The sequence below is a fragment of the Kitasatospora sp. NPDC087271 genome (assembly GCF_044744605.1).
Lineage (GTDB): Bacteria > Actinomycetota > Actinomycetes > Streptomycetales > Streptomycetaceae > Kitasatospora.
On the sequence record NZ_JBIUYQ010000020.1, the window covers coordinates 89038 to 146106 of the forward strand.

Sequence of the window (57069 nt, forward strand, 5' to 3'; positions counted from 1 at the left end):
ACCCCCGCTCACCTAACACTCCTGACTGCTCCCCGCCCCCCGGTGGCGGCCACCCGGTCACCGGGTGGCCGCCACGGGGAGCCGGTCAGCGCCGGTGTGGCGCGCGCGAGCTCAGGGACTCCTCCAGGCTGGTGGTGAACTCGCTCTGCACCCCGGCCAGTCGGTCGTGGCTGCGGAAGCGGTCGAGCGCCGAGCGCAGCCGGTCCAGGGCCTCCAGTTCGCGGCCCCGGCTCAGCAGGTAGGCGGCGTGCGACTGTTCGGCGATGGCCTGGAGGTAGAGCAGGCCCGCTTCCTCGCAGCCGGCCAGCAGCCGGTGCCAGGCCAGGTCGACGGTCTCGCTGCGCCCGTGCGGGGGCAGGGTGTGCGCCTCGGTCAGCATCGACCACAGGTGGATCGAGGTGACCGGGCGGGCGGGCAGCAGCTCCCTGGCCTCCCGGGCCTGCCGCAGCGCACCCTGCCGGTCCCCGGCCAGCAGGCTCACCCAGCTGTGGTGGACCAGGGCGACGGCCAGCGGCCGGGGGTCGCCGGACTCCACGGCCAGCGCGGCCGAGCCGGACGCCAGCCGGGCGGCCTCGGTCGCGCTGCCCAGGATCGCGGTGATCAGCGACTGGGTGGCGAGCGCGCGGGCGTACGCGGCGCGGCCCGCGGGCCCGGTCGCGGCCTCGCCGGCGGCCACCGCCCGGCGCGCGGCCTCGGCCGCCTCCTGACGGCGTTCCAGCCCGAGCAGCGCGTTCGCCCGGGCGCCGTGCAACTGGGCGGCGGCCAGCTCGTCGCCGCACCGCTCGGCCGCCCGGACGCCCGCGCGCAGGCAGCCCAGCCAGTCGGTGAACCGGCTGGAGCCGTAGTACAGCGGGCCGGCGGCCTGGGCCAGCCGCCAGACCCGGTCCGGGTCGTCGGCGGTGCCGGTGATCAGCGCGCGGATCGCGGGCTCCTCGGCCTGGAACCAGTCCAGTGCGGCGCGGATGCCGTCGGCCGGCGGCAGGGCCCGCGGCGGGTGGACGAGCGCGTCGAAACCGTCCTGGCCCGGCTCGATGAACTCGCCGCCCTGCCGCAGCGCCGCCTGGTAGTAGTCCAGCAGCCGCTCCCGGGCGAGGCGCCGGCGCGGCTCGGGCTGCTCGGCGAGCAGCCCGGCGCTGAACAGCCGGACCAGCTCGGCGCGGCCGTAGCGCCCGGGCGCCGCACCGGTGAGCAGGTGGTGGGCGGCGAGTTCGCCGAGCGACCGGCGGGCGGTGGCCGGGTCGGCGCCGAGCACGGCCGCACTGGTCAGGGTGTCCACCTCCCGGCCCGGGTGGGCGGCCAGGAGGGTGAGCAGTTCGGCGGCGCCGGGGGAGAGGCGGCGGTACGTCAGGAGGAGCTCGGTGGTGACGCCGGTCGCGCCGTCGGCGTCCAGGACGGGCAGTCTGGTCTGCTCGTCGGCGAGTTCGGCGACCAGTTCGGCGATCGTCCAGTCCGGGCGGGTGGCCAGCCGGGCCGCGGCGATCCGCAGCGCCAGCGGCAGGTGGTCGCAGAGCCCGGCCAGTTCGGCGGCGGCGGCCGGTTCGGCCCGCAGCCGGTCGGGGCCGAGCGCGCGCTCCAGCAGCCGCAGGGAGTCGTCCTGGGGCAGCGGGGGCAGGCGCAGCAGGGCCGCACCGTCGGCGGCCACCAGCCCCTCCAGCGAGCCGCGGCTGGTCACCACGGCGGCGCAGCCGGGCCCCTGCGGCAGCAGGTCGGCGACCTGGTCGGCATCGGCGGCGTCGTCCAGGACCACCAGCAGGCGCCGCCCCCTGGTCCGGTCGCGGTAGAGCGCGGCCCGGTCGTTCCGGTCCTCGGGGACGGCGCCCTCGGAGACCCCGAGGGCCCGCAGGAAGCCGCCGAGGGCGGCCTCCGGGTCGGCCGGGCCGGCCGGGTCGAGGCCCCGCAGGTCGGCGAACAGCTGCCCGTCCGGGAAGTGCGGGGCGCGGCGGTGCGCCCAGGCGGTGACCAGCGCGCTCTTGCCGGCCCCGGCCGGTCCGACCACCACGGCCAGGCCGTCACCGGCGCGGTCCGGGCCGCACTCGCCGTCCAGCCAGCAGCCCTCGCTGTCCCGGCCGACGAAGTCGACCGGGCGGCGCGGGAGTTGACGGGGAACCCGCGGCGCGGCCGGAGGGGTCGCCGAGCGGGCCGGGGCCGGCTGCTCGGCCCGGCCCCCGGACAGCACCTCGGCGAGCGCCGCCTGGAGCGCCGGGCCGGGCCGGATCCCCAGCTCGCGGTCCAGCCGCACCCGGGCCTGGTGGTAGGCGGACAGCGCGTCCGCCGGCCGCCCGGCCTGGTGCAGACAGCGCATCAGCAGCGCCACCAGCTCCTCGCGCAGCCCGTCGGTCCGCACGTGCTGCTCCAGGGCCGGCACCGCCGCCACCCCGCTGCCCTGGCGCAGCCGCAGCCCGGCCCAGCTGAGCACGGCGGCGGTGCGGGCCTGCTCCAGCTGGTCGACCACCGCCGCGCGCACGGCGGTGTCGGGCAGGTCGGCCAGGGCCTCGCCGCGCCACAGCCGCAACGCCTGCTCCAGCAGCGCGATCGCCTGCGCGTCCGCCGTGTCGCAGCCGAGTCCGGCCTGTTCGGCGGCCCGGTCGGTCAGCACCTCGAAGCGCAGCGCGTCCACCTCCTCGGCCGGACCGGACAGCAGGTAGCCGGACGAGCGGGTGTGCAGCACGAACGGGGTGTCGGCGATCGCCTTGCGCAGCGCCGCCACGTGCCCCTGTAGGGCGGCCCGGGCGCTGGCCGGCGGCCGCTCGCCCCACAGCAGCTCGCAGAAGCCGTCCACCCCGACCACCCGGCCCAGCCGCAACGCGAGCAGCGCCAGGATCGCCCTGCGCTGCGCCCCCGGCAGCGAGGCGAAGCCGTCCGCCCCGGCCCGCAGCTCCACCGGGCCGAGGAGCCGAATCCGCACCAGTACCCCCACTTCACCCACGACGGCCAGGGCGTCCCCCCGCCCCATTGACATCCGGGGCGTGCCCCGGGGTGGAGCAGTGTAGTGCCCTGAAGTGTCCTGTTCGCGCCAGATCGCCCACTCCCCGGGCGCCGCCGGGTGGCGGCGCCCGGCGGAACGGACGTCGATGCCGGGCCCTGCGGATCTTGCCGGGTCCGGGTCCGACCCGACAAGATCCACCAGATCCGAGCAGACCCCATCCGGCCGCGTGCACGTGATCGGACCAGGCCTATCCTCTGACGACGCCGGGAAGACGCCGGAGGTTGTCGTCGGCGGCGGATCCGATCGGCGACAGGGGAGGAGAGGGCCGCATGCACATCGACCTGCTCGGGCCGGTCGCCGTACGACGGGACGACGGGACGACGGTCACACCCTCGGCCCCCAAACGCCGGGCGCTGCTGAGCACCCTCGCCATCCGGCTCAACCAGACCGTCGGCACCGACGAGCTGATCGAGCTGGTCTGGGACGGCGACGCGCCCCCCACCGCCCGCGCCGCGCTCCAGGGGCACGTCGCGGCCCTGCGCCAACTGCTCGACTGCCCCGGGCTCACCCTGGGCACCCGCGGCGCCGGCTACCTGCTGGCCGGCGACCCCGACCGGGTGGACCTGCTGCACTTCCGCGGGCTCTGCGACCGGGCGGGCGTGCTGCGGCCCGCCCCGGCCGCGCCCGCCGGGAGCACCGAGCCCGAGCCGCACGATCCGGCCGTGCCCCTGCTGCGCGCCGCCCTGGACCTGTTCCGCGGCCCGGCCCTCGTCGACTGCGGGTCCGTCCTGCTGCGCGAGCGCACCCTGCCGCACGTCACCGACCTGCGGCTGCGCGCCCTGGACCGGCTCGCCGAGGGCCTGCTCGGGGCCGGCCGCGGCGGCGAGCTGGCCGCCGAGCTGGCCGAGGCGGCGGCCGCCCACCCGACCCGGCAGACGCTGGTCGCCCGGCTGGTCCGCTGCCTCGACCAGGCCGGCCGCCGGGACGAGGCGGCGGCCTGGTACGACCGGGCGGTGGCCCGGCTCTCCGGCCCGCCCGGTCCGGAGCTGCGCCACGCCGGTGAACGGTCGGCGGACGGCCCCGAGCGGGACGCGCCGCCCAGACCCGCCCGGCTTCCGAGGCGTGGTGCGCCGGACCGCAGGTTCACCGGCCGGTCGGCCGAATTCGCCCGGCTCGACGAGGCCCTGGCCGCCGCCGTCCGGTCCGGCCACCCGATCCTGGTCACCGGACCGGCCGGGGTCGGCAAGACCAGCCTGGTCCAGCACTGGGTGCAGCGGTCCACCGGGCACTTCCCCGACGGAGTCCTGCACGCCGAGCTGGGCGGCTTCGACCCGGCCGGGCCCCGCGAACCCGCCGACGTGCTGGCCGGGTTCCTGCTCGCCCTCGGCGAGCCGGCGGGCGCCCTGCCCGCCTCGCCCGAGGAGCGGGAGCAGCGCTACCGGGAACTGCTGGCCGGCCGCCGGCTGCTGATCGTGCTGGACGACGCGCGCTCGTACGAGCAGCTCGCCCCGCTGCTGCCCGACCCGCCCCCGCCGGGGGACGGCCCGGACGGGGACGGGGCCGGGGACGGGGACGCAGGCACCCGCGGCACCCCCGTCGTCGTCGTCACCAGCCGCAGCCGGCTGCGCGACCTGCTGGTCCGCGACGGCGGCATCCCGCTCCCGCTGGGCGTCCTCGGCGCCGAGGACGCGGCCGAACTGCTCGCCCGGACCCTCGGCCCGGCCCGGGTCGCCGCCGAACCGCAGGCGGCCGCCGACCTCGCCGCGGCCTGCGACCACCTGCCGCTCGCCCTGCGGCTGGCCGCCGCCCGGCTGGCCGCCCGCCCCGGCTGGACCCTGGGCGACCTGGCCGCGGAACTCGCCGACGAGCAGACCGGCCTCGCCACCCTGGCCGGCACCGACCGCGGCCCGATCGGTGTCACCACCGCGCTGGACCACACCTACCGGACCCTGCCGCCCGCCCCCGCCCGGCTGTTCACCCTGCTCGGCCTGCACCCCGGCGCGGTGATCGACACCGCCACCGCCGCCGCGCTCGCCGACCTGCCGCCCGCCGCCACCCGCACCCTGCTGACCCGCCTCGACGCCGTCCACCTGCTGGAGGAGACCACGCCCGGCCGCTACGCCCGGCGCGAGCTGGTCCGGCGCTTCGCGGCCGGGCAGGCCGCCGAACTCACCTGCGACGACCGGTTCGTCGCCCTCGACCGGCTGATCGCCCACTACCTCGCGGTCACCGCGGCCTGGACCACCGGCGGCTGCACCAGCGCCGCCTGGACGCCCGAGGGCGGCGGCGCGGCCCCGGCGGAGGCGGCCGCCTGGTTCCGCCGGGAGGAGAGCGCCCTGCGCGCGGTGGTGGTCTGCGCCGAGCAGTTCGGCCGGACCGCCGAATCCTGGCAACTCGCCCACCGGATAGGCCTGCTGTACGAGACCACCGGCCACGACCGGACGCACTGGCGTGCCGTCACCGAGGCCGGCCTGCGCGCCGCCCACAGCTGCGCGGACCAGGCGGCCGTCGCCCGGCTGGCCACCGACCTCGCCGTCCTGCACGTCGACCGCGCCGCCCATCGCACCGCCGTCCAGCAACTGGAACGGGCCGTGGCCGCCGCAGACCGGGCCGGCGACCAACTGCTGCGCCACCAATGCCGTGCCCGGGTGGCCGGTGCGCTGCTGCGGGCCGGCCGCTACGACCAGGCCCTGCCGCTGATGACCGACCTGGTGAGCGCCGCCCGTACCCCGGCCGTCGGCGGCCTGCTCGTCCGCGCGCTCACCGACCTCGCCGACGCGCTGGTCCTGGCCGGCTCCCCCGGCCCGGCCCTGGTCCACGCCGACGAGGCCGTCCGGGTCGCCACCACCCGCTCCGGCGCCGAGGCCGTCCTCGCCACCCAGAGCCGGGCCCGCGCCCTGCACGCGCTCGGCCGCCGCGACGCCGCCCTGTCCACGGCCCGACTCGCCGTCGCCCTGGGCCGTACGGTCGGCGACACCGGACTGGAGTCCCGCACCCACGGCCTGCTGGCTGACCTGCTGTGCGAACTGGGTCGCACCACCGAGGGCGCCGTCGCCAGACGGCAGGCGGCCCGGGCCCTGGCGGCGGGGGAGCGCTGACGGTGCGCCGCCCCGCCGCCGCAGCAGCAGCCCTGCCCCGCCCGTCCCGCCCGTCCCGCCCGTCCCGCCCGTCCCGCTCGTCCTGCCCATCCTGCCCGTCCCGCCCATCCCGTTCGTCCCGTCCGATCGGCACAACTACAGGCGGAACTATGGGCAGAACCAGCACGCACGGCCGTCCCACCAGCAGGTGGGACGCCGCGGCCCGCACCGGGGTGCCCGGCGCCTGAGCTGGGCGCTCGATGCTGGGAAAGGGCTGGGTGCGAGGCATACTTCTGCCCGGGCATACTTCTGCCTGGGACGGTCGATCAGGCACAACGCCTGGCAGAAGTAACGGCGCTAGCAGGGGCGGGACATGACGGCTGTGAGCGGCACGGGAGCGGGCACGGAGTCCGAGGGGGCCGGTGACTTCGGCCGCCTGCTGGCCGGGCACCGGGTGGCGGCGGGCCTGACCCAGGAGGAGCTCGCCGCGGCGGCCGGCGTCAGTCTGCGCGCCGTCGGTGACATGGAGCGCGGCCGCACCCGCGGGCCGCAGCGGCGCACCGTCCGGGCCCTGGCCGAGACGCTGGGCCTGGACGCCCCGCAAACCGTCGCGCTGGACCGCGCCGCTCAGTGCGGCCGCCCCCGGGGGACCAGGCCGGTGCCGGCCGCCGCCCCCACCCGCGGGCCGGCCGCCCCCGCCCCGGCCCCCGCCGGACCGGCCGAGACCGGGGACGCCGAGACCGGGGACGCCGCGCCCCCCGCCCCGCTCGTGCCGGGCGCCCTCGCGCTGCCCCGCGACATCGCCGACTTCACCGCCCGCGAGAACGCCCTCGCCCTGCTGGCCGAGCTGGCCGAGGACGACCGACCCGCCCACCCCCGGGTGGTGCTGATCAGCGGTCAGCCCGGCCTGGGCAAGACCGCCTTCGCCCTGCACGCCGCCCACACCCTGGCCCCCTTCTTCCCCGACGGGCAGCTCTCGCTCGACCTCGGCGGCATGGCCGCCACCCCGCTCTCCGCCCGCGACGCGCTCGGCCAGGTGCTGCGCGCCCTGGGCGTCGCCGACAACGCGGTGCCCGCCGGGACGGAGGAACGGGCGGGCCTCTACCGGGCCCTGGTGCGCGAGCGCCGGCTCGTCCTGGTCCTGGACAACGCCGCCGACGAGAGCCAGGTGCGCCCGCTGCTGCCCGGCTCCGGGCCCGCCGTGACCCTGGTGACCAGCCGCAACACCCTGCCCGGACTGGAGTCGGTGCTCCGCCTGCGGCTGGACGCCCTGGCCCCGGGCGAGGCCGCCGACCTGCTGGCCCGGATCGCCGGCCGCGAGCGGATCGACGCGGCGCCCGACGCCACCGCCGAACTGGCCCGGCTCTGCGGCTACCTGCCGCTCGCGCTGCGCATCGCCGGGCAGCGGCTGGTGGCCCGCCCGCAGCAGCCGGTCAGCCATCTGGTGCGCCAACTGGCCGCCGAGGAGCACCGGTTGGACTTGCTGGAGACCGGAGACCTGGCCGTCCGACCGGCCTTCGCGCTGTCCTACCGGCGGCTGCCGGCCGAATCCCAGCTGGTGCTGCGCCGCTCCGCACTGACCGCCGGGCACGACTTCACCGCCGCCGTCGCCGCCGCCTACGCGGGCCTGCCGGTCGGCCGGACCGAACTCGTCCTGGAGCAACTGATCGACGCCGGGCTGGTGCAACTCGCCACCCCGGAGCGCTATCGGCTGCACGACCTGGTCCGGCTCTACGCGGGCGAGCGGCTCGGCGCCGACGAGGGCCCCGAGGCGGTGGCGTGGGCCCGGGCCAGGGCCGGTGACTGGCTGCTGAACCGGGCCGCCGAGTACGGCCTCCGGTTCGACCCGGACCACGCGACGGCGGACCCCGACACCGATCCCGACGCCGACGCGGACCGGACCGGCCCCCCGGTGCCGCTCACCGAGGCGGCGCGCTGGCTGGAGGAGGAGCACCCGGAGTGGCTGGCCGCCCTCCACCAGGCCTTCGCCGCCGGCCGGCACCGGGAGGTGATCGACACCGCCGAGGCCATGCACTGGTTCTCCGACCGGCTGCTGAGCTGGGACATCTGGGCCGAGGTCTTCCAACTGTCGGTCGACGCGGCCCGCGCCTGCGGCGACCAGCTGGCCGAGGCCGTCCACGTCAACTACCTGGCGTGGACGTACGTCACCTGCCTGCACCGCTACCAGCGCGGCATCGACCTGGCCAACGAGGGGCTGGAACTGGCCCGCCGGATCGGCGCCCGCGAGCAGGAGGGCTGGGCGCTGACCTACCTCGCGGCGGGCCTTCGGCACCTGCACCGGCACCGGGAGGCCATCGACGCCTACCACCGGGCCGCGGACACCTTCGCCGCCGTCAACAGCCGCTCCGGCTGGATCGGCCGGCTGGTCACGCTGCGCGGCGCGGCCAACTGCCTGCGCGACTCGGGCCGGGCCGAGGAGGCGGTGGAGTCCCGCCGGCGCGCGCTGGCCGGCGCGTTGGAACTGGTGGAGCGCTGGTCCTCGCCGCTGATGCACCTGGCGGCGGCCATGACGGCACACGAACTCGGCCTGGACCGCGCCGCGCTGGGGCGCTGGCCGGCCGCCGAGAAGGCCTACCGGCAGGCCCTGACCCACTACGCGGAGATCGGCCGGCCGGACAGCATGACCAAGACCCTCACCGAGCTCGGCACCGCCCTGATCGAGCAGGGCCGCGCCGAGGAGGCCCGCGAACTCCTCACCGAGGCGCTGACCGACCTCAGCGCGGACGGCCCCCGGCAGGGGCGGCGCCGGACGGGGTGAGGCGGGAAGCCCGGTGGCGGGCGAAACGCGCACGCCCGCACAGCGGGTGGGCCGTGCGGGCGCGTGAGCGGCGGACTGTGCGGGACGGTCAGATCCGGGTGTCCTCGACCACCGGCAGCGTGTGGTTCTCGGCGAAGGCGCTCGGGGCGAACGAGGTCCGCGGCGCGACGGTCGGCTTCTTGCCGCAGAAGGCCGGCTCCAGCGCGTTCATCAGGCCCTGCGTCACGGAGCCGTTGTTGGAGGCGTTGGCGAACACGACGACGGAGCGCTTGCCGTCCGGGGTGGCGAACGACTGGGTCTGGAAGCCCTGGACGATGCCGCCGTGGCCGTACACGTCACCGCAGGACAGCGAGATGCGGCGCAGCCCGAGGCCGTAGCTGATCTTGGCGGTGGGGGTGGCCAGGGCGGCCGTCATCTGCTTCAGCGAGTCGTCCGAGACCAGCCCGCCGGAGCTGCCCGCCATCAGCGCGGTGAGGAAGTGGTCGAGGTCCGCGGCGTCGGAGATGACCGCGCCGGCCGTCCACACCCAGGAGCCGGTCTGCGCGGTGGAGTCCAGCAGCGGCTTGGTGCGGTCGTCGTTGGTGAGGTAACCGGTGACGTGCGCGCCCTGGATGTCCTGGTCGGGCACGACGAAGGAGGTCTTGTTCAGGCCCAGCGGCTCGATGATCCGCTCGCGCAGGACGTCCTCGTAGGGGCGGCCGGTGAGGTGCTCGACCGCGAGGCCCATCAGGACGAAGTCGGTGTTGGAGTAGGAGTACCGGCTCCCGGGCGTGTACTGCTGGCCGTGCTTGACGGACATCGCCACCAGGTCGCGCGGCGCGTACACGTTGGTGCGGATGCGCGCCTCGAAGGCGCTGGTGGTCTCCTCACCGGCCTGCTCCAGCAGGTCGTTGGTGTGGTCGTAGATCCCGGCGCGGTGCTCCATGACCTGGCGGCCCGTCATGGTCCAGGTGTCCGGCAGGGTGCCGGCCGGCAGGTAGTCGCGCAGCGGCTTGTCGAGGTCGATCAGGCCCTGCTCCGCCAGCTGCATCACGAGAACGGCGTTGAACATCTTGCTGTTGCTGCCGATCCGGAACCTCCACGAGGAGTTCATCGGGGTGCCGTCCAGATCGGCCTTGCCGACGGCCAGCGACCGGGTGGACTCGGCGTCGCCGTGGTCGCGGATCACCGCGAACGCGCCCGGGGCGCCCGCGTCGGTGGTCGCCTGGAGGGCGGCGCGCACCGCGGCCGTGTCCGGGGTGGGTGCCCCGGTGGTGCCCTGGTCGGCGGCCACGGCGTGCGCGGCTCCGGTCGCCAGCAGGACGACACCCGCGGCCGCCACCGCGAGCGGACGCAGAAGGCTGATCTTCGCCATGATCCTCTGTTCTCTCACTCGGCTGACGCGGCGTCCGGCCACGTCCTCGAAGATCCACTATCACCGGAGGGGCGTGCGGCTGGCAAAGTGAACCCGATCGGCCGCACCATCCGTTTCCCGACCCGGGGTCAAGGTTTTACCTGCTGTCGTCTACCCGCGTCGACCGATCCACCCGATGCTGTTCGGGCGCCTCGCGCGTGCTCCCGCACCTTCGCCCAGGCCTTCCCCCTCATCGATCGTGGAGTTCCGCATGCCCCTGGCCACCTCCGCGCGCCGGGCCGGCGCGCTGCTGCTCGCCGCCGCCGGCCTGATACCGCTGTCCGGCACCGCCCAGGCCGCCACCGCCGCCACCGCCGCCACGTACACGCCGATCGTGTTCCCGGACCGGGACCACGGCGTCGTCTACGACCTCATCAACTCGGCCACCCGCTCGGTCGACGTGACCATGTACGAGCTGCGCGACACCACCGCCGTCAACGCCCTGATCGGCCGCCAGCGGGCCGGCCTCACCGTCCGGGTGATCCTCGACGGCCGGCACACCTCGGTCAACGGCGCCGCCTACTCGGCCCTGCGGGCCGCCGGCGTCGGGGTGACGTACTCCTCCTCCGCGTTCGTCTACACCCACCAGAAGACCGTCACCGTGGACGGCGCCAAGTCCCTGATCCTGACCGGGAACCTGGACTCCACCTACTACTCCAGCAGCCGCGACTACGGCGTCGTCGACACCGACGCCAACGACGTCGCCGCGATCGAGCAGGTCTTCGCCGCCGACTACGCCCAGACCTCGATCACCCCCTCCGACGGCGACAACCTGGTCTGGTCGCCCACCGACTCGCAGGCCCGCCTGCTGGACCTGATCAACGGCGCGCAGCACACGCTGGACCTGGAGCAGCTGGAGTTCGGTGACCAGGCCCTGGTGGACGCGGTCGCCGCGGCCGCCGGCCGGGGCGTCACCGTGCGGGTGGTGGGCATGAACCCCTCGTCCTACAGCAGCTACTTCGACCAGGTGGTCACGGCCGGCGGCCAGGTGGTCACCTACTCCTCGACCACGGGCCTGTACATCCACGCCAAGGCGATCGTCGCCGACTACGGCACGCCCTCGGCCAAGGTGTTCGCCGGTTCGGAGAACTTCTCCGACAACTCGCTGAACAACAACCGCGAGCTGGGCCTGATCACCACCGACCCCGGCGTGCTGACCACCGTCGAGTCCACCGTCGCCCGCGACTTCGCCAACGGCACGCCGTACTAGAACGGTTCGTCGCGCGGGCCTGATCGAGCGTCCGCGCCCGGGCCGCTCCCTACCCGAGGAATTGTCATGACTTCGTCCACCAAGCCCGGCTCCCGTCGCACCGCCACCGCCCTCGGCTCGGTGGCAGCCCTGGTCGCGGCCTCCGCCGGGCTCTGGGCCGCCACCGCCTCCACCGCGCAGGCCGCCGCCCTGCCCGCGCCCGACCACATCGTCGTCGTGGTGATGGAGAACCACGCCTACAACCAGGTCGTCGGCAGCAGCAGCGCCCCCTACCTCAACTCCCTGGCCACCGGCGGCGCCAACCTCACCCAGTCGTTCGGCATCACCCACCCCAGCCAGCCGAACTACTACGCCCTGTTCTCCGGCTCCACCCAGGGCGTCACGGACGACAGCTGCGTCTCCGTCGGTGCCCTCCAGGGCCCCAACCTGGCCTCCGAGGTCACCGCCGCCGGCAGGACCTGGGCCAGTTACAACGAGACCCTGCCCGCCCAGGGCAGCACCGCGTGCAGCAGCGGCAAGTACGCGCAGAAGCACAACCCCTGGTTCGGCTTCGGCAACGTCCCGCTGAACTCGGCCAGGACCTTCGCCCAGTTCCCGACCGACTACACCACCCTGCCGAACGTCTCCTTCGTCGTGCCGAACCTCTGCAGCGACATGCACGACTGCTCGGTCGGCACCGGCGACACCTGGATCAAGAACAACCTCGGCGCCTACGCCACCTGGGCCAAGAGTCACAACAGCCTGCTCGTGGTCACCTTCGACGAGGACAACCGGCTCGCGGGCAACCGCATCCCGACCGTCTTCTACGGCGCCCACGTGACCCCCGGCAGCACCTCCGCCGCGACCTACAACCACTACAACGTGCTGCGGACCCTGGAGGACCTCGCCGGCGCCACCACCCACGCGGGCAACGCGGCCAACGCCGGTGACATCACCGGCATCTGGAACTAGGTCCTGGCCCGCCGCTCGGACGATCCACCGGGAGCCGCACCCGGACCACCGGCCGCCCCGCGCCCGCCGCGCGGGGCGGCCGCCGCGTCGGAGGTCGACAGCGGCGCGGGGGGCGGCGAGGATGGGAGCGTGCGATTCGATGCGGTGCCGATGCCGGAGCGGGTGGGGGAGCGGCCCCGGGACGTCCGGGGCTATCCGGTGCCGGCGGTCACGCCGTGGCGGGGCGGCGAGCCGCAGTTCGCGTTGACCGACCACGAGCGCAGCGCGAACTGCGCGCTGGAGCGCCTCTGTTCGGTGTGCGGGGGGTTCATGGCCCGGGGCCCCGTGTGGCGCGTGGTCGGAGCGGCGGAGAGCGCGGCGATCGCCGCCGCGCTCGCCGAGGGGCGGCCGTACCGCAACCTCGCGCCGACGATGGAGGGGCCCGGTCACCGGGCCTGCATGCTCTACGCGGCGATGGTGTGCCCGTACCTGGCCCGGCCGAACGCCAGGCGCCGGGCGACGGCGCCCGGCGGAGTGGACGAGCTGACGGTGGCCGCCGTCCGCGGGGCGGTGCGGGGCGGCACGGGGGCGGTGGTCGGGTTCGGCGACTACGAGTTCGCCGTCACCGAGAGCCGGGTGCTGTTCCGCTTCCTGGACCCGGTCGAGTTCCTGCCGCACGAGTCCGCCGACGAGCATGTGTCCGCGCTCCGGGCCGAGTTGGCCTCGCGCGACGGACTTTAGCGGAGGATTTGCGCGGTTCGCCCCGTACCGGCCACGAACCAGTGTCAGACTGAGGCGGACATGACCAGTCCTGGATCGGGGGCGGCCGTCCATCAGCGACGGCTTCAGGGCGCCGACATCGAGGAGTACGTTTCTTGACCACTCACCTCAGGCATGGCACCGGCGCGCGGAAGGCGCTGGCGCTGCTGGCGGCACTGTGCGGGATCGTCGGCCTCACCGCGCTCGGTACGACCCCTGCGGCGGCGGCCGATTCGCGTCACGCGATCTACGCCATCGCGCACCGGGTCGACACCCTGGACGGGGTGGACGCCGCGCTCGGCCACGGCGCCAACGCCATCGAGATCGACGTCTGCGCCTGGTGGAACCCGAACGAATGGCGCGCCTACCACGACTGTTCCTCGGCCGGTGAGAACCGCCTGGGCCCCAGCTTCGACAGCATGATCGACCGCATCCTCTCCAACGCCAACGCCGGACGCCGGCTGTCGCTGGTCTGGCTGGACATCAAGGACCCGAACTACTGCGGGGAGCAGCCCAACCGCACGTGCAGCGTCGCCGGACTGCGGGACAAGGCGCAGCGGCTGACGGCCGCCGGGATCCAGGTCCTCTACGGCTTCTTCGAGTACCACGGCGGCAACACCCCGGACGTCGGCGGCAGGGGCTGGCAGAGCCTGGAAGGCAGGCTCGGCCCGCTGGAGGGCATCACGTCCACCGGCACCCGCGACCAGGTCCAGGGCGCCTTCAACCGGTCCGGTTCCGGATTCCCGGCCGGTCACCGCGCGATGGACTACGGCGACTCCGACATCACCAAGGGCTTCGGCAACTGCACGGAGGCCACGTACAACACGTGTGCGGAGCTGAAGAAGGGGGCCGGGGACCGCGCCGCCGGGCGGCTCGCGGCCACGCTGTCCTGGACGACCACCTACAACGACCCGTGGTACGTCGACAAGCTGCTCGGCGATGCGGGTGTGGACGGCATCATCGCGGGCTACGGCGCCTTCACCGGCGTGCGCGAGTACGACAACAGCTGGCAGTGCGCCAATGCCATCAACCTCGTCCGTGACTGGGTGAACCGCCACAGCGGCACCCACCGCATGGCCAACAGCGGCGACCGCCTGTTCCGCTAGGCCTTTCCGCCAGGGCTGTTCCGTGGGGCCCGTCCGCTGGGCCTGTTCCGCTGGGCCCTGCCCGGCCGAAGGCATTCGCCGTCCCGCCCGCCGCCCGCCCGCCGCCCGTGCCGCGGGCGGGACGGCGCCATGGCTAGCGGGTGATGGTCCACTGCTGCTCGGCGGAGCCGTCGCAGGTCCACACCCCGAGCTCCTTGTCGTCCTCGTGGTAGGTCAGGCAGTCCTGGTCGCTGATCCGGATCACGTACCGGTCGCCCGAGACGTTCTTCACCTCCCACTTCTGCTCCGAAGAGCCCTTCCACCCCTTGGTGTTGGCGAAGTAGGTGCCGGTGTTCTCGGTGAGGTCCCGCCCGAGCGCGTTGGTGATCCGGTAGCGACCGCCGCCCGCGTCGCGGAACGTCCAGGTGCCGCCCGCGTCGCCCGGCTTCCCGGCGATCACCGAGGCGCCCTCGCCGGAGCCGGTGGCGACGGCGCCGAGGTTGTTGACGGTCCGCAGGTGCACGGGTGTGTTGAGCGCGGGTCGGCCGGAGCCGGTGGGGGTGCCGGTGCCGGGCTTGGTGCCGGGCTCGGCCGGCTCACCGGGCTTGCCGGTGTGCGGAGGCCTGGCCGGCGTGGCGGGCACCCCGGGGTCGTACGGCGTGCCGGGGTCCTGCGGCATCGCGGGGACGATCTGGGTGGCCGGCAGCCCGCCCGGCGCGGGAGTGCCCGGGTCCCTCGGCACGCCGGGGAACGCCATCGGGGAGAAGTTCACGACGCCGTCGGTGTGGTTGTAGCGCTGGCCGGCGCTGCCCGTGCCCCTCGGGTACGTCCAGGTGTGCTCGCGGGTGGTCCGGTTGAAGAGTCCGTAGAACCCCCAGTTGCCCCAGCCGCCGTCGAAGCCGTTGGCGAAGCTGCCGCCGCCGGAGAAGACCCAGATCCGGTAGGTCTGGTCCTCGCGCGAGGTCTTGTCGTGGTAGTCGACGTCGTACGTGAAGGCGACGTTCTGGAAGCTCTGCTCGTAGTTGTGGACGTACCAGGGGTCTCCGAAGGCGTTGTCGCCCTTGATGTTGAAGACCATGATGTTGTAGCTGCCGCCGGTCGCCTTGATCAGCATGTCGAGCGTGCCCTGGACGAACTCGCCGCGGGCCTGGTTCTTGACCTCCGAGGTGTGCTGCGCCGCCTCGATGCACCACACCAGGCTGGTCGAGCCGGGAGTCACCGTGTTGGCGGCGTTGCAGTTCTCCTGGGCCGGGTCGTACGAGCCGTCGGCCATCGCGGGCCCCGCCAGACCCAGGACGGCCACGGCACTCATGCCTGCGGCCAGGGCCGACAGCTTCTTCGTCGAACGCACGTGCTCTCCTTGCGAGTTCTGTGATGGGCGGGACAAAATATGGCATTCCGGTCAGCCGATCAGTGCCACTTTGTCTCGATCTATACGCATCCCTTGCGTAGGCCTGACGCCCGCGGTGCGCCGGCCCGAACCCGTGCGGGCGATTTCTCAAGCCCCTTGTGAAGGACGGATGATCGGGCCGCCCGGGTTCAACGGGCCGCGTCCGTCGATCACGCTGCCCGATGCGGGGGCTCACGGCCGGTAGGCGGGGAGGCCCTTGACGGTGGAGACCTGGGCCGGGGCGGCGGAGCCGTCGGCGGGGAGGGTGCTGACGCCGTCGGGGGTGCGGGCCGCGATGGTCCGGCCGTCGGGGGACCACGCGGGTTCGGTGTAGTCGGTGGCGGCGGCGGGGGTGAGGTCCTTCTCGTCCTTCTGGTCGATCCGGCTGGAGCGGGTGAACAGGTGGTCGTGCCCGTCGACGGAGCGGACGAAGACGACGTGCTCGCCGTCGGGGGAGAGGGCCGGTTGGGAGCCCTGGCCCAGGTCGCGGGTGGCGGGGCGGATGTAGTCGTCGTAGAGGTAGACCTCGTCGGCGGGGGTGTTGGCGTAGACGATCTCGCCGTGCCGGCCGCCGGCGTCGGCCCAGGTGTTGCCGGTCTGCGGCGGCTGCGGCATGTTCGCGCTGCCGTCCAGGGAGGTGTGCGGGGTGAGCACCTCGGGGGTGCCGCCGACGGCCTTGGTGGGGATCTTCTCCAGGCGCAGGACACCGCCCTCGGCGGCGGCGAAGACGATGGTGTCGAAGCGTTCGGTGGATTCGGGGAGGTCGCTGGGGCCCTGCGCGGCGTGCTGCCAGGTGGGGTGGGACCAGGTCTCGCCGCCGGGGGCCGTGGCGAGGGTGACCTTCGCGCCGCCGTCGGGGTCGGCGACGACGAGGTCGCCGTTCCCGTCGATGAAGGCCGCTCGTTTGCCGTCGGGGGACCAGGCGAGGTCGCGGACGACGGTGCCGAAGTCGACGGTGGTGCCGTTCATCGCGACGGCCCGGGTGCCGGTGCTGATGGTCAGGTGGTTGGCGGCGCTGGTGCCGTTGACCTCCTTGGCGCCCGGCGTGGGGGTGCTCGGGTGGGCGGAGCGGCCCGGGGCCGGGGTCCCCGGACCGGTGGCGCCGGGCGCCGCGCTGCCGGTGGCGGCGGTCGGGTCCGAGCCGGCGTTGTCGGGGCCGCAGGCGGAGAGCAGGACGGCGCCGACGGTGGCCATCAGGGCGAGCGCGGCGGTGGTGCCGAATCTGTTGCGCACGGACATTTCCAGGTCCCCCTCGGGTGCTGTTCGCGTTCGAGGAGGAGCATCCCAGGGGGAGTTCCACGACCGGTGCGAGCCGTGTCACGGTCGTGGAACAACAGCCGCCCCGGCCGCCCTGCCGGGAGCGGAGCCTGACGCCGGGTCAGAGTCCGAGGGTGGTGAGGCCGGGGTGGTCGTCGGGGCGCCGGCCGAGCGGCCAGTGGAAGAAGCGTTCGGCGGCGGTGATCGGCAGGTCGTTGATGGCGGCGTGGCGGTGTGCCATCAGGCCGTCGCGGTCGAACTCCCAGTTCTCGTTGCCGTAGGAGCGGTACCACTGGCCGGAGTCGTCGTGCCACTCGTAGGCGAAGCGGACGGCGATGCGGTCGCCGTCGTGCGCCCACAGCTCCTTGACGAGGCGGTAGTCGAGTTCGCGGTGCCACTTGCGGGTGAGGAAGTCGGCGATCTGCTCGCGTCCGGTGAGGAACTCGGTGCGGTTGCGCCACCGGCTGTCGGGCGTGTAGGCGAGGGCGACGCGGTGGGGGTCGCGGGTGTTCCAGGCGTCCTCGGCGGCGCGGACCTTCCGTCGGGCGGTCTCCGGGGTGAACGGGGGCAGGGGAGGGCGCTGTTCGGTCACGGGGTCTCCTCGGGTGCGGCGGAGCCGACGGCGAGAACGGTCGTTCTCGCCGTAGCGGCTACCCTAGGAGAACCATCGTTCTCACGCAAAGGGCACGGCAGATGGACCAGCACGACCCGCGGGGCCTGATCCTCGACGCGGCCGAGGAGCTGTTCTACGGGCAGGGCATCCAGGCGGTCGGCATGGACGCCGTCCGGGCGGCCTCCGGCCTGACGATGCGCCGGCTCTACCAGCAGTTCCCGTCCAAGGACGACCTGGTCGAGGCGTACCTGCGGCGCCGGGACGGGCGCTGGCGGGCGAACCTCGCCGCCTACGTGGCCGGCGCCGCCACGCCGCCGCGCGACCAGTTGCTCGCCGTCTTCGACTGGCTCGGTCGCTGGTTCGCCGAACCCGGCTTCCGGGGCTGCGCGTTCGTCAACTCCTTCGGCGAGCTGGGCGCCGTCTCACCGGCGGTCGCGGCGACCGCCCGGCAGCACAAGGAGGAGTTCAACGCCTACCTCGTCTGCCTGGCCGAGGCCGCCGGCGCCCCGCCCGCCACCGCCGCCCAGCTGGCGCTGCTCGCCGAGGGGGCGATGACCACCGCCGCCGTGCACGGCGACCCGAGCGCCGCCGCCGACGCCAAGGCGGCCGCCCGCGTACTGCTGGACGCCGCCCTGTCCGCCCGCACCTGACGGACCGGGGGGCCGTCAGCCAGGGACGGGGGCCGTGCGCCGCTCGAAGACCTCGGGGCGGGCCGCCTCCAGGGCGGTGGCGACGGCGCCCAGCAGGACGGCGTCCTGGCCGAGCCGGCTCGGCTCCAACCGGGGCCGCAGCGGGGAGCGCTCGTACAGGGCCTGCTCCATCGGGCGCAGCAGCAGGTCGGCGCTGCGCCCGATGCCGCCGCCGAGGACGACCATGTCCGGGTCGAGCAGCGCGGCGACGACGGCGAGGACGTAGCCCAGGCGGTCCACCTCCTGCCGGACGGCCTCGACCGCGGCGGGCTCGCCGAGCCGGGCCCGGGTGAACACCTTCTCGGCGGTGAGCGGCCGCCGCATCCCGAGGTCGAGGGCGGTGCGCACCACGGCGTCGGCGGAGACGGTCTCCTCCAGGGTGGTGCCGGTGCCGGTGCCGGTGCCGGTGCTGGTGGTGGAGGTGCAGCCCGGCAGGCGCAGCAGCCCGAGTTCGCCGGCCGCGCCGTGCGCCCCCGTCAGCAGTTCGCCGTCCTTGACCACGCCCAGGCCGAGTCCGGTGCCGACCAGCAGGTAGACGAAGAGCCGGCTGCCCGCGCCCGCGCCGTAGGTGTACTCGCCGACGGCGGCGAGGTTGGCGTCGTTGGCGACGGTGACGGTGGTGCCCAGGCCGTCGGCTATTCGGTCGAACAGGCCGGGGCGGCCCCAGCCGGGCAGGCTGGCGGCGAGTCTGACGCTGCGTCTGCGCTCGTCCCAGACCCCGGGCGTGCCGGCCACGGTGTGGGCCACGGCGGTGCCGGGCAGGCCCGCCTCGGCGATGGCCTCGCGGGCGGCCGCGACGACGGCGTCGGCGACGGCGTTGGCCGAGCGGCCGCGGTTGGGCAGGTCGCGGCGGGCGACGACGCACCCGGACAGGTCGGCGACGGCGACCCGCAGCCGGGCCCGGCCGATGTCGAGCCCGAGGACGTGCCCGGCGGCCGGGTCGGTCTCGTACAGGACGGCGGTGCGGCCGCGCTCGGGGGCGAACCGGCCGGCCTCGCGGGCGAGTCCGGCGAGTTCGAGAGTGGCCAGCGCGGTGGAGACGGTGGGCTTGGACAGCCCGGTGTCGCGGGCGAGTTGGGCCCGGGAGAGCGGGCCGTGCCGGCGCAGCCGCTCCAGCAGGAGCCACTCGTTGTTGCTCCGGAGCCGCTGCCGGTTCCACGGCTGTTGTCCAGGCCCTGACAGCGGAGCGAGGGTGACGGGCTGCGGCGCCCCGTCCGTGGCCGTAGTCCGTCCTGCTGTGCTCATTCGGTCGATCGTAGGGCACTCGTCAGCCGACGAACGAGGACGGGCAGTGAGAGGACGGGCGGTGAGCGGACGGGCGGTGAGCGGATCGGCGGAGTGGAGGAGTGGAAGCGCGGACCGCCGGTGGCGGCGGGGAGTCCCGGCTCCCTGCCGCCACCGGCGGTCGGATCGCCCGGCGCGGCCGCGCTCCGCCGGGGTCGGGGAGTCCGGGGGCGGGCTTCGCCGGGCCGGGGTCCGGTCCCACATACCGGACCCCGGGCTCGACGGGTGCGGGTGGGTCAGCTGATGGTGTAGCCGGAGCCGAAGGCGGTGACGCTGAGCGGGCCGTCCAGGTTGTAGTTGCCGGTGGCGGCGATCCGGCGCAGGCACTCGACCCGGTCGACGGACTTGCTCCATTCGGCGGCGGTGGAGGAGTTGGCGGGGTTGGTGAGGTCGTCGACGCGGACGTCGAAGAAGGCGTTCAGCCAGGTGCTCTCGCCGGCGCCGGACGGCGAGCCGACCTTGGCGTTGGTGCGGCTGATGAGGGCGGGCAGGGCGTCGTACTCGCTGCCGTTGCCGTGCTGGATGGAGGCGTCGTACAGCTCGGCGCGGGCGAGGGCGGTGGTGAGGCCGAGCTGGTCGGCCTGGTTCATGGCGGGGGTGAAGTAGCGCTGGTCGACCTGGTCGTCCTGGACCTGCCGGAAGGTGGCGTCCTGGGCGGCCTGCTTCCAGGCGGCGACGTAGTCGCTCTCGGGCAGGCCGCTGGTGTCGCCGCTGCCGGCGGAGGCCAGGCGCTCCAGCTCGGGGATGAAGCGGGCGAGCGGGTTGTCGGGGGAGACGGCGGTGTAGGCGCGGACGACCTTGAGCGCGTCGCCGTCGTTGGTGGTGAAGCCGGCGCGGCCGGCGGTGACGCCGCGGCCGTCGTTGATGTTCTCGGCGTAGCCGTACTGGAGTTCGGTGGTGCTGTTCTCGAAGATGCTGATCAGCTGGTCGGCCCGGCGGTGCTGATCGGGGGTCAGGCCGCCTGCGGACGCCCGCTGCACGGCTGTGGCGGTCGCCCGGGCGGGGGCGGCGGACGCCGAGGCGGAGGTGGCGGCCCAGGCCGCACCGGCGACCAGGGCGGCTGCCGCGGTGGCGGCGGCGAGGCGTCGGGTTCGGGAAACTCGCATGGGTGTGCTCCGATCTCCGGGGCGGTGCCGCCGGAGGCAGTGGGGGGTGGCGCGCCGGTCGACCGGGCGCTGTGGGGGCAAGAGCGCGAGCTCGCGGCAGCAGAGTACGGTCTGCGGTCGGTGGCGGTCCATAAGGTAAGGAAAGTTTCCTAATAAAATTACTTCGGCCTCGGAGGCGGTGTTCGGCCGTCGCCGATCGGGCCACCCCGGTGATACCGTCCGAGCGTCTGGCGACCGGCTGCCCGGCCACCGCCGGGCCCGGCCCGCGAGCTCCCTGCACCGCCGACCCGGGTGCCCCGCGCGCACGCACACACCGCGTGCCCGCCGCGTGCGCACCGCCTGCGCCGTGCGCGCGCGTACTGGACACGTCCCCGCGCCCGGCCGCCCCACCGAAACCCCGACCAGCACGGAGCACCGACCCATGAGCCTCCCGAGCACCACCCCACCCACCGTCACCCCGATACGGCCGCCGCGCCTGGTGGCCACCGACCTCGACGGGACGATCGTGCGCGGCGACCGCACCGTCTCGGCCCGTACCGTCGCCGCCCTCGCCCGGGTCGAACGGGCCGGCGGGCTCGTCGTCCTGGTCACCGGCCGCCCGCCGCGCCTGATGGGCGAGATCGCGGCCGCCTTCGGCCACCGGGGCGTGGCGATCTGCTCCAACGGCGCCTTCGGCTACGACATGCGCACCCGTACGGTGATCGCCGAGAACCCGATCCCGGTCGACGTGCTCGGCGAGAGCGCCCGGCGGCTGCGCGAGGCCGTGCCGGGGATCGGGCTGGCCGTCGAGTACGCCCAGGAGCTGGCCGGGGACGCGCACTACGAGGCGGGCGCCTGGGACGCCGACACCGCGGTGCAACGCCTCGACGACACACGGTTGTTCGGCCGACCGGCGCCCAAGCTGATCGGCCGTCACCCGGAGCTGTCCGCAGACGAGCTGCTGGCGCTGGCCCGCCCGGTGCTCGGCGAGCTGGTGACGGTCTACCACGCGAACGGCGAGCGGCTGGTCGAGGCCGTCGCGCAGGGCGTCAGCAAGGCCGCCGCGCTCGGCGACCTGGCGAGGCGGCGCGGGATCACCCGCGAGCAGGCGGTCGCGTTCGGCGACATGCCCAACGACCTGCCGATGATGGCCTGGGCGGGCACCTCGTACGGCGTCGCCAACGCCCACCCGGAGGTGCTGGCCGCGGTGGACCACGTCATCGGCAGCAACGACGAGGACGGGGTGGCCGTCGTCCTGGAGGGCCTGTTCCCCGAGGGGTGAGTCGCGCGGAACGGGCGTTCCCGGGAACGCCCGTTCCGGGACCACCCGTTACCGGAAGGCCCGTTCCCGGAACGGACGCTCCCGGGAAGGGAGCAGCCGCGACGGCGGCTCCGGGCGGGTGCACTCCCGGAACCGCCGCTTTCCGCCCGCGCCGTCAGGGCGCGCTGGTGTGGGTCAGGGTCTCCCAGCCGATGAAGTAGTTGGCCCCGAACGGGCTGTGCGCGGCCACGTACTGCTCGGTCTGCGGCATCGCCACGCCCTCGCGCAGGTGGTACTCGTTGTACGCGAGCTGGACGGCCGGGCCGAGGCCGGTCTTCGCCGAACCGTCGCAGAGCCAGTCCGGCACGTTCGCGCCGTTGTCGTAGGCGGTGTGGAACTCCAGGGCCTTGACCAGCCGTTCACGCCCCTCGCCCCACAGGTCGAGGCCCTGGAGCCGGGCGGTCTCGGCGGTCTGGGCGGCGGCCTCCAGGCCCCAGCCGGTGTGCCCGAAGTCGCGGCAGGTCTCCTGCGAGAGCCCGTCCACGAAGGTCGACTGGCCGGACCAGTACTTCACCAGCGCGGCCTCGCCCTCGATCCCGGCCTTGGGCGGCGGCACCGGCAGATCGCCGTCGGAGGACAGGTAGACGTAGGCGGGCAGGCGCTTGCGCCACATGCCGGCGGCCTGGTCGAACAGGCCGCGGTCGTCGAGGAAGACCGCGATGCCCATCAGGGCGTCGGTCTCGATCAGCTCCCAGTTGCCGTTCTTGCGCGGGCTGCCGGGCGACAGCAGCGGCACGTAGACGGTGCGCAGCATGGTGGCGAAGCGGTCGATCGAGGCGGCCGGCCAGCCCGCCCCGGAGTGGCGGATCAACTCGGCGGCCCGGGACCAGTTGTTGCCCGACCAGCCGGTCTGCAGCGGGGCGTTGCTGTTGGTGTGCTCCTGGATCACGGCCGACCAGGCGTCCATGATCTCGATCGCCTTGTCGGCGTACCGCTGGTCGCGGGTGAGCACCCACTGGAGGGCGTGGGCGTAGGCGGCCATCGCGTCGTCGCGCTCGTCCGAACAGCCGTTGTCGGGGTGGGAGCTGGACCCGCACTCGACGGTGGCGCGCGGCCGGGGCCGCCAGTCCAGCGAGGCGTACTTGCTCGACCGGAGGTCGGCGAAGGCGGACGTCCAGGGTTCGGCCCCGGCCGCCAGCTTGTCCCTGAGGAAGCGGAGTTGCTGGTCGCCGACCAGCACGCCGGGGTGCTGGAACGCGGCCCGCGGGCTGTGCGGGGCGGGTGCGACGGGTGCGGTGGCCCCGGCCGGTGCGGAGGCGAGCGGGAGCAGGGCGGCGAGTGCCGCCGCGGCGATCAGTGTCCTGGTGCTGCTACGTCCCATGGGGAGGTGTTCCTCTCGCGGGGGAGGCGGTCGAGCGCTGATGTCATGTTAGGAAAGCTGCCTAACATGGAAAGTGAACCACCAACCCCCGTGCGCGCCAAGAGGACCGGCTCCGTTCACCGCCGCACCCGTAGGCGTGCGTTCCGCATTTATCGCCTGTTGATCGTCGGGGCGTAACGTCGGACCCATGAACGAGATGACGGCCGAGTGGCCGGGGGCGGCGCCCGAGGGGCGGATGACGGAGCAGGACACCGAGCGGTTCCGGGAGTTGCTGGCGCGGTTGGAGAACTCGCTGGCGGCGGATCGGACGGCTGACCGGGCGAGGCGCCGGGCGGCGGCCGGGTCCGATGCCTGACGGGCCGGAGCGGCGCCCGGTGGTGGTGCTGCCGCTCTGGCGGCGCGGTGAGGCGTACGGGCCGGCTGACCGGCCCGGGGTGCCGCGGGGGCGCTCCGGGCCGGTGGCGGTCGATCAGGTGGCGGTGTCGCAGATGCCGCCGCTGCCGCCGGCGGCGCGGTGGAATCCGGACGGCTGACGGTACGGCACGTCAGCAACTGCAGTCGCAGCAGTCACAACCATCACAACAGCCGCAGCCGTCGCAGCCATCGCAACCGTTGCAGCAATTGCAAGGGTCGCAGCAGTCGGCGCAGTCGCAGTCGTGCCGCTGGCACCAGCCCTCCCGGCGCTCCCGGCTGAACGGGTCGTCGTGCTCGCAGCAGAGCAACTGGCAGGTGCAGGCCATCAGCGCCCACACGGCGCACCCGGCCAGCAGGTTGCGCGGTCGCGGCGGCTTGGCGCCGATCGGGGTGAAGCCGGGGCCCTGGGGCACCCACGGCGGGAGCGGGGTCCGGCCGGGATCCTGCCCGGGCGGCGCCTGGCGCGGCGGCGCGTCGTGCGGGTGCTCCCCGGCGGCGGCGTGCGGGTGCCCGCCGGTCGCCGGGTGCGCGGACCCGTCGGCGGCGGGTCCGGCGTTCCGGGTCTGGCAGGCGGCTGCGTGGGCGGCCGGGCCGAAGACCCGCTCGACGGCCCGCTCGGTCTCGTGCGCGAGCAGCAGGTGCACCAGGGCCCGGTCGGTCAGTTCGACCTCGCGCAGCGCGAGCCGGATGCCGTGGACGGCGTCGCGGCACAGGCGTTCGGCTTCGGCGCGGCCGGTGCCGGTGGCGGTCAGCGGGTTCCAGGCGCCGCCGGCGGCGTCGGCGGCCTGGTCCTCGGCGGCGTCGAGGAGGTGGGCGAGCCGGCCGAAGAGCCGGCCGGCCTCGGCGAGCGGGGCGGCGTTGCCGGGGCGTCCGGCGAGGACGGCGGTGTGCGCGAACGCGGCCGAGGTGGCGGTCTCGGTGGGCTCGGTGACCAGCAGGACTGAGCCGCCGGGCGGCAGTGACCGCTCCAACTCGCCCTGCCGGGAGGCGGCTTCGAGGAGTACACCGGTGTCGAAGCCGACCGTCGAGGCGCTGCCGGCGCTCTGCCGGTCCCACCGCCGGGTGACCGCGCGGGCCCCGACGGCGACCGGGCGGCGGCCGAACACGCCGTCACGGTCCTCGACGTGGTCGCGGATCTTGACCGAGGCGAGGGCGAGCGAGACGGCGGCGGCGAGCCGGGCGCCCTCGCCCCGGGCGACGGAGGCGGTGCGCATGCCGCGCAGCGGGCAGGGCCCGGCGGTGCGCCGCCAGGAGGCGTCCTCGCGGGCGGCCTGGGCCTCGACCAGGACCGAGATGATCAGGCCGTCGTAGTTGGTGGCGGTGCGGGCGAGTTGGCCGTGGTCGTCGCGCAGCGCGAGGCAGAGCCCGCACAGGTGCGCCAGCCACGACGCCTGAAGCCGTTCGGACAGCCGGTGCTTGCACGGTCTGATGATGCCGAACACGTTTCCCCCTCGCCGGTGGGCCGCTGACCAGCCCTGATCCGCCGCACATCATATGATCACCGCCCCTCCCGGGCCGAGGGGGCGGAAGAGCCGAGGGGGCGGAGGATCCGGAGGAAGGGCGAGGGCGCGAGGAGCGCAGGGGCGCGCACCCGAACACGGCGCGCCGTCCCGGCCGAGTCCACGCCTCCCGCCCTTCTCCACGCCCCGGCCACAGCCGCCCGCGCCCCTGGGAGTGATCTCATATCCGGGATAGCATCGCGAATATGGGAATCGAGACGGCCGCCGACGAGCGGCTCGCCAACCGGCTCGCCGAGTTGAGGCTGGAACGGGGCTGGACGCTGGAGGAACTGGCCCGGCTGGCGGACGTCAGCCGTTCGACGCTGTCGCGCGTCGAACGGGCCGAGGTCAGCCCGACCGCCGCGCTGCTCGGACGGCTCTGCGCCGTCTACGGGCGGACCATGTCCCGGCTGCTCGCCGAGGTCGAGTCGGCGCCGGCCCGGCTGGTGCGGGCCGCGGACCAGCGGATCTGGCGGGACGAGACCACCGGCTTCGTCCGCCGCTCCGTCTCCCCGCCGCACGGCTCGCTGCGCGCCGAGATCGTCGAGGGCCGGCTGCCCGCCGGCGCCGACATCGCCTACGACCGCCCCTGCGTGGCGGACCTGGAACACCACCTGTGGGTGTTCGAGGGGGTGTTGGAGCTCACCGTCGACGGCGAGCGGCACCTGCTCGGCCCCGGCGACTGCCTGCGCTACGTCTCCGGGACCAGCCGCTTCCGCGCCCCCGGCCCGGACGACGCCCGGTACGCCCTGGTGGTGGTGGAACCGTGAGGCGCCCGAAGACCCGGATAGCCGCCGGGCCCCGCGAGCGCTTCGACGCCGCCGGGCGCCGCGTCCTGCTGGTCTGCGTCGCCGGCGGCTTCACCACGCTGCTCGACCAGTCCGTCCTCAACACCTCCATCCCGGCCCTGCGCGAGAGCCTGCACGCCCAGCCCGCCCACCTCCAGTGGATCGTGGCCGGCTACTCGCTCGCCTTCGGCCTGGCACTGATCCCCGGCGGGCGGCTGGGCGACGTCAGGGGCCGCAAGTGGTTCTTCGTCACCGGCCTCGCCCTGTTCACCCTGGTCAGCCTGGTCTCGGCGACCGCCACCGCGCCCGAGGTGCTGATCGCCGCCCGGCTGCTCCAGGGCGTGGGCGCCGGACTGGTCAACTCGCAGATGATCGGCACCCTCCAGGACGTGTTCGACGGCCAACTACGGGCCCGCGCCCTCGGCATGTACGCCGTCACGGGAGGGCTGGCCTTCGCGCTCGGCCCGCCGATCGGCGGCGCGGTCCTGGCGGCGGCCGGCCCCGAGCACGGCTGGCGGCTGACCTTCCTGCTCAACGTGCCGTTCGGCCTGGCCACCGTCGCGCTGGCGGTGCGTCACCTGCCCAGGCCGCGCCCGAGTGCCCGGCACGCCGACCTCGACCTGGTCGGCCTGCTGCTGGTCGCCGCGCTCACCCTCGCCCTGATGCTGCCGTTCGTCCAACCGCCGGGCTGGACCGGCTGGCTGGCCTTCGCCGCCGTCGCCGTCCTGCTGCTCGGCGCCCTCGCCTGGTGGCAGCGCCGCTACGCCCGCTCCGGCGGCCACCCGCTGATCCACCCGGCACTCACCCGCTCCGCGCCGTACGCGCTCGGCACCGCGACCGCGATGGCCCAGTTCGGCTCCTCGCTCGCCGCCGGACTGGTGCTCACCATGTTCCTCCAGGACGGCCTCGGGCTCTCCCCGATGGGCGCCGCGCTCGTCGCGCTGCCCTCGGCGGTGGCCATGGGCGTCGCCTCCGCGCTGGCCTGGCGGGTGGTGCAGCGCTTCGGGCGGCGCACCATCACCGCGGGCATGACCGGCTCCGCCCTGGTCATGCTGGCGAGCGGACTCGTCGCGCACTGGGCGCCCGCGGCCGTCCTGCCCTGGCTGCTGGCGCTGCTGCAACTGTTCGGCGGCGCCTCGATCGGCGTGATGGGCGCCACCAACCAGGCGTACGTGCTGCGCCACGCGCCCGCCGAGGCGGCCGGGGTGAGCGGGGCCATCCTGCAGATGGCCCAGCGGATCGCGGCGGCCGTCGCGGTCTCGGCGCTGTCCGGCGTCTACCTGCGGCAGACCGCCGGGGGCGGCGACCACCGCTCCGCCTACCTGGCCACCAGCGTGGTGTGCGCGGCGGTCGCCGCCCTCGCCGTCCTGGCCTCGGTGTTCGCCGGCCGGCGGGCGGCCCGGGAGGCGACCGGCGAGCCCGTCGCGGTGAGCCGTGGGCGAACAGCGGTCCGTTAGCGCAGGCCCGCACGTACGGTGGCGGGCATGACCGAGAACCGGATCGTGGACCTGCCCGAGGTGGCGCTCGCCTACCGCGAGAGCGGCCCGCCGGACGGCCCGGCGCTGGTGCTGCTGCACGCCCTCGGGGAGCGCGCCACGGACTGGGACGTCGTCCTGCCGGAGCTCGCCCCCAGGCACCGCGTGTACGCGCTCGACCTGCGCGGCCACGGCGACAGCGGCCGCACCGCCCGGTACGGCCTGGAGGAGATGCGCGACGACGTGCTCGCCTTCCTCGACGCGCTCGGCCTGGCGCGGGTCGACCTGGTCGGCCACTCGATGGGCGGCGTGGTCGGCTACCTGGTCGCCCAGGCCCGGCCGGAGCGGATCGGCCGTCTGGTCCTGGAGGACATCCCGGCACCGCACCCGCGCCCGGCCGGCGCGGTGCCGGACGCGCCGGAGGAGCCGGTGCACTTCGACTGGGCCGTGGTGAAGGCCGTCAAGGCGCAGGTCGACACCCCCGACCCGGCCTGGCTGGCGGGGATGGCCGGGATCACCGCCCGCACCCTGGTGGTCGCGGGCGGCTCGGCGAGCCACGTCCCGCAGGAGCGGCTCGCCGAGCTCGCCCGGCTGATCCCGGACTGCCGGATGGTCACCATCGAGGCCGGGCACCTCGTGCACAGTGCCCGGCCCGCCGAGTTCGTCGCCGCGGTGGCGCCGTTCCTGTCCGCCTGACGCGGACGTCCTGACGCGGACGTCCTGACGCGGACGTCCTGACCCGGGCGTCCTGACGCGGACGTCCTGACGCGGACGTCCTGACCCGGGCGTCCTGACGCGCGGGCTCCGTTCGGGCCCGGTGCCCCCGGTCAGACGCCGAACTCGGCCGGCAGACGGCCGGCCCGCACCGCCGCGACCAGGTCGGCGTGGTCGGCCTCGGTACGGTCCGCGTACGCGACGGCGAAGGCGGCGACCGCCTCGTCCAGCGCCTCGCTCCTGCCGCAGTAGCCGGCCAGCAGGCCGGGGTCGGCGGTGTGCGCGTGCGCCCGGGCCAGCAGGGCGCCGGTGATCCGGGCGTAGTCGTCCAGTTGGCCCGGCAGCAGCGCGGCCGGGTCGACGCTGCCCTTGCGGTTGCGGAACTGCCGGACCTGGTAGGGGAGTCCGTCCACCGTCGTCCAGCCCAGCAGGGTGTCGCTGACCACCTGCATGTGCTTCTGCCCGAGCACCACCCGGCGGCCCTCGTGGCCGTCCTGACCGGCCACCGGGTGGCCCGCGCGCTCCAGGTACGGCAGCAGCACGGACGGGCGGGCCTCCTTCACCTGGAGCACCAGCGGCTGGTCCCGGTGGTCGGTGAGCAGCACCACGTACGAGCGGGTGCCGACGCTGCCGGTGCCCACCACCCGGAACGCCACGTCCTGCACCCGGTAGCGGGACAGCAGGGTGCGCACCTCGGCGGGCACCGTCGCCACGTACGGGCCGAGCGACTGCGCGACGGCCCGCGCGGTCGCGTCGGTCACCTCGGTGAGCACCGGCGGAGCGGCCGTGAACCGCCGTCCGCCGTCCGCCGTACGGGCGGTGCTGCGGGCGGCGAACCTGGCGCTGGTGTTGCCCAGCGCCTTCGCGCCGACCTTGCGCAGTACCTCGGCCAGGTCGTGCGCCTCGGTGAAGGAGACCAACTGCTCGTCCGCGACGGCGTTCCAGGCGTCCAGCGCGGGCAGCTTGGCGAGCGTGCGCATCGTCCGGCGGTAGGAGCCGGCCGCGTGCTGGGCGGCCTCCCGGGCGGTGGTCTCGTCGGCCCCGGTCTCGCGGCCGGCCAGCACCAGGCTCGCGGCCAGCCGCTTGAGGTCCCACTCCCACGGGCCGGGCACGGTCTCGTCGAAGTCGTTGATGTCCATCACCAGTTGCCCGCGGGCGTCCCCGTACAGCCCGAAGTTGGCGGCGTGCGCGTCCCCGCACAGCTGGGCGCCGACCCCGGTGTCCGGGGTGCCCGCCAGGTCGGCGGCCATCAGTCCGGCCGAACCGCGCAGGAACGCGAACGGCGTGGCGGCCATCCGCCCCACCCGGATCGGCACCAACGCGGCGATCCGGCCCGCGTTGGACGCCTCGATCGCCTCGACGGCCGTCGGCCGCCCGGGCCCGGGCGAGAACTCCGCGTGCCGTTCCCGGGGGATGCGCCCGCGCAGCGCCTTCCCCCGTTCCCGCGCCCGCCCGCCCCGCCCCGACGCGAACCCGGCCACCGCGAACGCCCGCCGCCCCTGCGGCGCAGCTCCGTCCACACCGGCCACGGCCCCGTCCGCCACCTCCGCCACCTCGGTCACCTGCGTCACCGTTCCCCACCCGTCCCTTCCGGCTCCCACTCGCCCGCGACCTGCGCGAACGGCTTGCAGGGGAAGTGACGTCCGACATCTGACGACGGTTCCTGAGCCCGCCGGACGCGAGACGGCCGGCGAGCAGTCGGCGGAGGACTTCGGAGGTCTTCGGAGGTCTGCGGAGGCGGGAAGGGCGGCCGCCCGTATCCTCGGGGCACGGCCCGCCGTGGAGGCCGGGCGTGGAGCTGGTCGGGACCGGGGGGGACAGCGGTGAGCGACGGGGGGAGAGCCCGGCGGGGCAGGCCCACGGTGAACGACGTGGCGGCGCTGGCGGGCGTGTCGATGGCGACGGTGTCGCGCGTGCTGGCGGGCGACTACCCGGTGGCCGGGGCCACCCGGGAGCGGGTGCTGCGCGCGGTGCGCGACCTCGACTACGTCGTCAACGCGCAGGCGCGGGCGCTGGCCGGCCGGCGGTCCCGGACGGTGGCGATCCTGCTGGGCAACCTCGCGGCGCCCTTCCACAACCGGGTCGCCCACGGCGTGGAGCGGCAGGCGGTGGACGAGGGCTGCCTCTGCCTGGTGGCGGCGACCGACGACGACCCCGACCGCGAACTGACGCTGGTCGAGGAGATGCGGGCGCGCGACGTGGAGGCCGTCGTGCTGGTGGGCGGGGTGGAGGACAGCCCGGGGTACCGCTCCCGGATCGCCCGGCTGGCGCGCATCCTGGACGCGGCCGGCTCCCGGCTGGTGCTCTGCGGCCGGCCGGCCCCGGGGGAGGAGCTGCCGCTGACGGCCGTGCACTACGACAACGCGGGCGGCGCGCGGGCGGCCGTCGACCACCTGCTGGCGCTGGGCCACCGGCGGATCCTCTTCCTCGGCGGACCGGCCGCGACCACCACCACCCGGGAGCGCCTCGCCGGGTACGAGGCCGCGCTGGCGGCCCACGGTCTGCGCCGCCCGGCCGAACTGACGGTGGAGGGGTGTCACACCCGGGACGGGGCGCGGGCCTGGCTGCGCCGCCGCCTGGCCCAGGGGCCGCCGGACTTCTCGGCGGTCTTCGCGCACGACGACGACGTGGCGGCCGTCGTGCTGACGGTCCTGCGGGAGCACGGGATCGCCGTGCCCGGACAGGTCTCGGTGGTCGGCTTCAACGACCTGCCCGGGGCCGAGGACCTCAGGCCCGGCCTGACCACCGTGCGCATCCCGCACCTCGACCTCGGCCGCACGGCGCTGCGCCTCGCGCTGCACCGCCCCGGCCCCGAGCGGCAGCGGGCCGTCCTCGCCACCGAGCTGGTGCCCCGCGGGTCGACGGGGCCGGTCGGGTAGCCGGCCCTCCGGTCACGGGCCCGTGCCGGAAGCGTTGTCCTCGCGATAGAAAGCGCTTACTCTCCGGTCAGACAAGGGAGTTCGCGAGGAAGGACGGCCCGATGGACAGCTCGTGGACGGAGACCGGTGGCCCGGCGGCGATACCGGTCCTGAGCAGGCGCGGACTGCTCAGGACCAGCGCCGCCGCCACCGCCGCGGCGGCCGCGTGGTGGCTCGGCGGGCCCACCGAGGCCCGGGCCGCCGACGGCTACGACGCGATGCGCGCGGCCTGGTCCGAGCAGCTGACCGGCACCGGGTACGACCCGGCCGCGCCGCCGTTCGCCCGCGCGCTCACCGCGCTGGGCGACCAGGCGCGGGGTCATCAGGCCGCGTTGAGCCCGCAGGCCGGGTCGCTCTGGCCCGACCTGCCGGTCGGCTCGGCCTCCGCCGCCGTCACGTCGACGGTCGGGCGGCTTCGGCTCATGGCCCTGGCCCTCACCCGGCCGGCCACCGGCTCGACGGGCGATCCCGGCCTCGGCGCCGCCGTCGCGACCGGCCTGGACTGGGTGCTCCAGCGCGCCTACACCGCCACCACCACGTCGTACGGGAACTGGTGGGACTGGCAGATCGGAGCCCCCCAGGCGCTGCTGGACGTGTGCGTGCTGATCGGCGACCTCCTGACGGCCGAACGGGCGGCCGCGTGCGGTGCGGCCGTGGACCACTTCGTCCCGTCCACGGTGGTCGACAAGTACACCGGGACCAGCACCGGGGCCAACCGGGTGGACCTGTGCCGGGTGCTCGCGCTGCGCGGTGTCATCGGCCGCTCGGCGGCCCCGGTCGCCGCCGCGCAGCGGGGGCTGTCACCGGTGTTCCGCTACGTGACCACCGGCGACGGGATCTACGCCGACGGCAGCTTCGTCCAGCACACCTGGGTGCCGTACACCGGCAGCTACGGCGAGGTGCTGCTCGGCAGCCTGGGCCGGCTGCTGCGCCTGCTCGCCGGAACGCCCTGGGCCGTCACCGATCCCGCGCTGCGGAACGTCTTCACCGCCGTGGACCGGGGGTTCCTGCCGTTCCTCTTCAACGGCCTGGTGATGGACGGGGTTTCGGGCCGCGCCGTCAGCCGGGGCGTGCAGGCCGGCGACGCGCGGCGGGCCCGCCTGGACGACCACGTGCGCGGTCACGCCCTGCTCGGGGACGTCCTGCGGCTGGCCGACTCCGGGTCGGTGCCGGCCGCCCAGGCGGCGGCCTGGCGCGCCGCCGTGAAGGGCTCCCTCCAGCGCGACCAGGTGCTCCCCTACCTGTCCAACGTCCTCGCCGACATCCCCGAACTCGCCCGCGCACAGGCCCTCCTGGCGGACTCCGGCACCCGGGCGGCGGACGAGGGCACGGGCAGCCGGGTGTTCACCATGGACCGGGCCGTCCACCGCCGGCCCGGCTGGAGTGCGCAGCTCAGCCTGTCCTCGTCCCGGACCGCCTTCTACGAGTGCGGTAACGGCGAGAACCTGCGGGCCTGGCACAGCGGCAGCGGAATGCTCTACTGGTACGGCGGCGAGCAGGGCGACGAGCAGTACAGCGACTCCTTCTGGCCCACCGCCGACCCCTACCGGCTGCCCGGCACCACCGTGTCGACGCGCCCGCTGGCCGACGGGGCCGGCGGCGACTGGGGCCAGGCCCGCCCGGCGACCGCCTGGGCGGGCGGGGCGAGCGACGGCGACTGGTCGGTGGTCGGCCAGGACGTCCGGGGCCTCGGCTCCGCCCTGGTCGGGCGCAAGTCCTGGTTCTGCCTGGACGATTCGATCGTCTGCCTCGGCGCGGGCATCGGCTGCACCGACGGCGTCGCCGTCCGCACGACCGTCGACCACCGCAACCTCGGGGCCCGCGAGGACCGGGAGTTCGTGCTGGACGGCGTCCGCCAGCCCGCCGACCCCGGCTGGAGCCGGAGGGCCGACGGCGTCCGCTGGGCGGCGCTGGCCGGGTCGGGCGCCTGGGTGTTCCCCGACGGCGCCACCCTCGACCTCGCCCGCGAACGGCGGACCGGGGCGTGGGCCGACATCAACCGGGGCGGGGCGCCCGACCCGATCACCCGGACCTACCTGTCGATCGGCCTCGACCACGGCACCGACCCCGTCGACGGGACGTACCACTACGTGCTGATGCCCGGGGCCGGCCCGGACCAGGCGGCGGCCCGCGCGGCGGCCCCGACGGCCACCGTGCTCGCCAACACGGCCGCCGCCCAGGCGATCAGCGTGCCCGGTCTCGGACTCACCCTCGCCAACTTCTTCGCCCCCGGCACGGTCGGCCCGCTGACCGTCTCCGCCCCCTGTTCCGTCCTGCTTCGCGAGAACGGCGGCGACCTCTCCGTCGCCGTCGCCGACCCCACCCGGAAGGCGGCCACCGTCCAGCTGACGCTGGCGCGGGACGGCTACCGGCTCGCGAGCGGCGGCACCGGCATCACGGTGCTCTCGGACGCCGGGCCGCTGGCGCTGCGCTGCGCGGTGGCGGGCACCGGGGGAGCGAGCCTGTCGGCGGTGTTCCGGCGGGGCGCCGCCTGACGGGGCCGCCCGCCGAGGTCAGCGCACCGGGGCGGGCCTCACTGGCCGACCCGCCCGTCGAGGCACTCGCGCAACAGGTCGGCGTGCCCGCAGTGACGGGCGTACTCGTCGATCCTGTGCACCAGCAGCTCTCGCACCGCGATGCCGTTCTTCCCCAGCCGCACGCCCAGATCGGGGTGTGCGGCCAGGGCGGCGTCGGTGGCGGCCTGTTCGCGGGCGAGGTCGGCGAAGGCCGCGTCGACCTCGGCCTGCTCGGCGACGGCTCCGTCGAAGTCCGCGTCCCGCCGGCCGTAGAGCTTCGGCAGCGGATCACCGTCGCTGATCCAGCCGCGCCAGTCCCGTTCCACTTCGGCGAGGTGCCGGACGAGGCCGAGCAGTGACATCGTCGACGGTGGGACGGAGCGGCGGGCCAGCTGCTCCGGGTCCAGGCCCTCGCACTTCATCCGCAGGGTGTGGCGGTAGTTCGTCAGGAAGTCGTTCAGAGTCGGGAGTTCGCCGTCCGGGCTGACTCCCTCGCTGTTGCGGGGGTCGTCGTCCGGGTCGGCCCACATGTCGGGGTAGACGGTCGCCTGGGTCCATCGTTCGGGTTGGTCGCTCATGCGGGCCATGTTCGTTCGTGCGGGCCCGAGCCGCCAGTGAGTTTCGCCGCGATGGTGGCGGCTCCTCAGAGCGTCGGCGTGTGCGTGGGTGTCGGCGTGGGTGTCGGTGTGGGCGTGGGCGTGGGAGCGGCGGCCGGAGGCGGGGGGCCGGGGAGGGCGCTCGCGCGGGCGGCGAGGTCGGTGACGACGCCGGTGCAGCTGTCGCCCTCCTTCTGGTGGCCGCACACCTGCAAGGTGGTGTCGCCGGGGCTCGCGTCGACCATCACGGAGTAGTTGTCGTAGCCCCAGTGGATCAGGGCGGTCTCCTGCGAGCCGTGGTTGGTGGTGATGGTGGCGCTGTCCCCGGGGGAGCCGTCGGTGATCCCCGACCAGGCGGCCCGGCACCGCGGGCTGTAGTGGACGTAGAGGACGACCTTGCCCACGTTGCCGGTCAGCAGGGTGCGCTGGTCGACGTCGCACCGCATGTCCTGGGGGTCCTTGCCGGCGCAGCCGACGCCCTCGCAGAGCGGCGCCGACCCGGCCGTCGCCGTCGTCGCCGCCGTCTTCGGCGGGAGCGTCGCCGCCGATGCCGTGCCGTTGCCGCCGTGCGGGCCGCGCAGGTACAGGGCCGCGAACAGGATGAGCACGGCGGCGACGGCGGCTCCCACGCCGGCCGCCGGCCGCCGCCACGGGGCGGGCCGCGGTGAGGCGGGGGCGGCGTCGGGCGCTTCGGCCGCCGGCTCGGGCACCTCGGCGGGCGGTGCGGGTACGGGCGCGGGTACGGGCTGGGGCTCGGGGGCCTCGGCCGGCGCTGCGGGCGCGGGCGCGGGGGCTTCGGCCGGCGCGGGCGCGGCCTCGGGGGACAACGCCTCGTCCGCGTCGCGCGCGGCCTCGGCCTTCCGCAGCAGGGAGGTGAGCAGATCGGCGTCGCACTCGACCGTGGCGATCAGGCCGGCCAGGGCCTGCGGGGTGATCAGGCGCTTCCCGTTCAGCCAGCGCTCCCAGGAGGCCTTGCTGAGGTAGGTCCTCTTCCCGAGTTCGGCCAGTGAGACCTGGTGCGCGTCCTTGACCGCGCGCAGCTCCTCGGCCAGACGCCGAGCGGGTTCCGAAAGATCGTCAGGGAGCGGCTTCCAGGACTGGCTCATCGCGGGTACCTCGGGCGGGTCGGTGGAGGATGCAAACTGATCCACTTTCGGATGATCAGTCTAATCGGTCGACCTCTCTCGGCCACCGCCCGCTTCCCCGGGCGCCGCGCCCTGCGGCGCGCCCACCCGGGGCCCGCGTCCCGGACGCCGTCTCACGATGCCTCCGCCCCGGCGTCCCAAGGTGCAGCTCCGGGCCGTGGGACGACCTCGGACCGTCTCAGAACCGCCGAAGACGCTCGAAGACCGGCGGAGAATCCCGCAGAGTGGGCCGCGCCTTGGCCGGCACGCCGGCAGGCTCCCGGCCCGGGCACGGTCACAGCACAGAGCAACGGGGGAGAAGCCACATGGACCGCCACCACGCCTCGTACACCACGTCTCCAGCCTCTGCCGACGAACTCGCCAGGGAGCTCCGGTCGCTGAAGTCCGAGTCGGGCCTGACGTACGCCCGGATCAGCGAACGCACCCACTACGCGAAGTCCTCCTGGGAGCGGTGGGTGAACGGCAAGCAGTTCCCGCCGCGCGACGCCGTGGAGAGCATCGCCTCCGTCTGCGCCGGCGACGCCGACCGGCTGCTCGACCTGTGGCGCCGGGCGGACGGCTGCCGCGCCGCGGGCGCACCGGTCGGCGCACCGCCGGACACCGCCGTGCCGCCGGCACCCGGGCCGACGGGGACCCACCGCTGTCGGACGGCCCTGCTGCGGCCGCTGATCGCCCTCGTGCTGGTGCTGGGGGCGGGCCTGGTGCTGGCCGTCACCGGCCGCCGGCCGTCCCGGCCGGACAGGACCTTGGGCTGACCACGACGACGCCCCCGCGGACGCAACGGATCCGCGGGGGCGTCGGGTGATCCGGGCCAGGGCCGGCGGGCACGGGGTCAGGCGACCAGCCGGCTCCAGGTGCGGGCGTCCACCACCCCGTCGGCGGGCAGTCCGGCCGAGGTCTGGAAGGCCGTCACCGCGGACCGGGTGCCGGGGCCGAACGCGCCGTCCACGCCCACCTGGATGCCGTGCGCGACCAACTGGTTCTGCACGGCCAGCACCGCGCCGCCCGAGGCGCCGTCGGCGAGGGGCGCGACCGCCTGGCTCCACGTCTGGTTGCCCGCGATGCCGTCCGCGGCGGCGTGCGTGAGGTTCTGGAAGGCCGTGACGGCGCTCTGCGTGGCGGGCCCGTACGCCCCGTCGACGGTCAGGCTCGCGCCGTGCTGCACCAGCAGGTACTGGAGGGTCCGCACCGTCTCGCCCGAGGCCCCGCTGGTGAGCACCGGCCACACGGGCCCGGTCGGGTCTCCTCCGATGCGGGCCGCGACGTCGCGGCGCAGCTGCGGGATCAGCGCGTACAGGCGGTCACCGGGGCACTCGGTGTTGTTGAAGTCCCGGTGCCCGTAGATCTGGTAGGCCCGCAGCCCGTACTGGCGGCAGATGTAGGTGATCAGGTCGACCAGCGCCGCGTACTGCTCGCCGCGCGGGTCGACGGTGGTGTAGGTGCCCTCGTTCTCGATGCCGATCGCCACCGTGTTCTGCGCCGTGCAGTGGGCGGACTCGACGTGCTGGGCGCCGCCGCGCAGCGTGGACAGGCTGTTGTGGCGGCCCTCCAGGACGTACGCGCCGCGGCTGATGGTGAAGTGCTGCCCGGTGTCGATCCAGCCCTCGCTGTCCATCTGGTACGTCTGCATCGACCGGGCCAGCGAGAACGCGGCCGCCTGCGAGTAGTCCGTCACGTTGGGGGTCGCGGTGTGGTGCACGATCACCTTGTCCGGCACCCCGGCCAGGACGTTGACGGGGATGCTGGAGGGCCGGGCGCCCCATGCGGCCGTGTCGGCGACCGTCGGCCCGTCGGCGGCTCGCGCCACCCCGGCGGGCAGGGCGGACGCGAGCAGGGCGCCGCCGCCGACCGCGAGGGCGCCGGTCAGGAAGGAGCGGCGACCGGGGCGGGGCGGGGTGAAGTCGGGGTACATGAACGGGGTCACCTGTTCCTTGGCTGGCTGGCTGGCTGGCTGGCTGGCGGGCGGGCGGGCTGGCGGGCGGGTCCGGGCGGGTCCGGGCGGGTCCGCGGGCGGTCCGCACCCGTCGGACCGGTCGGCCGCCACGCTAGGAGCGCGGAGGCCCGGTCCACCATGGCTTCGCCGTCCCTCCCCCGTCCCGGGACGCCGCAGCCCGGGGCGGGAGGCGCGAGGGTGCGTTCCTCGGGGCGCCTTCGCGCACCCGGCGCCGATCGCCTACCATCGCGGTCGGCCGCCTCGAGCGACGGGCGGGGCGACGGGCAAGGGCGATCCGAGAGGCGCGGAGCATGGGCGACGAGCGCGGCTACCTGCTGGACAACCGGCAGCGGGAGGCGGGCCGACGGTTCGAGGGCATCGCCGAGCTGTTCGACCCGTGGACGCTGGAGCACCTGGACCGGCTGGGCCCGGCCGACGGGCACCACTGCTGGGAGGTGGGTGCGGGCGGCCCGGGGATCCCGCTGGCGCTGGCCGAGCGGGTCGGGCCGACCGGCCGGGTCCTGGCCAGCGACCTCGACACCAGCTGGCTGACCGGACTGCCCGCCGACCGCGTCGAGGTCCGCCGGCACGACGTCACCCGCGACCCGCTGCCCGACGAGCTGTTCGACCTGGTGCACGTCCGCCTGGTGCTGGTGCACCTGCCCGACCGGGCCGAGGTGCTGCGACGGCTGGCGTCGGCGGTCCGGCCCGGGGGCTGGCTGGTGGTGGAGGACGCGGACCCGGCCCTGCAACCGCTCGCCTGCCCGGACGAGCACGGACCGGACCAGGAGCTGGCGAACCGGGTGCGCCGGGCGTTCCGGGCCCGGCTCGCCGAGCGCGGCGCCGACCTCGCCTTCGGCCGCACCCTGCCCCGGCTGCTCCGCGAGGCGGGCCTGACGGACGTCGCCGCCGAGGCGTACTTCCCCGTCACCTCCCCGGCCTGCCGGGAGTTGGAGGCGGCGACGGTCCGTCAGCTCCGCGACCAGCTGGTCGGCCCCGACCTCACCGCCGCCGACCTGGACCGGCACCTGGCCAACCTCCGCGACACCGAACTGGACGTGACCACCGCCCCGCTGATCACCTGCTGGGGCCGGCGCCGGTAGCCGACCACCGCGGGAACGCTCAGTCCCCGACCGGACGGGTCGTCGAGGCGACGGCGTAGCCGGTGAGCAGAGCGGTCACGATGTCGGTGAGGCGGGGTTTCAGAACTCGGAGCTGGGGGCGTCCGTGACGGGGCCGAGGTCGGGTCGGTCGCGGAGGTCGAGGGCCTCGCCGTGGCGGGTGAGTTCGAGGAGGACGAGGGTGTTGGTGCCCGGGAGCCAGAGCGGGGCGGGGGCGTAGAGGGTGCGCTGCGGTCCCTCGTCGGTGTAGCGGCCGAGGAGGAAGCCGTTGAGCCAGAGCAGGCCGCGGCCCCAGCCGGGGAGGGCGAGGAAGGCGTCGGCGGGGGTGTCGAGGTCGGTCTCGAAGCGGTGGAAGGCCGGGTCGCCGTCGGTGGCGGCGGTGGCCGGGTCGACGGCCAGGCCGCTCAGGTCGGTGAGGGGGAGCGGGCGGATCTCCCAGTCGTGGAGGCGCTGGCGTTCGTGCGAGACGCCGCGCCGGATGCCCTTGCGGTCGTCGAGTTGGGGGCCGTAGTTGGTGCGGCCGAGCGCCTCGACCAGGATGTCCAGGGTGGTGCCGGCCGGCGCGGTGGCCAGCGGGAGGGTGGCGCCGGGGTCGTTGCGGTCGAGGGTGCCGAGGGGGTTGCCGTCGGCGAAGACCTGGGCGCGGTCGCCGAGGCCGTCGACGCGCAGCGGCAGGGTGGGGCGGGGACCGGGGACACGGGTGCGGTAGTGGATGAGCCCGAGTGACTGGCCGAGGTTCTCCATGGGTTCCGGGACGGGCCGGTGGTGCGGGGTGGCGAGCGCGTCGAGGGAGTCGAACAGGCGGGCCCGGCCGGTCCTGCGGTCGATGCGGCGCGGGGCCAGGCGGGGCGGCTCGGCGGGGAGTTCGCCGTCGGGCAGGGGGAGGTACCGGCCGATGACGTCGCGCAGGGCGTGGAACTTGGGGGTGAGCTCGCCGGCCTCGCCGATCGGGGCGTCGTAGTCGTAGCTGGTGGTGGTGGGCTCGTAGCCCGGGGTGTCGGGGCTGGTACCGGTGTGGTTGGCGCCGGACCAGAGGCCGAAGTTGGTGCCGCCGTGGGCCATGTAGAGGTTGACGGAGGCTCCGGTGGCGAGGAGTGCGTCCAGGGAACGGGCGGTCTCCTCCGGGTCGCGGACGTGGTGGGGCCCGCCGACGCGGTCGAACCAGCCGATCCAGAACTCCATGGCGGCGAGCGGCCCCTTGGGCTGCCGGCGGCGCAGCACCTCGAAGCGCTCGGGGGCGCGGGAGCCGAAGGTCGCGGTGGCGAGCAGGCCGGGGATCGCGCCGCCCTGCTGCATGAAGTCCTCGGCGCCGTCGGCGGTGAACAGCAGGCAGTCCACGCCGCGCGCGAGGAGGCCGTCGCGCAGGTGGGCGAGGTAGCCGCCGTCGGTGCCGTAGCTGCCGTACTCGTTCTCGACCTGGACGGCCACGACGGGACCGCCGCGGCTCGCCAGCAGCGGCACCAGCTCGGGTACGAGGGCGTCGAACCAGCCGTCCACGGCGGCCAGGAAGGCGGGGTCGGCGCAGCGCAGGCGCAGGCCGTCGACGGCGAGCAGCCGGGCGGGCAGGCCACCGAACTCCCATTCGGCGCAGATGTAGGGGCCGGGCCGCAGGATGACGTCCAGTCCGTGCTGCTGGGCCAGCCGGACGAACCGGGCCACGTCCCGCCAGCCGGTGAAGTCGATCTCACCGGTGGGAAGTTCGTGGAAGTTCCAGGGGATGTAGGTGTCCACGGTGTTGACGCCGAGGGCGCGCAGGCGGCGCAGCCGGTCGTCCCAGAGCTCGGGGTGGACGCGGAAGTAGTGCAGGGCGCCGGCGACGATCCGGTGCGGGGCCCCGTTGCGGCGGAACCCGGAGTCGTCGTAGTCGAGTTCGATCGTTTCGATCATGGCGTGACCAGCTTTCGAGGGGGTGGCACGGGCTGCCAGGGTAGGGCAGGGCCGAACGGCGGGCGCCCGACGGCTACCGGCGCGGCGCGATGACCACGTGGGTGCGGTGGCGGTCGGCCACGGTGGCGAGGGTCTGCGCGCCGGGGGTGGCCCAGATCCGCTCGTTGAAGATCTCGACCTCGATCCAGCCGGTGTAGCCCGCGGCCGTGACCTGGTCGGTGAGGGAACGGAAGTCGATGTGGCCGTCGCCGACGTGGCCGCGCCCGAGCAGGACGTCGGCGGGCAGCGGCAGCGTCCAGTCGCACACCTGGTAGGCGGCGATGCGGCCGTCCCGGCCCGCCCGGTCGAGCTGTTCGGGCAGCGCCGGGTCCCACCAGACGTGGTAGCTGTCGACGACCACGCCGACCTGGGCGGCCGGGTGCGGCGCGGCGAGGTCGAGCGCCTGGCCGAGGGTGGAGACCACGGCGCGGTCGGCGCAGAACATCGGATGCAGCGGTTCGATGGCCAGCCGTACGCCGAACTGTCCTGCGTACGGGGCGAGTTCGGCGAGCAGGTCGGCGATCCGGGCGCGCGCGCCGGGCAGGTCGCGGCTGCCCTCGGGCAGGCCTCCGGCGACCAGCACCAGGGTGTCGGTGCCGAGTTCGGCGGCCTCCTCGACGGCCCGCCGGTTGTCGTCGAGCGCGGCGCGGCGGCCCTCCGCTCCGGCGGCGGTGAGGAAGCCGCCCCGGCAGAGGCTGCTGACGGTCAGGCCGCTGTCGCGGACCAGCCGGGCGGCGCGGGCCGTTCCGGTCTCGGCGACCTTGTCCCGCCACAGGCCGATCGCCGGGATGCCCGCCTGCGCGCAGCCCCGGACGGCCTCGGGCAGGGACCAGTGCTTGGTGGTGATCTGGTTGAGCGAGAGCCGTTCCAGTCCGGGGGCGGCGGTGCCCCGTTCGGCGGGGTGAGGTGCGGTCACGCCGACCACCCGGCCAGGGCGAGGTAGCGGCGCATCCGGTCGGCCGCGAGCTCGGGGTCGGGGAGCACCCCGGCGGCGTCGGCGAGCCGGAGCAGTTCGACGAGGTGCGGTACGGACCGGCCGCTCTGGGCGCCGGCCACCATGGTGAAGTGTTCCTGGTGGCCGGCCAGGTAGGCGAGGAAGACCACACCGGTCTTGTACTGGTAGGTCGGCGCGGCGAAGAGGTGCCGGGCCAGCGGAAGCGTCGGGCCGAGCAGCGCGTCGTAGCGGGCGGTGTCGCCGGCGTCGAGGGCGTGCAGGGCTGCCGCGGCGTGGCCGGCGATCGGGTCGAAGACGCCGAGCAGGGCGTCGCTGTGGCCGAGTTCGTCGCCCTTGATCAGTTCGGGGTAGTGGAAGTCGTCGCCGGTGTAGAGCCGCACCCCGGCGGGCAGGGCGCGGCGCAGCGCGATCTCCCGGTCGGCGTCCAGCAGCGACACCTTGATGCCGTCGATCCGCCCGGGGTGTTCGCGGATGAGGGTGAGGACGGTGTCGGTGGCCGCGTCGAGGTCGGCGGAGCCCCAGTAGCCGGCCAGTGCCGGGTCGAAGGCGGCGCCGAGCCAGTGCAGGATCACCGGCCGGGCGGACTGCCGGATCAGCCCGTCGTAGACGCGGAGGAAGTCCTCCGGGCCGCGGGCGCGGGAGTTGAGGGCCCGGCTGGCCATCAGGACGGGCTGCGCGCCGGCAGCCTCGACCACGGCGAGCTGTGCCTCGTAGGCGTCCGCCACCTCGCTCAGGGCAGCGGCCGTGATGTCGCTCAAGGAGCCTGCCGGGTCGGTGAGTTGGTCGGTGCCGACGCCGCAGGCGAGCCGGCCGCCGACGGCGCGGGCCGCCGCGCCGGAGCGGGTGATGAGTTCGCGGGTGGCGGCCCAGTCCAGGCCCATGCCGCGCTGGGCGGTGTCCATGGCGTCGGCGACGCCGAGGCCGAGCGACCAGAGGCGGTGGCGGAAGGCGAGGGTGGCGCCCCAGTCCAGGGCGGCCGGGGCGCCGGCGGCGTTGGGGCCGAGCGGGTCGGCGACGACGTGGGCGGCCGCGAAGGCCGTGCGGGAGGCGGGCGGGTGCGCGGGCAGGTCGAGCGGTGCGGGCTCGCGCAGCCGCAGCCGGCCGTGCCCGGGCAGGTCCAGTTCGGCCATCAGAGCACCAGCTCGGGGACGTCGAGGCGGCGGCCCTCGCGCGCCGAGCGCAGGCCGAGTTCGGCGAGTTGGACGCCCTTGGCGCCCTCCAGGAGGTCCCACGGGTAGGCGGAGCCGGTCGCCACGTGGCGCAGGAACAGCTCCCACTGCACCTTGAAGCCGTTGTCGTACTCCTCGTTCGCGGGCACCGGCTGCCACTGGGCGCGGAAGGGGTCGGTGGCCGGGAGGTCCGGGTTCCAGACCGGCCGGGGGGTGGTGGCCCGGTGCTGGACGCGGCACTCGCGCAGCCCGGCGACGGCGCTGCCCTCGGTGCCGTCGACCTGGAACTCGACCAGTTCGTCCCGGTCGACCCGCACCGCCCAGGAGGAGTTGATCTGCGCGACGACGCCGCCGGCCAGCTCGAAGACGCCGTACGCGGCGTCGTCGGCGGTGGCGGGGTAGGCCCGGCCCTGCTCGTCGACGCGGCGGGGGATGTGGGTGGCGGTGTGCGCGTACACCGTGCGGACGGGCCCGAAGAGGTTGTCCAGCACGTAGCGCCAGTGCGGGAACATGTCGAGGATCACGCCGCCGCCGTCCTCGGCGCGGTAGTTCCAGGACGGGCGCTGGGCGCTCTGCCAGTCGCCCTCGAAGACCCAGTAGCCGAACTCGCCTCGCACGGACAGGATCCGGCCGAAGAACCCGCCGTCGACCAGCCGCTTGAGCTTGCGCAGCCCGGGCAGGAACAGCTTGTCCTGGACGACGCCGTTGCGGACGCCGGCCGCCCGGGCGAGGCGGGCCAGCTCCAGGGCGGCGCCGAGGGATTCGGCGGTCGGCTTCTCGGTGTAGACGTGCTTGCCGGCGCCGATCGCGGCGCGCAGGGCGGCCTCCCGGGCGGGGGTCACCTGGGCGTCGAAGTACACCTCGGTGAGCGGGTGGGCGAGGGCCTCGTCGAGCGAGGTGGTCCAGTGCTCCAGGCCGTGGCGTTCGGCCAGGGCGCGCAGCTTGGCCTCGTTGCGGCCGAGCAGGATGGGTTCGGGCCAGAGCACCCGGCCGTCGTCGAGGTCGAGGCCGCCCTGCTCGCGGATGGCGAGGATCGAGCGGACGAGGTGCTGGCGGTGGCCCATGCGGCCGGTGACGCCGTTCAGGACGACGCCGATCACCTTGCGGTCCACGGGTGTTCTCCTTGCAGCTGGTAACGGGGGGCGCGGTCAGGCCGTGCGGTGGATGCCTTCGGGGTGGACGGCGTGGGCGAACGGCAGGCCCCGTGCGTAGCGGGCGAGTTCGTCGGCCGCGGCGGCGGCCATCCGGTGCAGCTCGCCGCCGAGCGAGCCGGCCACGTGCGGGGTGAGCAGGACGTTCGGCAGTTCGTACAGCGGTGAGTCGGCGGGCAGGACCTCGGGGACGGTGACGTCGAGGACGGCGTCCAGGCGGCCGGCGACGAGTTCGTCGGTGAGCGCCTGCTGGTCGACCAGCGAGCCGCGGGAGGTGTTGACCAGGGTGGCGCCGTCGCGCATCAGGGCGAGCCGGCGGCGGTCCACCAGGTGACGGGTCTCCGGCAGTTCGGGGGCGTGCACGGTGACCACGTCGGAGGAGGCGCACAGGTCGTCCAGGCCGACGGCCCGGGCGCCGAGCGCGGCGGCCTCGGCGGCCTCCACGTACGGGTCGTACAGCAGCAGGTCGAGGTCGTGCGGGCCGAGCAGTTCGAGCACCCGGCGCCCGATCCGGGAGGCGCCGACGATGCCCACTGTGCGCCGGTAGTTCCCGGCGGCGGCGTAGGCGCCCTGCCAGTCGTGCGGGGCGCGCCGGTGCCGGTAGTCCTCGCGGATCGCCAGCAGCCGCTTGTTGGCGAGCAGCACGGCGGCGACGGTGTACTCGGCGACGGGCAGTGCGTTGGCCCAGGCCGCCGAGGTCACCAGGAGGCCGCGCCGCCAACAGGCCTCGGTGACATGGTGCTTGACCGAGCCGGCGGCGTGGATGACGGCGCGCAGCCGGGGCGCGGCGGCCAGCACGGCCTCGTCCAGCGGCGGGCAGCCCCAGCCGCTGATGATGACCTCGGTGCGGGCCAGCGCGGCGGCGGCCTCGGGGGCGGCGAAGTCGTCCACGACCAGGTCGGGGTCGAGGTCGGCGAGGTCGGTGAGCCGCTGGACGGCGTGCCGGTCGAGCAGCCGGGCGGGCAGGGCGCGGTCCATCGCGAGCAGGGCGCGGGGCCGGCGGGCCGGGGCGGCGGGGGAGCGGATGTCGGCTGTGGTGGTGGTCATTTGACGCTTCCTGCGGTCAGGCCGGCCCGCCAGTGGCGTTGCAGGCCGACGAAGGCCGCCACCAGCGGGAGGACGGCGAGCAGCGAGCCGCTGACGACGAGGGGGTAGTACTCGGGGAAGGCGTGGGTCTGGGCGTTCCAGCTGAACAGGCCGAGGCTGACCGGGAAGAGCCGGTTGTCCGAGAGCATCACCAGGGGGAGGAAGAAGTTGTTCCAGATCGCGGTGAACTGGAAGAGGAACACCGTGACGAAGCCGGGCGTCATCATCCGCAGGCCGATCGACCAGAAGGTGCGCAGTTCACCCGCGCCGTCCATCCGGGCCGCCTCCAGCACCTCCCCGGGGACGTAGCCCGCGCAGAACACCCGGGCGAGGTAGACGCCGAAGGGGTTGACCAGGGAGGGCACGAACACCGCCCAGAAGGTGTTGACCACGCCGAGGTCCGAGGCGAGCAGGTACATCGGCAGGGCCAGCGTGGTGGTGGGCACCAGCACGCCGAGCAGCACCAGGCCGAACAGCTTCTCCTTGCCGGGGAAGGCGTGGACGTGGAACGCGTACCCGGCGCAGACGCAGACCAGGGCGCAGGCCAGGGCGCCGAGCCCGGCGTACAGCAGGGAGTTGAGGTACCAGCGGAAGTAGATGCCGTCCCCGGTGGTGGCCAGCGCGTGCAGGTTGTCGCCGAGGTGCCAGGTGGCGGGGGAGAGGGCGCGCCCGCCGAGCAGGTCTCCGGTGTTCTTGGCGGCGGCGGTCACCAGCCACAGCAGCGGCAGCAGGGTGTAGGCGGTGGCGAGGACGAGGGCGCCGTTGACGGCGGCCTTGGAGAGCGTCCACGGCCGGCGGGGCGGGTGGCTGCGGGCGGCGGAGCGCTGCCGGGGGCGGCGTCCGGGGGCGAGCGTGGTCATCCGGTGGCCTCCGTCCGCCGGTCCGGGCGCGGGCGGGTGGCCCGGGTGACGAGGAAGGACAGCGCGGCGGCGGCGAGCGCGAGCAGCACCGAGGCGGCGGCGGCCAGGCCGTAGTCGCCCCGGTCGAAGGCGGCGGTGTAGGCGTACATGCTGGGCGTCCAGGTGGAGACGACGCCGGGGGAGGCGCCGTGCAGGATCATCGGTTCGGTGAAGAGCTGGAGCGAGCCGATCAGGGTGAACAGGCCGACCAGCACGATCGAGGCGCGGATGAGCGGGATCTTGACGCTGACGGCGGTCCGCAGCGGTCCGGCGCCGTCGACGACGGCCGCTTCGAGGACTTCGCGCGGGACGGCCTGGAGCGCGGCGTAGAAGATGACCATGTTGTAGCCGGTCCACTCCCAGAGCGCGATGTTGACCACGGCGGGCAGTGGCGCGCCGAACGGGTCGGGGTGGGCGCCGCCGGCGTTCAGCACGTCGATGACCGGGCTGATGCCGGGCGTGTACAGGTAGACCCAGATCAGCGCGGCGATGATGCCGGGCACCGCGTGCGGCAGGAACAGTGCCAGCTGGAAGAAGCGGCGGGCGCGGGCCAGCGCCGAGTCCAGCAGCAGCGCGAGGAGCAGCGCCAGCCCCGTCATCAGCGGGATGTAGAGCAGGCAGTACTGCGCGGTGGTCCAGAAGCCCGAGCGGAACGCCTGGTCGCCGAGCGCCCGGGCGTAGTTGCCGAGGCCGGTGAAGACCGTCTCGCCGCCGCCGAAGCCGAGCCCGGACCGGTGCTCGGTGTACAGGCTGAGGTGGACGGCGTAGCCGATCGGGACGAGCGTGCAGGCCGTGAACAGGAGCACGAACGGGGCGAGCAGGACGGCCGGGGCCCCGTACCGCCCGCGCCGGCGGGCGCGGGCGGCGACGGCGGGCCCGGGCCCGGTGCGGGGCGGGTGGGCGGTCACTGCTTGACCTTGAGGCCGCGGTTCTTCAGCTCGGCCTGGGTGGACTGCTGCGCGGCGTCGAGGGCCGCCTGCACGGTGCCGCCCTGGGTGAGCTTGCCGAACGCGTCCTTGAGCGCGTTGTTGGTCGCGTTCATCGTCGGGCCCCACTGCCAGTTCGGCTTGATCGACTTCGCGGCGTCCGTGTAGAGCGCGTACACGTCCTGGCCGCCGTAGAAGTCGGCCTTGAAGGCCTCCTCGGCCACCGGGACGAGGGCGGGCGCGGCCGGGAAGGCTGAGGAGGTGCCGGAGGCGATCCGGGCCTTGATGCCCTCCGGCGTGGTGGTCGCCCAGGTGGCGAACTCGACGGCGGCCCCGGCCTTCCTGCTGTCCTTGGAGACGGCGAAGGTGGTGCCGCCGACCATGCCGCTGGCCGGGGTGCCGTCCCAGCTGGGCACCGGGGCGACGGCCCACGTGCCGGCCGCGTCGGGCAGGGTGCCCTTCAGCACCCCGCCGCCCCAGGAGGCGCCGAGGTAGCCGGCGGTCTCGCCCTTCTGCAGCGAGGCCGTCCACGGCTGGCTGAACGAGGGCTGGACGCGGACCAGGTCCTCGGCGATCAGCTGCTGCCAGTAGTCCGCGGTCGGTTTGGTCCCGGCGCCGTTGAGGTCGACGCTCCAGGCGTCGTCGCGGCCGGTGAACCAGTGGGCGCCGGCCTGCCAGGCCATCGCCTCGAAGGTGGCCGGGTCGTCGGGGAAGAAGGTGGCGATCCGGGTGTCCGGCTGGGCCTGCTTCAGTTTCTGCGCGGCGGTGCGGAATTCGTCCCAGGTCTTCGGCGGGGTGAGGCCGGCCCGGTCGAAGAGGTCCTTGCGGTAGTAGAAGGCCTGCGGCGAGGCGTCCAGAGGCAGCGCCCAGGTGCGGCCGCCGAGGGTGGTCAGGTCCATGGTCTGCGGCAGGTACTTCGCCCTGAGCTCGCCTGGGACGAGCTTGGAGATGTCCTGGACGGCGCCCTGGCTGACGAAGTCCGGCAGTTGGGCGTACTCGACGTTGAACACGTCGGGGGCGTTGCCGGCCTTCACCGCGTTGGAGATCTTGGCGTACCCGCCGGCCGTGCCGGAGGGTATCTCCTCGTAGACCACGTTGACGTCGGGGTGGGAGGCGTTGAAGGCCGCGACGACCTCCTTCGTCCCCTTGGACCAGGCCCAGAAGGTCAGCGTGACCGGCTTGCCGTCGTCGGCCTTCGGGGCCCCGCCGCCGCTGCCGGCGCAGGCGGCGAGGAGGACGGTGGACAGCAGGCCGCCGGCGGCCGCGCGGAGGAGTCTGCGCCGGGGGTGGGGGAGGGGGAGCGGGAGTGAGGGCATGCACGACTCCGGGAGAGGGGGGCGCGGCCGGGGGGTCAGGGGGGCTGCCGGTGGCCGCGACCGGGCGGGCAAGTGGTCGCCATCCTGGGCGGGCGATCGATCGAAGTCAAGAGATCTGGATCAAATGATCCGTTGCGATCAAAAGCCTTGACGAACGATCAACCGCTTTCTAGATTCCCCGCACGGGGCGCGACTCCCGAGCCCCGGGCCATGGAGGACACCGCCGTGCTGCTGCCCCCGGAAGACCACGCCCTCAGCCCCCGCACCGGCTGGACCAGAGCCCACTGGGAGGCCGCCGCCGACGGGCTGCTCGACGCCGTCCTCCCCTGGGCCGGCCCCGGACACGCGCTGATCGACCTCCCCGGCCCCCGGCCGAGCTGGTCCGGCCGCCGCTCCGACGCCCTCGAAGGCTTCGCCCGCACCTTCCTCCTCGCCGCCCTGCGGATCGCCGGCGCCGGCGGCGCCGACCCCCACGGCCTGCTCGACCGCTACGCCGCCGGACTCGACGCCGGCACCCGCCACCCCACCACCGCACGCGACCTCACCGACGACGACCCGGCGTCCTGGCCCGTCGTCACCGACCGCGGCCAGGCCATGGTCGAGGCCGCCGCCATCGCGTTCGCCCTGCGGCTGACCCGCCCCTGGCTCTGGGACCGCCTCCCCGCCGACGTCCGGACCAGAACTGCCCGGTGGCTCGCCGAGACCCTCCACCGCACGCCCAACGACAACAACTGGTGGCTCTTCCCGCTCGCCGTCGGCGGCTTCCTCGCCGAGGCCGGCATCGAGGAGCACGCCGCCCGCGCCGCCGTCCGGCGCGGACTGGACCGCGTCGACCGCTTCTACCTCGGCGACGGCTGGTACACCGACGGCCGCCCCCGCGCCTTCGACCACTACAACGGCTGGGCCCTGCACCTCTACCCCGTGCTGCACGCCCACCTCGCCGACGACCGCGCCCTGCTCGCCGAGTACGGCCCCCGGCTCGCCGCCCACCTCGCCGACCACGCCCACCTGTTCGGCGGCGACGGCGCGCCGGTGCACCAGGGCCGCTCGCTGATCTACCGGTTCGCCGCCGCCGCCCCGCTCTGGGCCGGCACGCTCACCGGCCACACCCCGCTCACCCCCGGCACCACCCGCCGACTCGCCTCCGGCGCCCTGCGCCACTTCCTCGACCGCGGCGCCACCGGCCCCGACGGCCTGCTCACCCTCGGCTGGTACGGCCCCCACCCCCCGCTCGTCCAGCCCTACTCCGGCCCCTCCTCGCCCTACTGGGCGGCCTCCGGCTTCCTCGGCCTGCTGCTGCCCGCCGGCCACCCCGCCTGGATCGACCGCGAGGAGCCCGCGCCCGCCGAACGCCGCGACACCGTCCGCGCGCTGCCCGGCCCCGGCTGGCTGGTCCAGTCCACCGCGGCCGACGGCCTGGTCCGCCTCCACAACCACGGCAGCGACGACCAGCCCGCCGACCGAGTCCACCCCGACGACCCGCACTACGCGCGGCTCGCCCACTCCACCGCCACCGGCCCCGTCCACACCGGTCCGGCCGACAACCACCTCGCCCTGCTGGTCGACGGCGAACCCACCGAACGCGGCCCGATCACCCCGCTCGCCACCGGCGACGGCTGGGCGGCCTCCACCCACCGCCCCCGGGCCGCCGGACACCCCCTGCCCGGCGTCACCGTCACCTCGCTGACCCTCGCCCACGGCGCCGACGAGGTCCGCGCCCACCTGGTCGTCGGCGCCCCGCCCGGCACCCCGCTGCGCGAGGGCGGCTGGGCCGTCGCCGGAGACCACCTGCCACCCGCCCGGCCCGGCACCGCCACCGCCGCTGCCACCGCCACCGCCGCTGCCACCGCCACCGTCCGCACGCTGGACGGCCGTCTGCTGACCAGCGAACTGCGCGCCCTGCACGGTTACACCGCCGCCCGCACCAGCCCCGTCCCGGACGGCACGGCCTTCGGGGCGGCCGCCGCCCTGCCGGTCCTGACGGGCGCCACCGGCGGGGCCGTCCACCTGCTGGTGTGCGCAGCCCGCCTCACCGCCGCCGCAGGCGAGCTCCCGCCGCTCGGTGGCCCGACGGCGGACGTGGCGGCCGCTCCCGACGAGGCCTACCGGCTGCGGGTGCGGTGGGCCGACGGCGCCGTCCACGAGGCGGAGCTGTCGCCGGGAGCGGCCTTCGCCCGCCGACTTCCGCCCGGCGACCGAACCTGAGGAGCACCCGTGCCGCTCGCCCTGTCCACCCTCGGCCTGCCCGATCTGCCGCTCGCCGCCGCCGCGCGCCTCGCCGCCGACCACGGCTGGCACGGGCTGGAACTGCGCTGCGCCCCGGGCCAGCCGGTCCACCCCGGCCTGACCGCCGACGAGCGGCGCGCCGCGGTGCGCGCACTGGCGTCCACCGGGACGGTTCCGCTCGCGCTGGCCTCCTACCTCGGCATCGCCGCCCCGGGCGCGGACGCCCCGCTGCTCGCCGACCTCGGCGGACACCTGGAACTCGCCGCAGACCTGGGCTGCCCGGCCGTCCGGGTCTTCCCGCGCGGCGGCGCCGCGCCCGGACCGGCGGCGGCCGACGAACGGGCTGATGAGCGCGCCGCCCGGCGGCTGGCCGCCGTCGCCGGCCGCGCGGCCGCGCTCGGCGTCCGGGTCCTGGTCGAGACGCACGACTCGCACCCGACCGGCCGCGACCTCGCCCGGCTGCTCGCCCCCGTCGACCACCCGGCCGTCGGCGCCCTGTGGGACCTCCAGCACACCGTCCTCGGCGGGGAGCCGCCGCAGGCCACCCACCGGGCGCTGGCCGGCCGGCTGGGCCACGTCCAGGTCAAGGACGTCGCCTCGGCCGCCGACCGCACGCCGCTGCCGCTCGGCGCCGGCACCCTGCCGATCGCCGCCTGCCTCGCCCTGCTGCCGGCCGACGCCTGGGTCTGCTGGGAGTACGAGGCGCCGTGGTACCCCGAGGCCGCCCCGCTGGCTCCGCTGCTCGGCGCGGCCGCCGCCTGGCTGGCGGGACTGCGGCGGTAGCGCTCCCCGGCCCGGCCCATGGGCGGACCGCCCTGCGAAGGTGGCAGCTGGACGGCCCCCGGCCGGGGGCTGGGGGTTCAGCCGCCGCAGGAGGTGCGGATGCGCAGGGCCGGGAGCAGGGAGATCCGGTGCACCGGCAGGTCGGGCCCGGCGGTGAGGCGGCGCAGCAGGAGGCCGACGGCGGTCTCGCCGACCGCGCGGGTCGGCGGGGCGACGGCGGTCAGCGGCGGGGCCGCCAGGGCGGCGAACACGTCGTCGTAGGCGATCAGTGCGAGGTCGTCGGGCACCGCGAGGCCGCGGGCGCGGAGCAGCGGGAGCAGCTGGATCGCGTCCTGGTCGTTGTGGATGAGGGCGGCGCGGACGCCGTCGGACACGGCGTCGGCGATCAGCCCGGCGAGCCGGTCGGAGTCGGCGGGGCGGCCGTCGTCACCGAGGGTGTCCAGGACGGGCAGGGCGGCCAGTCCGAGCAGCCGGGTGCCGTGCTGGTAGCCGGCCCGGACCTCCCGGGCCGTCCAGGAGTCGCCGCGGGCCGCGAGCAGGACCCGGTCGTGGCCGAGGTCGGCGAAGTGGCGCAGCGCGAGGAGGACGCCCTGCCGGTGGTCCGAGCCGACGGAGTCCAGGCCGGCGCCGGGGCCCCCGTACTCGGGGGCGCCGCGTTCGACCAGGACGGCGGGCACCGGCAGGTCGTCCAGCCAGTCGTGGGCCTGCGCGGGCCGGCCCGGCAGGAGGTTGGGCGCGAGCAGCAGCCCGTCCAGGCCGGACTCCAGCAGCCGTTCGGCCTGCGTGCGGTCGTCGCGGGCCTCGTACGGGGCGATGCCGAGGACCAGCCGGGCGCCCGCCGCCGTCGCGGCGGCCCGGGCTCCGTTGATCAGCTCGTCGAAGTACGACCCGACGGAGGGCACGAGCAGCCCGAGGGTGCGGGTCCCGCCCTCGCCGTCGGTCGGCTTCTCCGGTGTGCGCCGTACGACGAATCCGTGTGAGCGCCCCACCCGGCCGGCCTCGGCCAGCGCGGCGACGTCCCGCCGCACGGTCACCGCCGGAATGGCGAGCCGCGCCGCCAGGTCGGCGAGCCGCAGGGGCCCGCTCGCCTCGCCGACGGCCTTGAGGATCAGGTCCCGACGTTCCTCGGCCGAGATGGTCATCGCCTGTCCCCCGTACTGCTCCGAACCGCCGCTGGTTGATCGGACCATATCTTTCGATCGACTTCCGATCAAGTATGACCGTGATGCCGCACCTCGGAGAACCTCACCGCCGGGCTCACCGACCCCGGCAGCGACACCTTCGAGGGCGCCTCCTCCGTCCAACTCACCGAGGCCGAGCAGGTGGTGCGCTCGCTGTCCTCCGCCAAGGAGCGCAGCGTCGACGCCGCCTTCGGGTTCGCCCTGTCCAACGAGGTGGACGTCGACGTCTGGATGATCACCGCCCCGCTCGGCTTCGGCATCGCCAAGGCCATCGCCAAGGGCGGCGTCTCCGCCGGCGTGCGCGGCAACCTGGAGTTCTCCAACAGCTGGGCGGAGGAGACCTCCGTCTCCCAGGGCGAGAACACCGCCCGCACCACCAAGGTCTCCCTCACCGGCCACTGGGAGGACCCGGGCCGCCTGCTCAACCCCGCCACCGGCCGCCGCTACGTCCCGGCCAACACCGGCTTCGCCGTCGTGCAGTCCCAGACCGCCGACGTCTTCGCTGGCGGGTGCTGCACCGGGTCACCTTCGTCAGCCGGGTGCTGCCCGCAGTCCTGCCGGCCGGGGTGCCGCCGCTGGAGAAGGCCATGCGCCAGCTCGACGTGGAGAGCAACTACGAGCTCATCCGCCGCCTCGACCCGTACGTGAAGGGCGCCGCCACCGGCCTGCCCGAACTCGCCGAGGCCACCCGCTGGAGCAGCAGGGCGGCCTGGAGCCTGCTGGTCACGCCGAGTTCGGTGTTGATCCGGAGACCAGTGGTTGGCACCCGCACCCGCAGGGGCCCGGCGCGGCGTCAGTAGTTCGCGGACTCCTCCAGGACCCACCAGACCCACAGACTGAACGGGGTGCCGAGCCCGCCCACGACGACCGCGATCCACAGCGGCCAGTAGCCGCCGTCGGTGACGGGATCCCGCTGCGGGTGGACGGGATCGATCCGCACGTCGACCCGGTGCCCGTCGGGCCACTGCACGTCCGTGCCCTCGGCGGCGCGGTACTCGTGCCCGTCCGCCGTCCAGAGGAAGGTGCACTCGGTACTGGTGTCACCGCTGTTGTGGCAGCCGGTGACGGTGGCGGACACCCGCAGCGTGGCGTGCAGGTCGCGGTCGTGCTCGTGGAACCAGCCGCTGAGGGAGAAGGCGAAGCAGCCGGCGAAGGTGCAGAGCATCAGGGCGAGCATGGCGCTGTGGAACAGGGCGGCGACGGAGCCGGTGCGCGGGCTCTCGCCCAGGGCCGGCCGCACCGGTGAGGCCAGCGCCGCGAGTGCCGCCGCACCGGCCGCGCCGATCCAGCCGGCGTACCAGGGCGTGGATCCCCACGGCGTGCAGGCCGTCGTCACCGCGCCGGCCAGCGTGGTGGCCCAGGCCGCCTGTTGGATCAGACGCGTGGCGGCGCGCGCCCGGCGGCGCAGCCCGCCGGAGGGGGCAGGAGGAGGGGCGGGGGGTCGCTCGTCCGCGATGGTGGTCACCCGGCCACGCTGGCAGAGGGCCGGGCCGGGCACCAGCAAGCGGCGCTCACCCCCGGCGTTCAGCAGCGCTTACGGTGTCGCGACGGGCGGGCCGGCGGGTGTGTTCGGCTCGCTGGGGTCGACCAGGTGGCCGTTCACGCGCGGCTCACTCTCGGTCAGGCCCTGGGCCGCCAGCCGCTCGCTCGCCGCCAGCAGCGCGCTCTGCAGCGCCTCGGCCGCCGCCCGCACCGCCGGCGGCGCCCCCCACGGTCCGGTGCGGCGCAGCAGGCGCACCAGGTAGGCGCCCGGCACCGGCAGCGCGGTGACGGTGCCGGCGCCCGGTCCGATCAGGGCGGCGGCGTTCGCGGGCAGGATCGCCGCGCCCAGACGGGCGGCGAGCATGGTGTAGACGGCGAAGCGGTAGTGGGCGGTGTGCTCGACCAGGGGCACGATGTCGTGCCGGGCTGCCAGGCGTCGGAAGGCCAGCTGCCGGGGTGAGCCGGTCGGGGCGGCGATCCAGGGGCGGCCGGTCAGCTGGGCGGGGTCGGTGAGCGGGGGCCAGTCGGAGGGGACGACCAGGCGGTAGGCGTCCTCGAACATGACGCTCGCCTCGACGCCGGGCGGCAGCGGGGTGGGTTCCTGCCGGTCGTCCTCGATGACCAGGACGTCCAGTTCGCCCAGGCGCAGCGCGCGCAGGCCCTCCTGCCGTCCGGTCTCCACCAGGCGGGGGGCCAGGTCGGGGTGGGTGCGGGCGAGCAGGTGGACGGCGGTGGTGGCGAAGAACGTGATGGCGGGTGGCGGCACGCCGATGGCGACCGGGCCGGCGGCGGCGGCGCCGAGTGCGCGCAGGTCGCGGGCTGCGTCCTGGAGGGCCTGGCCGATCCGGTCGCCGTAGCCCGCCAACAGGCGGCCGGCGGCGGTCAGTTCGGCCCGTCCACCGGTGCGGTCCACCAGGGGGACGCCGACCTCGCGTTCCAGCCGGCCCAGTTGCTGGGACACCGCGGAGGGGGTGTGGCCCAGCGCGCGCGAGGCACCCGCCACGCTGCCGGCGTCGGCGATCTGGCGCAGGATCAGCAGCCTCTTCGGGTCGAGTTCCACCACTGTGCCGCCCTTTCGCCGCGCCCGGGGTCGAGGACGCCCATCCTGGCAGAGGCCGGACGCGGCGGCCCGGGCCGGGCGGCGGGCCTGCCGGTCGGTTCGAGGGCGAAGCCGTTCGCCGGGCACATCTCCTCGTCCTTCCCGAGGGGCAGGCGGGCGCGCCGCTGCCCGTCGGTCGGCCGCTTCCGGCGCGAGGGGCGGAACTCCAGCGGGTCCTCCCACGCGCCGCGTGCGCAGACGGTCACCGGCGTACCACCGGAACCATCCGATCGAAGCCGGGTGCCGGCTCGCGGCCGACGAATCGTCGGGAAAGCGCTGCTGCGGCCGCCATGCGAGGTCCGCGCCTGGCGGAGAGTAGCCTGGACATCACCGAAGGCACCTCGCATGCCGGGCAAGACAACTGGCGTCGTCTCCGGTGAACGGCGATGCCGGATCCGGCCCGAGGCCGGGTCCGGGGACAGGTCTTCGATCATGACCACGACCCTCGACCGCGCGATGACGCCCACCGCCCCGGAACCCGCGGCACGACTCTCCCGGGTGCCCGAGGGCACCCGGCCCGGTCGGTTGGACGGCGCCTGGTGGCCCCGCTCGCGTGACCTTCTCCTCGAACTCCCCTCCCTCGCCGCCGCGTTGGACGGTCCGTGGGGGCGGGTCACCCGGGCCACCGTGAACCCCGCGCAGTGGCCGACCGTCCCGCACCGGGCCCCGGTCGCCGGGCACACCGTCCACGTGGGCTGGTTCACCGTCGAGCAGGACGAGCACCTGATCGTGGTCTGCTCGTACGCCCCGCTGCGGCTGAACCTGCTGGTCGTGCCGCCGGAGACGGACGCCGTCACCGCCGAGCGGCTGATGGCCCGGGCGGCCGACCCCGCCGACAGCCGGACCGCGAGCGAACTGCTCGCCTCGGAGCCGGGCCGCGGCGCGGACGGACCGGAACCCGGTACCGACGTCCTGCCCTCGGCACTCGTGCCCGCCACCGGCGCGGGCGAGGCCGGCCGGCGGGCGGACGTCGCCCGAAGCCGCGCCGCCTCCTGGCCCGCTGGCGCGTAGCGGTCCGGGTGCGGACACCTGGACAGTCCTCAGACGTGGAACGGGACGGTGGTGACGACGATCTTCGGCAGTGGGCGGAGCGCCCTGCGCAGGCGGGGGGCGAGTCGGTTGTGCAGGAGGCGGTGGCGCCGGTGCCGTACGACGATCTCCGGGAGGACGACGGTCAGGGTGAGGTCCGGGCGCTGGTCGTGCAGGGCCTCGATGTAGTTGACCAGGGGCGCGACGATCGTGCGGTAGGGGGAGAGGAGGATCTTCAGGGGCACGTGGTCGCCCCACAGGTTCCAGTACGCGCGGAAGCGCCGGGCCTCCTCCTCGCTGGCGCTGATGTGCAGGGCGAGGACGGGCTGGCGGAGCGAGGCGGCGTAGGCGAGGGCGCGCATGCCGGCCAGGTCCAGTGCGGCGATCGGCACGATCAGCAGGGGGTGGATCTCCTCGGGAGTCTCCTCGCTCTCCGCCTCGCGCTCACACTCCGCTTCCGCCTCTGCGGAGGGCGCGGGTGCGCCGTCCCGTGGGCGCGGCCGGGTGAGGGCGCGGCCGGGGACCTCGACGGCGTGCGGGTGCAGGGCGAGCGCCGCGGCGACCTGCTCGTAGTGGTGCCGGATCCTGGTGGCCACCAGGATGAACAGGCCCACCACGAGCGCGGCGAACCAGGCGCCCGAGGTGAACTTGGTGATCGCGGCGGTGACGAGCACGATCGCCGAGAGCAGCGCGCCGACGGCGTTGAAGATCAGGCTCTTGCGCCAGTGGCGGTCGCGCAGGCGCCACCAGTGCACGACCATGCCGGTCTGCGACAGCGTGAAGGCGAGGAAGACGCCGACCGCGTACAGCGGGATCAGCGGCGCCGTCATGCCGTCGAACGCCGCGTAGATCGCGGCCGCGGCGACCGAGAGCACGACGATGCCGTTGCTGAAGGCCAGCCGGTCGCCCAGCCGTAGGAAGATCCGCGGCGCCTGGTTGTCGCGTGCCAGGAGGTAGAGGACGCGGGGGAAGTCGTTGTAGGCGGTGTTGGCCGCCAGGAGCAGGATCGCGGCCGTGGCGGCCTGGGTGAAGACGTAGCCGAAGCCCGGGCCGAAGGCGCGGTGGGCGAGCTGCGACAGCACCGTCTCCTGGGCGTCGGGGACGACGCCGTCGAGGTGGACCAGCGCGACCGTGCCGGCGAAGAGCACGATCAGCAGGCCGACCATCCAGGTCAGGGTGGTACGGGCGTTGCGCCACTCGGTGGGCTGGAAGGCCGGGACGGCGTTGGAGATCGCCTCGATGCCGGTCATCGCCGTCGAACCGGAGGCGAAGGCGCGCAGGACCAGGAGCACGCCGACCCCCTCGGTCGCGGTCGACTGGGGAGCCGCGGTGGGCTGGAAGCCGTGGCCGGCCGCGTCGTACAGGCCGAAGGCGATGAGGGCGAGGACGGCGAGGACGAAGGCGTAGGTCGGTGCGGCGAACAGGACGCCCGCCTGCCGTACGCCGCGTAGGTTCCCGGCGAGCAGCACGCCGATCACGGCGAGGCCGATCGGCACGGCGTCGCCCCGCAGCGAGGGGACCGCCGAGGTGACGGCCTCCATGCCGGAGGCGATCGAGACCGCGACCGTGAGGATGTAGTCGGTCATCAGACCGGCGGCCGCCG

46 protein-coding genes (1 of these 46 only partly in view) are annotated in these 57069 nt (G+C 75.0%); 21 read left to right on the plus strand and 25 right to left on the minus strand.

Annotated elements, in window-relative coordinates:
• Positions 1 to 85: 85 nt before the first annotated feature.
• Positions 86 to 2905, minus strand: coding sequence for a BTAD domain-containing putative transcriptional regulator (locus ACIO9K_RS28325; protein WP_400334226.1), 2820 nt, complete (start codon positions 2903 to 2905; stop codon positions 86 to 88).
• 350 nt (positions 2906 to 3255) lie between these two features.
• On the opposite strand from ACIO9K_RS28325, the gene ACIO9K_RS28330 reads away from it, so the two are divergent.
• Positions 3256 to 6024 (plus strand): BTAD domain-containing putative transcriptional regulator, encoded by a 2769-nt coding sequence (locus ACIO9K_RS28330; protein WP_400334229.1) that lies wholly within the window; start codon positions 3256 to 3258, stop codon positions 6022 to 6024.
• Positions 6025 to 6376: 352 nt separating this feature from the next.
• Entirely contained in the window at positions 6377 to 8782 is a 2406-nt protein-coding gene (locus ACIO9K_RS28335) for an ATP-binding protein (protein WP_400334232.1), read from the plus strand.
• An 88-nt stretch (positions 8783 to 8870) separates the two neighbouring features.
• On the opposite strand, the gene ACIO9K_RS28340 is transcribed toward ACIO9K_RS28335, so the two are convergent.
• Entirely contained in the window at positions 8871 to 10136 is a 1266-nt protein-coding gene (locus ACIO9K_RS28340) for a serine hydrolase domain-containing protein (RefSeq protein WP_400334235.1), read from the minus strand.
• A 250-nt stretch (positions 10137 to 10386) separates the two neighbouring features.
• On the opposite strand from ACIO9K_RS28340, the gene ACIO9K_RS28345 reads away from it, so the two are divergent.
• From ACIO9K_RS28345 to ACIO9K_RS28360, 4 genes are all read left to right on the plus strand, one after another.
• Positions 10387 to 11385 (plus strand): phospholipase D-like domain-containing protein, encoded by a 999-nt coding sequence (locus tag ACIO9K_RS28345; protein WP_363630465.1) that lies wholly within the window; start codon positions 10387 to 10389, stop codon positions 11383 to 11385.
• A 66-nt stretch (positions 11386 to 11451) separates the two neighbouring features.
• Complete coding sequence (locus tag ACIO9K_RS28350) at positions 11452 to 12336, plus strand: alkaline phosphatase family protein (RefSeq protein ID WP_363589478.1); 885 nt, start codon at positions 11452 to 11454, stop codon at positions 12334 to 12336.
• Between the two features lie 129 nt (positions 12337 to 12465).
• Complete coding sequence (locus ACIO9K_RS28355) at positions 12466 to 13056, plus strand: hypothetical protein (protein ID WP_400334238.1); 591 nt, start codon at positions 12466 to 12468, stop codon at positions 13054 to 13056.
• 134 nt (positions 13057 to 13190) lie between these two features.
• Positions 13191 to 14180, plus strand: a complete 990-nt coding sequence (locus ACIO9K_RS28360; RefSeq protein ID WP_363617409.1) for a phospholipase — start codon at positions 13191 to 13193, stop codon at positions 14178 to 14180.
• Positions 14181 to 14313: 133 nt separating this feature from the next.
• Here the strand turns inward: ACIO9K_RS28360 and ACIO9K_RS28365 are convergent, their stop codons facing one another.
• The 3 genes from ACIO9K_RS28365 to ACIO9K_RS28375 all read right to left on the minus strand — a co-directional run bounded on the left by ACIO9K_RS28365 (position 14314) and on the right by ACIO9K_RS28375 (position 17398).
• Positions 14314 to 15510 (minus strand): hypothetical protein, encoded by a 1197-nt coding sequence (locus ACIO9K_RS28365; protein WP_400334241.1) that lies wholly within the window; start codon positions 15508 to 15510, stop codon positions 14314 to 14316.
• A gap of 231 nt (positions 15511 to 15741) precedes the next feature.
• Entirely contained in the window at positions 15742 to 16788 is a 1047-nt protein-coding gene (locus ACIO9K_RS28370) for a hypothetical protein (RefSeq protein WP_400334244.1), read from the minus strand.
• Positions 16789 to 16927: 139 nt separating this feature from the next.
• Positions 16928 to 17398 carry a DUF1348 family protein gene (locus ACIO9K_RS28375; RefSeq protein WP_400334246.1) on the minus strand — a complete coding sequence of 157 codons (471 nt, stop codon included), beginning with the start codon at positions 17396 to 17398 and terminating at the stop codon, positions 16928 to 16930.
• Between the two features lie 101 nt (positions 17399 to 17499).
• Here ACIO9K_RS28375 and ACIO9K_RS28380 point away from each other — a divergent pair, with 101 nt between their 5' ends.
• Positions 17500 to 18069, plus strand: a complete 570-nt coding sequence (locus ACIO9K_RS28380) for a TetR/AcrR family transcriptional regulator (protein ID WP_363586491.1) — start codon at positions 17500 to 17502, stop codon at positions 18067 to 18069.
• Positions 18070 to 18084: 15 nt separating this feature from the next.
• On the opposite strand, the gene ACIO9K_RS28385 is transcribed toward ACIO9K_RS28380, so the two are convergent.
• A complete protein-coding gene (locus tag ACIO9K_RS28385; protein WP_400334249.1) occupies positions 18085 to 19353 on the minus strand; it encodes an ROK family protein in 1269 nt (422 codons plus the stop codon).
• Positions 19354 to 19628: 275 nt separating this feature from the next.
• Positions 19629 to 20498, minus strand: a complete 870-nt coding sequence (locus tag ACIO9K_RS28390; RefSeq protein ID WP_400334252.1) for a chitosanase — start codon at positions 20496 to 20498, stop codon at positions 19629 to 19631.
• Positions 20499 to 20919: 421 nt separating this feature from the next.
• On the opposite strand from ACIO9K_RS28390, the gene ACIO9K_RS28395 reads away from it, so the two are divergent.
• Positions 20920 to 21759, plus strand: a complete 840-nt coding sequence (locus ACIO9K_RS28395; protein WP_400334255.1) for an HAD family hydrolase — start codon at positions 20920 to 20922, stop codon at positions 21757 to 21759.
• Positions 21760 to 21913: 154 nt separating this feature from the next.
• Here ACIO9K_RS28395 and ACIO9K_RS28400 read toward each other — a convergent pair whose 3' ends face one another.
• The gene (locus ACIO9K_RS28400) at positions 21914 to 23119 is read right to left on the minus strand and encodes an alginate lyase family protein (RefSeq protein ID WP_400334258.1); all 1206 of its coding nucleotides are present in this window, start codon (positions 23117 to 23119) and stop codon (positions 21914 to 21916) included.
• 187 nt (positions 23120 to 23306) lie between these two features.
• On the opposite strand from ACIO9K_RS28400, the gene ACIO9K_RS28405 reads away from it, so the two are divergent.
• Positions 23307 to 23474 (plus strand): hypothetical protein, encoded by a 168-nt coding sequence (locus tag ACIO9K_RS28405; RefSeq protein ID WP_350879489.1) that lies wholly within the window; start codon positions 23307 to 23309, stop codon positions 23472 to 23474.
• A gap of 190 nt (positions 23475 to 23664) precedes the next feature.
• On the opposite strand, the gene ACIO9K_RS28410 is transcribed toward ACIO9K_RS28405, so the two are convergent.
• Complete coding sequence (locus ACIO9K_RS28410) at positions 23665 to 24975, minus strand: DUF5685 family protein (RefSeq protein WP_400334261.1); 1311 nt, start codon at positions 24973 to 24975, stop codon at positions 23665 to 23667.
• Between the two features lie 263 nt (positions 24976 to 25238).
• Between ACIO9K_RS28410 and ACIO9K_RS28415 the strand changes: the two genes are divergently transcribed.
• From ACIO9K_RS28415 to ACIO9K_RS28425, 3 genes are read left to right on the plus strand one after another with little or no spacing between them, the layout of a single operon-like run.
• Positions 25239 to 25802 (plus strand): helix-turn-helix domain-containing protein, encoded by a 564-nt coding sequence (locus ACIO9K_RS28415; RefSeq protein WP_063350572.1) that lies wholly within the window; start codon positions 25239 to 25241, stop codon positions 25800 to 25802.
• Positions 25799 to 27277 carry an MFS transporter gene (locus ACIO9K_RS28420; protein WP_400334264.1) on the plus strand — a complete coding sequence of 493 codons (1479 nt, stop codon included), beginning with the start codon at positions 25799 to 25801 and terminating at the stop codon, positions 27275 to 27277. The genes ACIO9K_RS28415 and ACIO9K_RS28420 overlap by 4 nt, the downstream gene beginning before the upstream one ends.
• Before the next feature lie 27 nt (positions 27278 to 27304).
• Positions 27305 to 27991, plus strand: coding sequence for an alpha/beta fold hydrolase (locus tag ACIO9K_RS28425; protein WP_363617389.1), 687 nt, complete (start codon positions 27305 to 27307; stop codon positions 27989 to 27991).
• A 131-nt stretch (positions 27992 to 28122) separates the two neighbouring features.
• Here the strand turns inward: ACIO9K_RS28425 and ACIO9K_RS28430 are convergent, their stop codons facing one another.
• Entirely contained in the window at positions 28123 to 29580 is a 1458-nt protein-coding gene (locus tag ACIO9K_RS28430) for a DUF2252 domain-containing protein (RefSeq protein ID WP_400334267.1), read from the minus strand.
• Positions 29581 to 29871: 291 nt separating this feature from the next.
• Between ACIO9K_RS28430 and ACIO9K_RS28435 the strand changes: the two genes are divergently transcribed.
• A complete protein-coding gene (locus ACIO9K_RS28435; RefSeq protein ID WP_363617387.1) occupies positions 29872 to 30888 on the plus strand; it encodes a LacI family DNA-binding transcriptional regulator in 1017 nt (338 codons plus the stop codon).
• 101 nt (positions 30889 to 30989) lie between these two features.
• On the plus strand, positions 30990 to 33422 hold the full coding sequence (locus ACIO9K_RS28440) for a polysaccharide lyase 8 family protein (RefSeq protein ID WP_400334270.1): 2433 nt from the start codon (positions 30990 to 30992) through the stop codon (positions 33420 to 33422).
• Between the two features lie 38 nt (positions 33423 to 33460).
• Here the strand turns inward: ACIO9K_RS28440 and ACIO9K_RS28445 are convergent, their stop codons facing one another.
• A complete protein-coding gene (locus tag ACIO9K_RS28445; protein WP_363586480.1) occupies positions 33461 to 34030 on the minus strand; it encodes a DinB family protein in 570 nt (189 codons plus the stop codon).
• A gap of 56 nt (positions 34031 to 34086) precedes the next feature.
• A complete protein-coding gene (locus ACIO9K_RS28450; protein WP_400334274.1) occupies positions 34087 to 35190 on the minus strand; it encodes a DUF2690 domain-containing protein in 1104 nt (367 codons plus the stop codon).
• 299 nt (positions 35191 to 35489) lie between these two features.
• Here ACIO9K_RS28450 and ACIO9K_RS28455 point away from each other — a divergent pair, with 299 nt between their 5' ends.
• Positions 35490 to 35939 carry a helix-turn-helix domain-containing protein gene (locus ACIO9K_RS28455; protein ID WP_400334277.1) on the plus strand — a complete coding sequence of 150 codons (450 nt, stop codon included), beginning with the start codon at positions 35490 to 35492 and terminating at the stop codon, positions 35937 to 35939.
• A gap of 77 nt (positions 35940 to 36016) precedes the next feature.
• On the opposite strand, the gene ACIO9K_RS28460 is transcribed toward ACIO9K_RS28455, so the two are convergent.
• The gene (locus tag ACIO9K_RS28460; protein WP_400334280.1) at positions 36017 to 37108 is read right to left on the minus strand and encodes an N-acetylmuramoyl-L-alanine amidase; all 1092 of its coding nucleotides are present in this window, start codon (positions 37106 to 37108) and stop codon (positions 36017 to 36019) included.
• A 320-nt stretch (positions 37109 to 37428) separates the two neighbouring features.
• Between ACIO9K_RS28460 and ACIO9K_RS28465 the strand changes: the two genes are divergently transcribed.
• Positions 37429 to 38220 carry a methyltransferase domain-containing protein gene (locus tag ACIO9K_RS28465; RefSeq protein WP_400334283.1) on the plus strand — a complete coding sequence of 264 codons (792 nt, stop codon included), beginning with the start codon at positions 37429 to 37431 and terminating at the stop codon, positions 38218 to 38220.
• Positions 38221 to 38319: 99 nt separating this feature from the next.
• On the opposite strand, the gene ACIO9K_RS28470 is transcribed toward ACIO9K_RS28465, so the two are convergent.
• From ACIO9K_RS28470 to ACIO9K_RS28505, 8 genes are all read right to left on the minus strand, one after another.
• A complete protein-coding gene (locus ACIO9K_RS28470; protein WP_400334286.1) occupies positions 38320 to 40125 on the minus strand; it encodes a beta-galactosidase in 1806 nt (601 codons plus the stop codon).
• Between the two features lie 73 nt (positions 40126 to 40198).
• Positions 40199 to 41080, minus strand: coding sequence for a sugar phosphate isomerase/epimerase family protein (locus tag ACIO9K_RS28475; protein WP_400334289.1), 882 nt, complete (start codon positions 41078 to 41080; stop codon positions 40199 to 40201).
• Entirely contained in the window at positions 41077 to 42249 is a 1173-nt protein-coding gene (locus tag ACIO9K_RS28480; protein ID WP_400334292.1) for a dihydrodipicolinate synthase family protein, read from the minus strand. Before ACIO9K_RS28480 ends, ACIO9K_RS28475 begins: the two co-directional genes overlap by 4 nt.
• A complete protein-coding gene (locus ACIO9K_RS28485; protein ID WP_400334340.1) occupies positions 42249 to 43352 on the minus strand; it encodes a Gfo/Idh/MocA family protein in 1104 nt (367 codons plus the stop codon). Before ACIO9K_RS28485 ends, ACIO9K_RS28480 begins: the two co-directional genes overlap by 1 nt.
• Before the next feature lie 84 nt (positions 43353 to 43436).
• Positions 43437 to 44486 (minus strand): hydroxyacid dehydrogenase, encoded by a 1050-nt coding sequence (locus tag ACIO9K_RS28490; protein WP_400334295.1) that lies wholly within the window; start codon positions 44484 to 44486, stop codon positions 43437 to 43439.
• On the minus strand, positions 44483 to 45385 hold the full coding sequence (locus tag ACIO9K_RS28495) for a carbohydrate ABC transporter permease (RefSeq protein WP_363586471.1): 903 nt from the start codon (positions 45383 to 45385) through the stop codon (positions 44483 to 44485). The genes ACIO9K_RS28490 and ACIO9K_RS28495 overlap by 4 nt, the downstream gene beginning before the upstream one ends.
• On the minus strand, positions 45382 to 46332 hold the full coding sequence (locus ACIO9K_RS28500; RefSeq protein WP_400334298.1) for a carbohydrate ABC transporter permease: 951 nt from the start codon (positions 46330 to 46332) through the stop codon (positions 45382 to 45384). Before ACIO9K_RS28500 ends, ACIO9K_RS28495 begins: the two co-directional genes overlap by 4 nt.
• Positions 46329 to 47666 carry a sugar ABC transporter substrate-binding protein gene (locus ACIO9K_RS28505; RefSeq protein ID WP_363617368.1) on the minus strand — a complete coding sequence of 446 codons (1338 nt, stop codon included), beginning with the start codon at positions 47664 to 47666 and terminating at the stop codon, positions 46329 to 46331. Before ACIO9K_RS28505 ends, ACIO9K_RS28500 begins: the two co-directional genes overlap by 4 nt.
• 210 nt (positions 47667 to 47876) lie before the next feature.
• Here ACIO9K_RS28505 and ACIO9K_RS28510 point away from each other — a divergent pair, with 210 nt between their 5' ends.
• Together ACIO9K_RS28510 and ACIO9K_RS28515 are read left to right on the plus strand one after the other, a co-directional pair.
• Positions 47877 to 49871, plus strand: coding sequence for a DUF2264 domain-containing protein (locus ACIO9K_RS28510; RefSeq protein WP_400334301.1), 1995 nt, complete (start codon positions 47877 to 47879; stop codon positions 49869 to 49871).
• Between the two features lie 9 nt (positions 49872 to 49880).
• On the plus strand, positions 49881 to 50675 hold the full coding sequence (locus tag ACIO9K_RS28515; RefSeq protein WP_363617364.1) for a TIM barrel protein: 795 nt from the start codon (positions 49881 to 49883) through the stop codon (positions 50673 to 50675).
• Between the two features lie 77 nt (positions 50676 to 50752).
• On the opposite strand, the gene ACIO9K_RS28520 is transcribed toward ACIO9K_RS28515, so the two are convergent.
• Positions 50753 to 51817: a substrate-binding domain-containing protein gene (locus ACIO9K_RS28520; RefSeq protein ID WP_363617362.1), complete on the minus strand. Its 1065-nt coding sequence runs from the start codon at positions 51815 to 51817 to the stop codon at positions 50753 to 50755.
• A gap of 180 nt (positions 51818 to 51997) precedes the next feature.
• Here ACIO9K_RS28520 and ACIO9K_RS28525 point away from each other — a divergent pair, with 180 nt between their 5' ends.
• Entirely contained in the window at positions 51998 to 52504 is a 507-nt protein-coding gene (locus tag ACIO9K_RS28525) for a hypothetical protein (protein ID WP_400334305.1), read from the plus strand.
• Positions 52444 to 52656 (plus strand): hypothetical protein, encoded by a 213-nt coding sequence (locus ACIO9K_RS28530; protein ID WP_400334308.1) that lies wholly within the window; start codon positions 52444 to 52446, stop codon positions 52654 to 52656. Before ACIO9K_RS28525 ends, ACIO9K_RS28530 begins: the two co-directional genes overlap by 61 nt.
• Here ACIO9K_RS28530 and ACIO9K_RS28535 read toward each other — a convergent pair.
• Together ACIO9K_RS28535 and ACIO9K_RS28540 are read right to left on the minus strand one after the other, a co-directional pair.
• The gene (locus ACIO9K_RS28535) at positions 52650 to 53321 is read right to left on the minus strand and encodes a DUF3592 domain-containing protein (RefSeq protein WP_363617356.1); all 672 of its coding nucleotides are present in this window, start codon (positions 53319 to 53321) and stop codon (positions 52650 to 52652) included. The genes ACIO9K_RS28530 and ACIO9K_RS28535 overlap by 7 nt on opposite strands.
• Positions 53322 to 53390: 69 nt before the next feature.
• Positions 53391 to 54398: a LysR family transcriptional regulator gene (locus tag ACIO9K_RS28540; protein ID WP_363617354.1), complete on the minus strand. Its 1008-nt coding sequence runs from the start codon at positions 54396 to 54398 to the stop codon at positions 53391 to 53393.
• A gap of 471 nt (positions 54399 to 54869) precedes the next feature.
• Between ACIO9K_RS28540 and ACIO9K_RS28545 the strand changes: the two genes are divergently transcribed.
• Positions 54870 to 55448, plus strand: a complete 579-nt coding sequence (locus ACIO9K_RS28545) for a DUF5994 family protein (protein ID WP_363617352.1) — start codon at positions 54870 to 54872, stop codon at positions 55446 to 55448.
• 29 nt (positions 55449 to 55477) lie between these two features.
• On the opposite strand, the gene ACIO9K_RS28550 is transcribed toward ACIO9K_RS28545, so the two are convergent.
• A protein-coding gene (locus ACIO9K_RS28550) for an APC family permease (protein WP_400334312.1) crosses the window boundary here: on the minus strand, positions 55478 to 57069 show its 3' portion. Its footprint extends 640 nt past the window's final position; only the last 1592 of its 2232 coding nucleotides appear in the window; its start codon lies off the right edge, out of view — the gene reads right to left on this strand; it ends in the stop codon at positions 55478 to 55480.

What these genes read in the sequence shown, in the direction of transcription:
- ACIO9K_RS28330 (WP_400334229.1), top strand. Translation starts at nt 3,256, where the DNA reads ATGCACATCGACCTGCTCGGGCCGGTCGCCGTACGACGGGACGACGGG.
- ACIO9K_RS28335 (WP_400334232.1), top strand. Translation starts at nt 6,377, where the DNA reads ATGACGGCTGTGAGCGGCACGGGAGCGGGCACGGAGTCCGAGGGGGCC.
- ACIO9K_RS28340 (WP_400334235.1), bottom strand. Translation starts at nt 10,136, where the DNA reads ATGGCGAAGATCAGCCTTCTGCGTCCGCTCGCGGTGGCGGCCGCGGGT.
- ACIO9K_RS28345 (WP_363630465.1), top strand. Translation starts at nt 10,387, where the DNA reads ATGCCCCTGGCCACCTCCGCGCGCCGGGCCGGCGCGCTGCTGCTCGCC.
- ACIO9K_RS28350 (WP_363589478.1), top strand. Translation starts at nt 11,452, where the DNA reads ATGACTTCGTCCACCAAGCCCGGCTCCCGTCGCACCGCCACCGCCCTC.
- ACIO9K_RS28370 (WP_400334244.1), bottom strand. Translation starts at nt 16,788, where the DNA reads ATGTCCGTGCGCAACAGATTCGGCACCACCGCCGCGCTCGCCCTGATG.
- ACIO9K_RS28380 (WP_363586491.1), top strand. Translation starts at nt 17,500, where the DNA reads ATGGACCAGCACGACCCGCGGGGCCTGATCCTCGACGCGGCCGAGGAG.
- ACIO9K_RS28385 (WP_400334249.1), bottom strand. Translation starts at nt 19,353, where the DNA reads ATGAGCACAGCAGGACGGACTACGGCCACGGACGGGGCGCCGCAGCCC.
- ACIO9K_RS28390 (WP_400334252.1), bottom strand. Translation starts at nt 20,498, where the DNA reads ATGCGAGTTTCCCGAACCCGACGCCTCGCCGCCGCCACCGCGGCAGCC.
- ACIO9K_RS28395 (WP_400334255.1), top strand. Translation starts at nt 20,920, where the DNA reads ATGAGCCTCCCGAGCACCACCCCACCCACCGTCACCCCGATACGGCCG.
- ACIO9K_RS28400 (WP_400334258.1), bottom strand. Translation starts at nt 23,119, where the DNA reads ATGGGACGTAGCAGCACCAGGACACTGATCGCCGCGGCGGCACTCGCC.
- ACIO9K_RS28405 (WP_350879489.1), top strand. Translation starts at nt 23,307, where the DNA reads ATGAACGAGATGACGGCCGAGTGGCCGGGGGCGGCGCCCGAGGGGCGG.
- ACIO9K_RS28415 (WP_063350572.1), top strand. Translation starts at nt 25,239, where the DNA reads ATGGGAATCGAGACGGCCGCCGACGAGCGGCTCGCCAACCGGCTCGCC.
- ACIO9K_RS28425 (WP_363617389.1), top strand. Translation starts at nt 27,305, where the DNA reads ATGACCGAGAACCGGATCGTGGACCTGCCCGAGGTGGCGCTCGCCTAC.
- ACIO9K_RS28440 (WP_400334270.1), top strand. Translation starts at nt 30,990, where the DNA reads ATGGACAGCTCGTGGACGGAGACCGGTGGCCCGGCGGCGATACCGGTC.
- ACIO9K_RS28445 (WP_363586480.1), bottom strand. Translation starts at nt 34,030, where the DNA reads ATGGCCCGCATGAGCGACCAACCCGAACGATGGACCCAGGCGACCGTC.
- ACIO9K_RS28455 (WP_400334277.1), top strand. Translation starts at nt 35,490, where the DNA reads ATGGACCGCCACCACGCCTCGTACACCACGTCTCCAGCCTCTGCCGAC.
- ACIO9K_RS28465 (WP_400334283.1), top strand. Translation starts at nt 37,429, where the DNA reads ATGGGCGACGAGCGCGGCTACCTGCTGGACAACCGGCAGCGGGAGGCG.
- ACIO9K_RS28470 (WP_400334286.1), bottom strand. Translation starts at nt 40,125, where the DNA reads ATGATCGAAACGATCGAACTCGACTACGACGACTCCGGGTTCCGCCGC.
- ACIO9K_RS28480 (WP_400334292.1), bottom strand. Translation starts at nt 42,249, where the DNA reads ATGGCCGAACTGGACCTGCCCGGGCACGGCCGGCTGCGGCTGCGCGAG.
- ACIO9K_RS28485 (WP_400334340.1), bottom strand. Translation starts at nt 43,352, where the DNA reads ATGGGCCACCGCCAGCACCTCGTCCGCTCGATCCTCGCCATCCGCGAG.
- ACIO9K_RS28490 (WP_400334295.1), bottom strand. Translation starts at nt 44,486, where the DNA reads ATGACCACCACCACAGCCGACATCCGCTCCCCCGCCGCCCCGGCCCGC.
- ACIO9K_RS28495 (WP_363586471.1), bottom strand. Translation starts at nt 45,385, where the DNA reads ATGACCACGCTCGCCCCCGGACGCCGCCCCCGGCAGCGCTCCGCCGCC.
- ACIO9K_RS28505 (WP_363617368.1), bottom strand. Translation starts at nt 47,666, where the DNA reads ATGCCCTCACTCCCGCTCCCCCTCCCCCACCCCCGGCGCAGACTCCTC.
- ACIO9K_RS28510 (WP_400334301.1), top strand. Translation starts at nt 47,877, where the DNA reads ATGGAGGACACCGCCGTGCTGCTGCCCCCGGAAGACCACGCCCTCAGC.
- ACIO9K_RS28520 (WP_363617362.1), bottom strand. Translation starts at nt 51,817, where the DNA reads ATGACCATCTCGGCCGAGGAACGTCGGGACCTGATCCTCAAGGCCGTC.
- ACIO9K_RS28530 (WP_400334308.1), top strand. Translation starts at nt 52,444, where the DNA reads ATGCGCCAGCTCGACGTGGAGAGCAACTACGAGCTCATCCGCCGCCTC.
- ACIO9K_RS28545 (WP_363617352.1), top strand. Translation starts at nt 54,870, where the DNA reads ATGACCACGACCCTCGACCGCGCGATGACGCCCACCGCCCCGGAACCC.